The 57,671-nt window shown below is 63.7% G+C and carries 47 protein-coding genes and 4 pseudogenes; 20 read left to right on the forward strand and 31 right to left on the reverse strand.

Annotation, left to right across the window (positions count from 1 at the left end; translation table 11 throughout):
* Positions 1–253 precede the first annotated feature (253 nt).
* Complete coding sequence (locus tag ADBZ9O_RS09350) at positions 254–889, reverse strand: TetR/AcrR family transcriptional regulator (RefSeq protein WP_526530509.1); 636 nt, start codon at positions 887–889, stop codon at positions 254–256.
* Between the two features lie 188 nt (positions 890–1,077).
* On the opposite strand from ADBZ9O_RS09350, the gene ADBZ9O_RS09355 reads away from it, so the two are divergent.
* Positions 1,078–2,136, forward strand: a complete 1,059-nt coding sequence (locus ADBZ9O_RS09355; protein ID WP_526530511.1) for an NAD(P)H-dependent amine dehydrogenase family protein — start codon at positions 1,078–1,080, stop codon at positions 2,134–2,136.
* A gap of 25 nt (positions 2,137–2,161) precedes the next feature.
* Positions 2,162–3,019: a patatin-like phospholipase family protein gene (locus ADBZ9O_RS09360; protein WP_526530513.1), complete on the forward strand. Its 858-nt coding sequence runs from the start codon at positions 2,162–2,164 to the stop codon at positions 3,017–3,019.
* Here the strand turns inward: ADBZ9O_RS09360 and ADBZ9O_RS09365 are convergent.
* Positions 3,016–3,699, reverse strand: a pseudogene (locus ADBZ9O_RS09365) (patatin-like phospholipase family protein); the annotation flags it as partial. The gene ADBZ9O_RS09360 and the pseudogene ADBZ9O_RS09365 overlap by 4 nt on opposite strands.
* 66 nt (positions 3,700–3,765) lie before the next feature.
* Here ADBZ9O_RS09365 and ADBZ9O_RS09370 point away from each other — a divergent pair.
* Positions 3,766–4,925 (forward strand): IS3 family transposase gene (locus ADBZ9O_RS09370; protein WP_526523762.1). Its coding sequence is split into 2 segments (ribosomal slippage): positions 3,766–4,057 and positions 4,057–4,925, totalling 1,161 coding nucleotides; the frame shifts between segments, so codons are not numbered across the junction.
* Between the two features lie 41 nt (positions 4,926–4,966).
* Here ADBZ9O_RS09370 and ADBZ9O_RS09375 read toward each other — a convergent pair.
* The 3 genes and pseudogenes from ADBZ9O_RS09375 to ADBZ9O_RS09385 all read right to left on the reverse strand — a co-directional run.
* A pseudogene (locus ADBZ9O_RS09375) lies at positions 4,967–5,275 on the reverse strand (patatin-like phospholipase family protein); the annotation flags it as partial.
* A gap of 41 nt (positions 5,276–5,316) precedes the next feature.
* A complete protein-coding gene (locus ADBZ9O_RS09380) occupies positions 5,317–7,011 on the reverse strand; it encodes a CocE/NonD family hydrolase (protein WP_526532999.1) in 1,695 nt (564 codons plus the stop codon).
* A 29-nt stretch (positions 7,012–7,040) separates the two neighbouring features.
* Positions 7,041–8,765, reverse strand: coding sequence for a GGDEF domain-containing protein (locus ADBZ9O_RS09385; RefSeq protein WP_526530515.1), 1,725 nt, complete (start codon positions 8,763–8,765; stop codon positions 7,041–7,043).
* A 98-nt stretch (positions 8,766–8,863) separates the two neighbouring features.
* On the opposite strand from ADBZ9O_RS09385, the gene ADBZ9O_RS09390 reads away from it, so the two are divergent.
* Complete coding sequence (locus tag ADBZ9O_RS09390; RefSeq protein WP_526530517.1) at positions 8,864–9,472, forward strand: TetR/AcrR family transcriptional regulator; 609 nt, start codon at positions 8,864–8,866, stop codon at positions 9,470–9,472.
* On the opposite strand, the gene ADBZ9O_RS09395 is transcribed toward ADBZ9O_RS09390, so the two are convergent.
* Positions 9,459–10,679 (reverse strand): PE-PPE domain-containing protein, encoded by a 1,221-nt coding sequence (locus ADBZ9O_RS09395; protein ID WP_526530519.1) that lies wholly within the window; start codon positions 10,677–10,679, stop codon positions 9,459–9,461. The two genes, ADBZ9O_RS09390 and ADBZ9O_RS09395, sit on opposite strands and share 14 nt — an antisense overlap.
* Before the next feature lie 134 nt (positions 10,680–10,813).
* Here ADBZ9O_RS09395 and ADBZ9O_RS09400 point away from each other — a divergent pair, with 134 nt between their 5' ends.
* Positions 10,814–11,560, forward strand: coding sequence for an SDR family NAD(P)-dependent oxidoreductase (locus tag ADBZ9O_RS09400; RefSeq protein WP_526530521.1), 747 nt, complete (start codon positions 10,814–10,816; stop codon positions 11,558–11,560).
* A 5-nt stretch (positions 11,561–11,565) separates the two neighbouring features.
* On the opposite strand, the gene ADBZ9O_RS09405 is transcribed toward ADBZ9O_RS09400, so the two are convergent.
* Together ADBZ9O_RS09405 and lpqV are read right to left on the reverse strand one after the other, a co-directional pair.
* The gene (locus tag ADBZ9O_RS09405; protein WP_526530523.1) at positions 11,566–12,078 is read right to left on the reverse strand and encodes a MarR family winged helix-turn-helix transcriptional regulator; all 513 of its coding nucleotides are present in this window, start codon (positions 12,076–12,078) and stop codon (positions 11,566–11,568) included.
* A gap of 78 nt (positions 12,079–12,156) precedes the next feature.
* The gene (gene lpqV / locus ADBZ9O_RS09410) at positions 12,157–12,636 is read right to left on the reverse strand and encodes a lipoprotein LpqV (protein WP_526530525.1); all 480 of its coding nucleotides are present in this window, start codon (positions 12,634–12,636) and stop codon (positions 12,157–12,159) included.
* A 112-nt stretch (positions 12,637–12,748) separates the two neighbouring features.
* On the opposite strand from lpqV, the gene ADBZ9O_RS09415 reads away from it, so the two are divergent.
* Together ADBZ9O_RS09415 and ADBZ9O_RS09420 are read left to right on the forward strand one after the other, a co-directional pair.
* Positions 12,749–13,318, forward strand: a complete 570-nt coding sequence (locus ADBZ9O_RS09415) for a cupin domain-containing protein (protein WP_526530527.1) — start codon at positions 12,749–12,751, stop codon at positions 13,316–13,318.
* Positions 13,315–13,710: a rhodanese-like domain-containing protein gene (locus ADBZ9O_RS09420; RefSeq protein WP_526530529.1), complete on the forward strand. Its 396-nt coding sequence runs from the start codon at positions 13,315–13,317 to the stop codon at positions 13,708–13,710. Before ADBZ9O_RS09415 ends, ADBZ9O_RS09420 begins: the two co-directional genes overlap by 4 nt.
* 9 nt (positions 13,711–13,719) lie before the next feature.
* On the opposite strand, the gene ADBZ9O_RS09425 is transcribed toward ADBZ9O_RS09420, so the two are convergent.
* From ADBZ9O_RS09425 to ADBZ9O_RS09435, 3 genes are read right to left on the reverse strand one after another with little or no spacing between them, the layout of a single operon-like run.
* Entirely contained in the window at positions 13,720–15,477 is a 1,758-nt protein-coding gene (locus tag ADBZ9O_RS09425) for an alpha/beta hydrolase (protein ID WP_526530531.1), read from the reverse strand.
* Between the two features lie 9 nt (positions 15,478–15,486).
* Entirely contained in the window at positions 15,487–16,269 is a 783-nt protein-coding gene (locus ADBZ9O_RS09430) for an enoyl-CoA hydratase (RefSeq protein WP_526530533.1), read from the reverse strand.
* Between the two features lie 13 nt (positions 16,270–16,282).
* The gene (locus tag ADBZ9O_RS09435; protein ID WP_526530535.1) at positions 16,283–17,341 is read right to left on the reverse strand and encodes a 3-hydroxyisobutyryl-CoA hydrolase; all 1,059 of its coding nucleotides are present in this window, start codon (positions 17,339–17,341) and stop codon (positions 16,283–16,285) included.
* 220 nt (positions 17,342–17,561) lie between these two features.
* On the opposite strand from ADBZ9O_RS09435, the gene ADBZ9O_RS09440 reads away from it, so the two are divergent.
* On the forward strand, positions 17,562–18,416 hold the full coding sequence (locus tag ADBZ9O_RS09440) for a Bax inhibitor-1/YccA family protein (RefSeq protein WP_526530537.1): 855 nt from the start codon (positions 17,562–17,564) through the stop codon (positions 18,414–18,416).
* 57 nt (positions 18,417–18,473) lie between these two features.
* Here the strand turns inward: ADBZ9O_RS09440 and purT are convergent, their stop codons facing one another.
* The 3 genes from purT to ADBZ9O_RS09455 are packed head-to-tail and all read right to left on the reverse strand — an operon-like array spanning position 18,474 to position 21,930.
* A complete protein-coding gene (gene purT / locus ADBZ9O_RS09445) occupies positions 18,474–19,688 on the reverse strand; it encodes a formate-dependent phosphoribosylglycinamide formyltransferase (RefSeq protein WP_526530539.1) in 1,215 nt (404 codons plus the stop codon).
* A gap of 7 nt (positions 19,689–19,695) precedes the next feature.
* Positions 19,696–20,913, reverse strand: a complete 1,218-nt coding sequence (locus ADBZ9O_RS09450) for an acetyl-CoA C-acetyltransferase (protein ID WP_526530541.1) — start codon at positions 20,911–20,913, stop codon at positions 19,696–19,698.
* 57 nt (positions 20,914–20,970) lie between these two features.
* A complete protein-coding gene (locus ADBZ9O_RS09455; protein WP_526530543.1) occupies positions 20,971–21,930 on the reverse strand; it encodes an SGNH/GDSL hydrolase family protein in 960 nt (319 codons plus the stop codon).
* A 280-nt stretch (positions 21,931–22,210) separates the two neighbouring features.
* Here ADBZ9O_RS09455 and ADBZ9O_RS09460 point away from each other — a divergent pair, with 280 nt between their 5' ends.
* The 4 genes from ADBZ9O_RS09460 (at position 22,211) to ADBZ9O_RS09475 (ending at position 26,243) form a co-directional block, all read left to right on the forward strand.
* Entirely contained in the window at positions 22,211–23,263 is a 1,053-nt protein-coding gene (locus ADBZ9O_RS09460) for an alpha/beta hydrolase (protein ID WP_526530545.1), read from the forward strand.
* Positions 23,264–23,296: 33 nt separating this feature from the next.
* Positions 23,297–24,691, forward strand: a complete 1,395-nt coding sequence (locus ADBZ9O_RS09465; RefSeq protein WP_526530547.1) for a cystathionine beta-synthase — start codon at positions 23,297–23,299, stop codon at positions 24,689–24,691.
* Between the two features lie 209 nt (positions 24,692–24,900).
* Positions 24,901–25,599, forward strand: coding sequence for an Rv1078 family RDD domain-containing protein (locus tag ADBZ9O_RS09470; protein WP_526530549.1), 699 nt, complete (start codon positions 24,901–24,903; stop codon positions 25,597–25,599).
* The gene (locus ADBZ9O_RS09475; protein ID WP_526530551.1) at positions 25,596–26,243 is read left to right on the forward strand and encodes an Rv1078 family RDD domain-containing protein; all 648 of its coding nucleotides are present in this window, start codon (positions 25,596–25,598) and stop codon (positions 26,241–26,243) included. Before ADBZ9O_RS09470 ends, ADBZ9O_RS09475 begins: the two co-directional genes overlap by 4 nt.
* A 771-nt stretch (positions 26,244–27,014) precedes the next feature.
* Here the strand turns inward: ADBZ9O_RS09475 and ADBZ9O_RS09480 are convergent.
* Entirely contained in the window at positions 27,015–27,551 is a 537-nt protein-coding gene (locus ADBZ9O_RS09480) for an Rv1352/Rv1906c domain-containing protein (RefSeq protein ID WP_526530553.1), read from the reverse strand.
* A gap of 176 nt (positions 27,552–27,727) precedes the next feature.
* On the reverse strand, positions 27,728–28,504 hold the full coding sequence (locus ADBZ9O_RS09485) for an Rv3717 family N-acetylmuramoyl-L-alanine amidase (protein ID WP_526530555.1): 777 nt from the start codon (positions 28,502–28,504) through the stop codon (positions 27,728–27,730).
* Between the two features lie 984 nt (positions 28,505–29,488).
* Here ADBZ9O_RS09485 and ADBZ9O_RS09490 point away from each other — a divergent pair.
* From ADBZ9O_RS09490 to ADBZ9O_RS09500, 3 genes are all read left to right on the forward strand, one after another.
* Positions 29,489–29,740 carry a CDGP domain-containing protein gene (locus tag ADBZ9O_RS09490; RefSeq protein WP_526530557.1) on the forward strand — a complete coding sequence of 84 codons (252 nt, stop codon included), beginning with the start codon at positions 29,489–29,491 and terminating at the stop codon, positions 29,738–29,740.
* A 348-nt stretch (positions 29,741–30,088) separates the two neighbouring features.
* A complete protein-coding gene (locus ADBZ9O_RS09495) occupies positions 30,089–30,793 on the forward strand; it encodes a serine hydrolase (protein WP_526530559.1) in 705 nt (234 codons plus the stop codon).
* 147 nt (positions 30,794–30,940) lie between these two features.
* Positions 30,941–32,998 (forward strand): hypothetical protein, encoded by a 2,058-nt coding sequence (locus tag ADBZ9O_RS09500; protein WP_526530561.1) that lies wholly within the window; start codon positions 30,941–30,943, stop codon positions 32,996–32,998.
* Between the two features lie 12 nt (positions 32,999–33,010).
* Here the strand turns inward: ADBZ9O_RS09500 and ADBZ9O_RS09505 are convergent, their stop codons facing one another.
* The 3 genes and pseudogenes from ADBZ9O_RS09505 to ADBZ9O_RS09515 all read right to left on the reverse strand — a co-directional run bounded on the left by ADBZ9O_RS09505 (position 33,011) and on the right by ADBZ9O_RS09515 (position 36,676).
* On the reverse strand, positions 33,011–34,159 hold the full coding sequence (locus ADBZ9O_RS09505) for a glycoside hydrolase family 3 N-terminal domain-containing protein (protein ID WP_526533001.1): 1,149 nt from the start codon (positions 34,157–34,159) through the stop codon (positions 33,011–33,013).
* A 183-nt stretch (positions 34,160–34,342) separates the two neighbouring features.
* A pseudogene (locus tag ADBZ9O_RS09510) lies at positions 34,343–35,095 on the reverse strand (serine/threonine-protein kinase); the annotation flags it as partial.
* Positions 35,096–35,284: 189 nt separating this feature from the next.
* Positions 35,285–36,676 (reverse strand): hypothetical protein, encoded by a 1,392-nt coding sequence (locus ADBZ9O_RS09515; protein WP_526530563.1) that lies wholly within the window; start codon positions 36,674–36,676, stop codon positions 35,285–35,287.
* Between the two features lie 267 nt (positions 36,677–36,943).
* Here ADBZ9O_RS09515 and ADBZ9O_RS09520 point away from each other — a divergent pair, with 267 nt between their 5' ends.
* From ADBZ9O_RS09520 to ADBZ9O_RS09530, 3 genes are read left to right on the forward strand one after another with little or no spacing between them, the layout of a single operon-like run.
* Positions 36,944–37,645, forward strand: coding sequence for a vWA domain-containing protein (locus ADBZ9O_RS09520; protein WP_526530565.1), 702 nt, complete (start codon positions 36,944–36,946; stop codon positions 37,643–37,645).
* A complete protein-coding gene (locus ADBZ9O_RS09525; RefSeq protein WP_526530567.1) occupies positions 37,642–38,727 on the forward strand; it encodes a protein phosphatase 2C domain-containing protein in 1,086 nt (361 codons plus the stop codon). The genes ADBZ9O_RS09520 and ADBZ9O_RS09525 overlap by 4 nt, the downstream gene beginning before the upstream one ends.
* A complete protein-coding gene (locus ADBZ9O_RS09530; protein ID WP_526530569.1) occupies positions 38,724–40,406 on the forward strand; it encodes a hypothetical protein in 1,683 nt (560 codons plus the stop codon). Before ADBZ9O_RS09525 ends, ADBZ9O_RS09530 begins: the two co-directional genes overlap by 4 nt.
* A gap of 66 nt (positions 40,407–40,472) precedes the next feature.
* Here ADBZ9O_RS09530 and ADBZ9O_RS09535 read toward each other — a convergent pair whose 3' ends face one another.
* The 5 genes from ADBZ9O_RS09535 to ADBZ9O_RS09555 form a co-directional block, all read right to left on the reverse strand.
* Positions 40,473–41,090 carry a hypothetical protein gene (locus ADBZ9O_RS09535; protein ID WP_526530571.1) on the reverse strand — a complete coding sequence of 206 codons (618 nt, stop codon included), beginning with the start codon at positions 41,088–41,090 and terminating at the stop codon, positions 40,473–40,475.
* Positions 41,084–41,851, reverse strand: a complete 768-nt coding sequence (locus ADBZ9O_RS09540) for a hypothetical protein (protein WP_526530573.1) — start codon at positions 41,849–41,851, stop codon at positions 41,084–41,086. The genes ADBZ9O_RS09535 and ADBZ9O_RS09540 overlap by 7 nt, the downstream gene beginning before the upstream one ends.
* Before the next feature lie 71 nt (positions 41,852–41,922).
* Positions 41,923–42,702, reverse strand: a complete 780-nt coding sequence (locus ADBZ9O_RS09545; RefSeq protein WP_526530575.1) for a hypothetical protein — start codon at positions 42,700–42,702, stop codon at positions 41,923–41,925.
* A gap of 321 nt (positions 42,703–43,023) precedes the next feature.
* The gene (locus ADBZ9O_RS09550; protein ID WP_526530577.1) at positions 43,024–44,973 is read right to left on the reverse strand and encodes a hypothetical protein; all 1,950 of its coding nucleotides are present in this window, start codon (positions 44,971–44,973) and stop codon (positions 43,024–43,026) included.
* A gap of 98 nt (positions 44,974–45,071) precedes the next feature.
* Positions 45,072–45,785 (reverse strand): hypothetical protein, encoded by a 714-nt coding sequence (locus ADBZ9O_RS09555; protein ID WP_526530579.1) that lies wholly within the window; start codon positions 45,783–45,785, stop codon positions 45,072–45,074.
* Positions 45,786–46,449: 664 nt separating this feature from the next.
* Here ADBZ9O_RS09555 and ADBZ9O_RS09560 point away from each other — a divergent pair.
* Positions 46,450–48,042, forward strand: a complete 1,593-nt coding sequence (locus tag ADBZ9O_RS09560) for a hypothetical protein (protein ID WP_526530581.1) — start codon at positions 46,450–46,452, stop codon at positions 48,040–48,042.
* Between the two features lie 153 nt (positions 48,043–48,195).
* Here ADBZ9O_RS09560 and ADBZ9O_RS09565 read toward each other — a convergent pair.
* From ADBZ9O_RS09565 to ADBZ9O_RS09575, 3 genes and pseudogenes are all read right to left on the reverse strand, one after another.
* Positions 48,196–48,589: pseudogene (locus ADBZ9O_RS09565) on the reverse strand (integrase core domain-containing protein); the annotation flags it as partial.
* A gap of 23 nt (positions 48,590–48,612) precedes the next feature.
* Positions 48,613–50,379 (reverse strand): sensor domain-containing protein, encoded by a 1,767-nt coding sequence (locus ADBZ9O_RS09570; RefSeq protein WP_526530583.1) that lies wholly within the window; start codon positions 50,377–50,379, stop codon positions 48,613–48,615.
* 215 nt (positions 50,380–50,594) lie between these two features.
* Positions 50,595–51,098 carry a hypothetical protein gene (locus ADBZ9O_RS09575; protein WP_526530585.1) on the reverse strand — a complete coding sequence of 168 codons (504 nt, stop codon included), beginning with the start codon at positions 51,096–51,098 and terminating at the stop codon, positions 50,595–50,597.
* 268 nt (positions 51,099–51,366) lie between these two features.
* Here ADBZ9O_RS09575 and ADBZ9O_RS09580 point away from each other — a divergent pair, with 268 nt between their 5' ends.
* A complete protein-coding gene (locus ADBZ9O_RS09580; protein ID WP_526530587.1) occupies positions 51,367–51,732 on the forward strand; it encodes a M15 family metallopeptidase in 366 nt (121 codons plus the stop codon).
* A gap of 24 nt (positions 51,733–51,756) precedes the next feature.
* Here ADBZ9O_RS09580 and ADBZ9O_RS09585 read toward each other — a convergent pair whose 3' ends face one another.
* The 4 genes from ADBZ9O_RS09585 to ADBZ9O_RS09600 form a co-directional block, all read right to left on the reverse strand.
* Complete coding sequence (locus ADBZ9O_RS09585) at positions 51,757–53,202, reverse strand: hypothetical protein (RefSeq protein ID WP_526530589.1); 1,446 nt, start codon at positions 53,200–53,202, stop codon at positions 51,757–51,759.
* A 95-nt stretch (positions 53,203–53,297) separates the two neighbouring features.
* A complete protein-coding gene (locus tag ADBZ9O_RS09590) occupies positions 53,298–55,577 on the reverse strand; it encodes a vWA domain-containing protein (RefSeq protein ID WP_526530591.1) in 2,280 nt (759 codons plus the stop codon).
* Between the two features lie 224 nt (positions 55,578–55,801).
* On the reverse strand, positions 55,802–56,494 hold the full coding sequence (locus tag ADBZ9O_RS09595) for a hypothetical protein (RefSeq protein ID WP_526530593.1): 693 nt from the start codon (positions 56,492–56,494) through the stop codon (positions 55,802–55,804).
* Between the two features lie 58 nt (positions 56,495–56,552).
* Positions 56,553–57,140: a hypothetical protein gene (locus ADBZ9O_RS09600; protein WP_526530595.1), complete on the reverse strand. Its 588-nt coding sequence runs from the start codon at positions 57,138–57,140 to the stop codon at positions 56,553–56,555.
* Positions 57,141–57,671 lie beyond the last annotated feature (531 nt).

The raw sequence follows: 57,671 nt of genomic DNA on the forward strand, positions 1-57,671 counted from the left end.
CCTGGGTGATCTGCGAGCAGTCCCACCCTCTGCGCCTACCCGGCTTTGCATATTTCCCCATACCGACCCCAACCGCTAACGCCCTATTCGGCATGCATCCTTACGTTATGGCAATGCGCCATGTGCGGAAACATACCGGCGGGTATGTATTTCCGGCAAGGGTCCTCAGGTTCGCGTGTCGGCGAAATCGGGGGCCTCTCAGGTTGGTTGCCGCAGCCCCTCACACAGTGCCCGCAAACTCGGGTGAGGAGCCTTACCGCCGATGCGACAGGTCGGGGGCGAGGGCCCGCAGGCTGGCGCAGGCACGCCGCCACCGACGCTCCGTGCGTTTGCCGTCGCGGTCGACGAAACCGGAGATCAAGATGCCGTGCAGGACGTCCATCGCCACGTAGACGAAGTCGCGGATCTCGCGCTGCATCGACTCATCGGTGGTGGCCTCAGCGACCCCGATCAAGAGGGCGGTGTTCACCGCGGGTTCGACCTTGGCCATCTCGGCCGCCAGGGCGTCATCGGTGCGCGCCGCGAGCCATAACTCCGTGGTAGCAGCGAAAAGCGGGCCTTGATGGACCTCCCACAGGAAGTCCAGAATGCCGCCAACCGGGTCATCGCTGGCGACCAGATCACTGACGTCGCCGAGGGTCGAAGAGATGCGTCGCTGCGCCAGATGTTTGATGGCTGCGGCCACCAGATCCGTCTTGGAACCGAAGTGGTGAACCTGCGCTCCACGGGTGACGCCGGCCCGTCGGGCGACCCGGGGAGTGGTCGTTCCGGCGTAGCCGAACTCCACCAGACAATCGACCGCGGCGTCGAGGATCCGGGCCCGCGTCTGCGCGCTGCGCTCCTCCTGCGTTCGTCGCAGGGGACCGCTCCGCGAAACTCCGGAAGTCACAAATAGCTACTCTACCTGTTCCGTACAGGTCGGTATGTAAGTTACTTCGTCGTCAAATTCTCAGCTCCGTCTCAGCTGAATCTCAGCAGAAATTAGAACGACTCATAAGAAAGGGAATATCGAATCGTGCGCTCGTGTAAAACGTCAGTAGAACGTGTTCTAGTTTTGACCCCCGCGGAGGAGACACGATGAGCCTGAAAGTTGTGCAGTGGGCGACAGGCGGAGTGGGTATCGCCGCCATCAACGGAGTGCTCGAGCACCCCGAGCTCGAGTTGGTTGGGTGCTGGGTGCACTCGACGGCCAAGAACGGTAAAGACGTCGGCGAGATCATCGGTATCGATCCGCTCGGGGTCACAGCGACCAACAGCGTCGACGAGATTCTGGCGATGGATGCCGATGCCGTCATCTACGCCCCACTGATGCCCAACGCCGATGAGGTGTTGGCGCTGCTGCGCTCAGGCAAGAACGTCGTGAGCCCCGTCGGCTGGTTCTACCCGGGTGAGAAGGAAGCAGGCCCGTTGCGCGCGGCCGCTGTCGAGGGCAATGTGACCCTGCACGGCACGGGAATCGCGCCAGGTGGCATCAGCGAGCACTTCCCCTTGGTGCTGTCGATCATGTCAACGGGTGTGACGTTCGTTCGCGCCGAGGAGTTCTCGGATCTGCGCACCTATGACGCGCCCGACGTGCTGCGGTACGTGATGGGCTTCGGGGGCACCCCGGAAAAAGCGTTGACGGGACCGATGCAGAAGCTACTTGACGGTGGCTTTGTCCAGTCGGTGAAGATGGTGGTCGACCAGATCGGCTTCAATGCCGACCCGATCATCCGGGCCACCCAGGAGATTGCAGTGGCCACCGGACCGATCGACTCACCGATGGGCACCATTGAGGCAGGCCAGGTCGCGGCTCGGAAATTCCACTGGGAGGCCCTCGTTGACGGTGAGCCCGTCGTCCGGGTCACCGTCAACTGGTTCATGGGGCAGGAAAACCTTGACCCGCCTTGGACATTCGGTCCGGCCGGTGAGCGCTATGAGATGGAGGTCCAGGGCAACCCGGACTTCAACGTCACCATCAAGGGATTCCAGCCCGAGAGCGTCGAGGCCGGTTTGAAGAGCAACGCCGGCATCGTGGCGACCGCTGCACACTGCGTGAACTCGATCCCCGCGGTCTGCGCTGCCGCGCCCGGAATTGCCACCTACCTGGATCTCCCGCTGATCAGCGGCCGGGCGGCACCGCGGCTGTCCCGCTGACGTAGAGCTGGCACACTCGGGTGCCATGACGACACGACTCGCTCTGGTGCTCGCAGGCGGGGGCCTGGCCGGTATCGCGTGGGAGACGGGCATGCTGCGCGGGATTGCCGACGAAGCACCCGCCGCGGCGGAAGCACTGCTGAATTCCGATGTGCTGCTCGGTACCTCCGCAGGATCGACGGTGGCGGCCCAGATCGGCAGTGGGGTTGGTCTCGACGAGCTGTACGCCCGGCAGACCTCGACGACCACCCACGAGATCGACTCCGGGGTGAATATCGACGACATCACCGAACTGTTCGTCACGGCGATGATGCGGCCCGGCAGCACCACCGCGGAGAAGTTGCAGCGCATCGGTGCCATCGCGATGGCCACTGCCACCGTCCCCGGACCGGTCCGGCGTGCGGTGATCGAACACCGGCTGCCGTCGCACCAGTGGCCCGACCGGATCTTGCGGATCACCGGAATCGACATCGCTACAGGCGAACTGGTGGTGTTCGACAACGGCTCGGGTGTGCAGCTCGTCGACGCCGTGGCCGCCAGTTGCGCGGTCCCTGGCGTATGGCCGCCGGTGCAGATCGGCGACCGCACCTTCATGGATGGGGGAGTGGGCAGCTCGGTGAACATGGTGGCCGTCGCCGATTGCGATGTCGCGGTGACGCTGGTGCCCTCGGGTGAGATGGCGCCGTCACCGTTTAGCAGCGGCACCGCCGCTGAAATCGCCGATTTTGCGGGGACGACGTTGGGGCTGTTCGCCGACGACGAGGCGTTGGCCGCCTTCGGGCCGAACCCCCTGGATCCGCAGTGCCGGCTCCCGTCGGCACGGGCGGGCCGCGAGCAGGGCCGACGGCAAGCGGGTGTCGTCGCCGACTTCCTGGGCCTCTAACCCGCTGGCGAGGGCCGGCTGTCGAGGTTGTCGAGCGCCGCGGAGGCGAGTTCCTGCCCGATATCGATGACCTCGGCTGCCCGATGGAATTCCAGGCTTCGGCACACCGTCCGCGGTACCTCGATCAGCAGGTCCGGCGGGTAGGCCGCCAGGGTGTGCCGGGCCAGCGCGGCCTGGGCGATATCGATGGTCCGGTACATCACCTCGAAGTTTCCCAGCCGGGGGACGCTGGCGCCCCGGCCGGAGACGTCGGTGGCGTCGGTCTCGTCCGGCAGTTCTGCACTGCTGAATCGGCTGAGCACCGACTGCGCCGACGGTGTTTCCAGGAGCGATTTCGCGGCCTTGGTGTCGAGCAATGCCGATGTGCTGCGCAGCATTCGGCTCAGCCACTCGGTGGTGGCCCGCGGTTCGGTGTCTGTGAGATGACGCGCTGGATCGTCGCCACTGAGACTGACCGCGATCGTCAGGTCGGCGTTCACTGCCGCGATCGGTGCCATCGGCAACGGATCGAGGATGCCGCCGTCGGCGAGCAGCCGGCCGTCGAGCACATGGGGGGAGATGATCCCCGGGATTGCGATGGACGCCCGGATGGCGGCATCGACCGGGCCGCGCTGCAGCCATACCGACTTGCCCGCGAGCAGATCGGTGGTGACCGCGGTGTACGGGATCGGCAGGTCTTGGGACTGCCCCCAGTTTGGTTGACTCCTGACCTGTGAGGATTCGTCCTTGCTGGAAGGATCAATTCCGTGCCGAAAGCATTTCCCGCCGAGTTCCGCGCTGACGTGATCGCTGTAGCCCGCAAGGGTGAGGCGCCGCTACGTCAGATCGCGAAGGACTTCGGCATCTCCGAGGCCTGCCTGCATCGCTGGCTCAAGATCGCCGACCGCGAAGACGGTATCGACCGAAAAGGAGCAACCGCGGCCGCGGGTGACGTCTCTGCCGAGCTGCGTGAAGCGCGCAAACGGATCAAGCTCCTCGAGCAAGAAGCCGAGATCATGCGCCGTGCCGTCGGCTACTTGTCGCGGGACGTCAACCCAAAATGATGTACCCGCTGGTCCTTGATCTTGCCGCAGACGGTGTCCCCGTCACGGTGACCTGCCGGGTTCTTGGCTTCTCTACCCAAGCGTTCTACAAGTGGCGCAAAGCCCCTGTGACACAACGCGACTTGGACGATGCACATCTCATCAACGCCGCCCTCGACATCCACGCCGACGACCCCACCTTCGGCTACCGCTTCATCGCCGATGAACTCCCCGCACTCGGGATCATCGCCGGCGAGAACAGAGTGGCTCGACTGTGCTCGCAAGAACGCATCTGGTCGGTCTTCGCCAAGAAGCGCGGACTGAACAGGAAGGCCGGGCCACCCGTGCACGACGACCTCGTTGGCCGCCAATTCTCTGCCCAGACCGCCAACGAGATCTGGTTAACCGACATCACCGAGCACCGCACCGATGAAGGCAAGCTCTACCTCTGCGCCATCAAGGACGTGTACTCCAACAGAATCGTCGGCTACTCGATCGACTCGCGGATGAAGGCGTCGCTGGCCGTGGCCGCCCTGCGTCACGCCGTCGGCGTCCGCTCGCCCGTCGCTACGATCGTGCATTCCGACCGCGGCAGCCAATTCCGGTCACGGAAATTCGTGTACATGCTGTCGCACAACGGGTTACGAGGCTCCATGGGCCGCGTCGGGGCATGTGGAGATAACGCCGCCATGGAGTCTTTCTTCGCACTATTGCAACGTAACGTCCTCGACCGGCAACGGTGGTCCACCCGAGCCGAACTGCGACTGGCGATCGTCACCTGGATCGAGCGCACCTACCACCGACGCCGCCGCCAACGCGCCCTTGGCAAGCTCACCCCGATAGAGTTCGAACTGCTCCACACCCCAGCCGCAACCGCGGCCTGAAATTCACACCCCGCGAGTCAACTGAACTCGGGGCAGTCCCCTTCGATGGCGATATCGCCGAGAATGTCACGGACCGCGTCGATGATCTTCTCCGCCCGCAACACACCCGCCGCACCCAGTGAGGGATCTAGCAGCCGCAGCACCGCACGTTGGGTCAATGATGTTGCCCAGAGCGCGAATTCGTCCAACTGACCGGCTGCGTGCAGGCCGCCTACCAGGGCGCCCATCGAGGAGCCGGCGACCCCCACCACCTCGTATCCGCGGTCGCGGAGTTCGTTGATGACGCCGATATGGGCGTACCCGCGAGCACCACCGCTACCGAGGGCCAGGGCGACACGCATACCGACCATTTTGCTCTGGTCCCACCCGCGTCCACCACGGGGTCGGACAATCAACCCGCGTCGGGGATGACCGGCACCAGCAGTCGCGCGGGGTGTTCCTGGCTCCAGTGCATCGTCACGGCGCCTCTGTGCTTCGTGTCGTACGCGCCAGGAAACTGACCTGTCAATGGGTTTCGTGACCACAGCCAGCGTCCGGCGACGACCACCCGGAGTTGCTCACCGGCCCGAAACAGCGTCGCCGACGGGCCCAGCGGCACATCGACCTGCACGATCTGCCCCGGTACCAACTTCTCTGCGGCGCTACAGGCCGGCACAGGCTCGAAGGGACGCGACCGGTCCTGGTCGAGAGCGCGCAGCGAGGCCCGCAGCCATCCGGTGGTGACCCGGTCGCGACCGAAACCGAACGAACCTTCGAAGGGGACGTATTCGCGGGCCCTCCGGCCGCGCCATTTCTCGACGCCGACGAACAGGTCGACATCGTCGCAACCCTCGACCTCGACGAACAACCGTAGCGCCATCGGGCCGGTCAGCTCGGTATCCTCGGGCACCGTCCAGCCGAAACGGGCTCCTGCCGAACGGATCTGGAAGTTGATCGAACCGGCGTCATCGACCGGCGAGACGGACAGCCCACCGTTGCCCAGGTACAGCGGTGTCCACCGGGTCGAGTCCAGCGGCCAGTTGTCCTCGGTGCGCACCTCGACAATCTGGTCCCGGCTTTCGCGAACCTCGAGCCGCACCCGCGGCAACGGTTCCGATGATCCACCGCGTAGGTGCCGGTCCAGGAAGGCCAGTTGCGCGGTTCGCGATTGCGCAGAGTAGAAGTTGGCCCACTTACCGTCGCGATGGGTATACAAGTGCCGCTGTGCTGAGGAGATCTGCTCGAATCCGCGCAACGAACCTCTGCTGTGCATGTTGTTATCGGAGAAGCTGCCGCAGATCAGTGCGGGCACGTCGATCTTCGGCAGGTCAGGAACCAGTGCCCGCCACCAGTCGTCGATCAGTGGTCGGCGCGTATTCTCTTTGCCCAGTTGATATGTGAGCCGGTCCCTGGCGGTGCCCCGGCTCCACACCTTCACAAAACCGTTCTCCTGGATTCCGCCGGGCCGAAGCAGGTCGCGGTAGGCATCGGTGAAGCCCTCCCACGGCACGATGGCCTTCAGGTGTGGCGGCTGCAGCGCGGCGGCCTTCCATTGCGAGATCGCCAGGTACGACACGCCCATCGTTGCGACGGACCCGGTGCTCCACGGCTGCGCCGCCGCCCATTCGATCAGGTCGTAGACATCCTCACCCTCCTGATCCGACAGCAGCGATCCCACCCCGTCAGAGCGGCCACAGCCCCTGAGGTCGCAGTTCACCACGGCGAAACCGCGCGCAACCCACCACGCGGGGTCCGGGGCTTCCCAGCCGGTGAGCGTGGAAAAGCGTACGGCGGAGGTCTGGCGCAACACCCGGTACTGAAGCGGAATCGAGTACCCCGAACCGCGGCGCTTCTTCTTGGGGATGTTGTCCTTGCCGTAGGGGTGGGCGCTCAGGATGACCGGAAACGGACCGCCGGTCGCGGGCAGATGCACGTTGACGCGCAGAATGGTGCCGTCGCGGGTTTCGACGTCCCTATCATGTTGCATCACAATCGAATTCGTATCGGGTGGGTAAACCTCGACAGTTGGGCGGGTCAGCCCGCGCAGCCGGGTCAGGGCATAGCGCAGCGCACCCGGTCGTTTCCAGGGTTTATCTAAGGCCGGTATGTTCTCTTCGGCGGCAACGGTCAATGTCGTTACCGAACAGCGTCACCGTTGCCCACCGCGGCGGCGGACATGGAGGTGTTTGCCGCGCTGATGCAGAAGTGGACCAGGATCTGCAGTGAACTGGCGACATCGAGGAGGGCGGCGTAGTCGGTGGTGGCGAACACCTCAACGAGATATCCGCGTTCGGTGTCGCTGGCGCCGGCGGCGAGGACCGCCTGGTAGCCGAGCGCTGTCAGTTGGTCGATTTCAGCTTGATCAGAGCTCTCGAGGTCGACGGCCGCGAAGAACGCCGAGCCTGTGGTGATGGCGTGGGCGGTGGCCGGAAATTCGCGCAGAAGATAAGGCCCCGTTGACTCTTCAGGTTTGACCACGGACAGTCCGGTGGCCAAGTCGCGAATGCTGTCAGCGGTGTGGAAGGTCATCATGGTCGTGCCCGTGGTATCGGTGACGGATACCGCCCAGCCGGCTGCTTCGGTGATGAGTTGGGTTTCCCGCGCAAGAATTTCCAGAGCACTGAGCACGGGCAGCGGGCGGCTGTCATTTACCAGTGCGGCAACGTGACTGACCAGGGAGCCGGCCGTACCGGGACGCGACGTCGAGCGAGGGCTGGCTCTGTGCGGGGGCATGTAGGCCTTGATGGCGTCGGTGGTGAATCGGCCGCGCCCGTGCGCTTTCGCGCGAATCAGCGCGGCATCTGCGGCTGCCATCAGCTCCCCCCCGGAACTGATGTGCGGTCCAGCCTCGGCGGCGCCCCAGGTCATGGTGAGCTGCGGTCCATGAGCGGCGCTGATCTTCTGGTTGACGGTTAGTGCAAGGCGCTCGGCGTCGACAAGCGTCGCGTTGGGGAGCAGCACGCAGAATTCGTCACCGCCGAGCCGAACTGCCAGTGCGTGGTCCTCTGTGGCGATCGACTGTCGCAGTTTGTCGGACACGCTGGTGAGTAGCACGTCGCCGGCTGGGTGCCCATCGCGGTCGTTGACGTCTTTGAACCCGTCAAGATCGCCGACGAGCAGCACCGGAGTTGTTGCATGCCAATCGATAACGGCGAACTGCGCCTCCAGGGCGCGCCGATTCGGCAAATCGGTCAAGGGGTCACGGTGGGCGTGCCGCCACACGGTGCTGAACAACTCGCCACGGCCGATCCCGGCAGCGGTGTAGGCGGCGATCGTCTGGAGAAGCTCTACGTCGTCGCGTCCGAAACGCCGTCCTGCCCGACCGGAAGCCCAGATTTCTCCCCACATGGCACCGTCGAACATCACGGGCACCGCGACTTCGCTCTCTATGCCAGCCTGAATCAGGTAGTCCTGGCACGCCGGGTCCAGGTGATGATCGTCGATGGCGTGGACGTAGGGCTGCCCGTGCTGCAGCAGCGCGATCACGGACGGGTCGGAACTGACCTCGTAGTCATCGGACTCAGGCCATCGCTGCTCACCGGGTGGTAGCTCACCGACATTTATCAGCGTCCGCAGGACGTGCTCGTCGCGCTCCCAGCGACTGATCGACAGCGATGCGGCGCCGAGCGCCGTCAATGCCTGTTCTGCCACCACTTCCAGAATTTCGTCGAAGTAGGTGGCGTGCAGCACTCCGTAGGAGATGCGCAACATGGTGCGCAGTACGGACAGATCGTCAGGGATGGTGATGTCGAGCGCGGAGTCGATTGGGGCGCTTTCAGTACCGGCCGTGCGCCGCATCACCCAGTCCGGACCCACCACACGTCTCCCGCGTACCTGCTGCAGTGTGGCCGCCGTACGCAACCTTCTCAGCTTTGAGCTGCAGTCTAAGCGGTTCTGAGCACCCGTTGCTCATTTGTTGGATTCAAATGCGAGAAGAGATTCACGCTAAGGTGAAACTCATGCCGAAGAAGACGCCGATCGCGCCGGGTCCCCGGGACGAACGGGGAGTTCTTGCGGCGCGGATTGCCGCCGCAGCCCGTGAGGAATTCGCCGCACACGGCTGGGCCGGGACGACGTTGCGAGCTGTGGCGCGCGCCGCCGATGTGGACCCCGCGCTGGTCTACCACTACTACGGATCCAAAGAAGGCCTTCTTGATGCCGCGACCACGCCGCCGCCGAAGTGGCTGGAGAACGTCGCACAGACCTGGGCGACACCGGTTTCCGGTCTGGGTCGCGCATTGATCGAAACCCTGCTGGCCAGCTGGGCCGACGATGAGATCGGCCCGACGCTGCGGGCGGTCCTGCAGACGGCAGCCCATGAGGCCAGCACCAGGGAGAAGCTGCGGCTCATCGTGGAGCGCAGCCTGATCGGGGTGTCCCAGTTCGGCGCCGACGAGCATGACCGACTGGTGCGTAGCGGTCTCATCTCATCTCAGTTGATGGGCTTCGCTCTGATGCGCTACGTCTGGAAGATAGAACCGGTGGCATCGATGGCTGATGATGAGGTCGTCGCCGCCATCGCGCCCAACCTGCAGCGCTATATCGAGGGTGACCTCAGCGCGCCCTAGTGCGGTGCGTACCGTCGGGACCAACGGGACCAACGTGGCCGGCTTGGGTCTTGGCAGTTTTGCCGGTTTTGCTGCTCTTGATTGGCTTGGGCGTCTTGATCTTTGGCGCGGATGTGCGTGAAGTGGGCGTCGTCGCGGTACGTGTGACAGCGGGCTTCGCCGCCGCCTGGATATCCGCGAGCGCGGCCTTGGCACCTTTATCGGCGGCGGCACGCAGATCGGCAGCCAGTTTCACCGGATCGATCGTCGGGAACAGTCCGGCGGGCGTCGGGGTGCCGTATCCGATGCTGCGGTCGTAGCCGAGTTCGACCAGTACCCGCAGCGTCGGCTCGACCAGATCAGCCAGCGGCGTGGTGAATGCCGTGGTGCCCGTGGCGATTCCGAAGTCGCGCAATGGCTTTAACAACGGCAGGCTCTTTGTGGGAATGGTGATGTAGGTGGTATCGCCGAACGTCTGGCGATTCGCCGGATCCGCTATCGCCGCGAGCAACTCGTCCTCGCTGTAACCGTCTCGAGTCAGCACGTAGCTGCCGTGAATATCGATACCCGCCAACGAATTCAGCAATGCGAAGACGTTGAGCGGGTAGCGCGGGAAGTCGGCGGCGATATCGTATTGGAATGCGATATCGGTGGTCGCAATCCCGGTGTCGGTCGGTGTCGCGCCGTTGAACGTGAACTCCAGGATGGGGATCGTCAGCCCGGCGAAACGCTGCAGCAGCCCACCGTTGGGGCGGTCCGGGTTTGCGGTCAGGACGAACTGCAGCAGGGCTTTGATCTCATCGGAGGCCTTCGCCAAGTTGCGCTTCTCGATCGAGGCGATCACAGCGCTCTGCGACGTACCGTTGATCACGACCGGCTCGTCAGGATGGCTGAGGAGATAGTTCAGCAGGGCGCCGTTGAGATCGGTCACGCCCTGTGCCACTGACTTGTCCAAGGTGAGGGTGCCGAGGAAGGGGGCGAGCTGTTCCGGGGTCGGCAGGGACGTCAGCTGGCAGGTGTCCACCTTGCACGCCGAGGTCGGATCGATGTACAGCCGGCCGGTATCGGCCATGAAGTGCGGAATGGTGCCGGGGTCGGGCTGGCCGGTGCCTCCCATGATCAACGCCGTGACGGCGTGACCGGTGGGGATCGGTGCGAACGCGAGCAGCGCCGCGCAGGCCCCGGCGGCGATCGCGGTTACCGCTGACCGCGTTATGAAGCTGTGCATACCGCGTGCCGGAGAACGGTGGTGCGCATACGTGCATCCTCGCACGGCCAAATCGGGAATAGCGTGACATGTCACGTAGTTATGTCGATCAGAGCGGGCGGATCTGCCGCCCCCATCAGCGAACGGAGAAGATCATGGGTCAGCTCAGCGGGAAGACAGCACTCGTCACCGGCGGTACGTCGGGAATAGGCCTGGCCACTGCGCAACGGCTCGCGGCCGAGGGTGCACATGTCTTCGTCACCGGCCGCAACCAGGCCGGTGTCGATGCTGCGGTGTCGTCGATCGGCGATTCGGCCACCGGTCTGCGCGGAGACATCACCGAACCTGCGGACCTCATTGAGCTGGCCGAAGCGATCCGCGCCCGCGGCCGCGGCCTGGACGTCGTGTTCGCCAATGCCGGCGGCGGTGAGTTCGCCACTTTGGAAGACGAGACCCGCGAGCATCTGGCCGACACGTTCAACCGCAATGTCGGTGGCACCGTGTTCACCGTGCAGACGGTGCTGCCCCTGCTCAACGAAGGCGCATCGATCGTGCTCGCCGGTTCGACCGCGGCGTCCGAGGGGGTCGCGTCGTTCGGCGCATACGCGGCGTCGAAAGCGGCCATCCGCTCCTTTGGCCGGACGTGGGCCGCTGAGCTCGTCGGACGCAAGATCCGCGTCAACACCGTCATCCCCGGGCCGGTGGAGACCCCCGGTCTGGCGGGGCTGGCCCCCAGTGGCGGTGAGCAGGCGTTGCTCGACGGTATGGCGGCCACCGTCCCGATGGGTCGGCTCGGGCAACCCGCCGAAATCGCCTCTGCCGTGCTGTTTCTCGCCTCCGATCAAAGCAACTTCATGACCGGTGCCGAGATCTTCGTCGACGGCGGTGCCCAGCAGCTCTGACGCAATCAGTCCGGTCTCGGCAGGGTGCCCTCGGCCAGGATGTTCTCGTAGACGGTCCCGAGAATATCGGCGAGCTGGGTCTCCTGCCGGGCCGTGATTCCGGCGAAGAACAGCGTGCGTACCCATGCGACGTGCTTGGGGGCGGCCGCCGATACCGTCTCCCAGCCCGTCTCGGTCAGCACCGCATCAGTGGCTCGCCCGTCGGCTGTCGACCGCGCGCGGTCGACCAGATTGCGCGTCACCATCCGTTTCAGGTGGTGAGAGAGGCGACTACGTTCCCACCCGATCATGGTGGCCAGACTGGTCAGCTGCATTCGGCGTTCTGGTGCACGGGAGAGTGCGTTGAGCACCGTGTAATCGCCAAGGGACAGCCCACATTCGGTCTGCAGGTGCCGGTTCATCTCGTATTCGAGGCGGTGATAGACCTGCATGTAGTTCAGCCAGGCCCGTTGCTGGGAGGCGTTGAGCCACACGCCCTCATCGGTCGCGCGGCTATCGGTCGCGCGGTTATCGATCACGGCGGTCCAGATTCGAATCGGTGAGATTTAAAGATGGCCTCACCCTCCAACTGAGTGACATGTCACCAACTTTAGGCGCTATGCGCACTCGCCGTTTGCGGCTCCGGTGACGGCGATGATGACACCCGCCTGTTGGGCCGGCGTCAGCTGCGCCCATGCGGTGTTGAAGGTGCCGGGGCCGGTGGCTTGAGGGGCCTGCAGGATTTTCAGATACGGCTCGACGAGGGTCTGCGGGTCCACCTGTTGTTCGTCCATCCACAGTTTTGCGGCATGACACGCCTGGCCGTACTGGGATTCCGTCGCATCGGCGGGCACGTCGACCTTCGTCGTCACTCCGCCCGGCGAGACTCCCACCGAGCCGGGGGGCGTCGGCTCAGCCGGTAGCGGAGCCGGTTCGGAGGTGAACCCGGGAACTGATTCCGATGGGGACACCGTCACCGGTGCCGAGGTCGATGACGACGTCGATGTGCTGTCGGATCCGCATCCGGCGGTGGCTGCAACTAGGGCGACGACGAGGACGGCTGGCCCCAGCGAGGCGCTTCGGAGGTGTCTGCGCATGCCCACCAATCTATGCAACACTGATCAGCGTGATGCAGCGCAGCGGATTTGTGGAGTGTTGTCCGGCGTAACCGCCGACCCCCATCCGTTCATTTCTCCTGGAGTTCTCCGCATGACTTCCACAGCTGTTTTTCCGTCCGCCATGCCCGCGGTGTCCGCACCGACGAGGCTGCGACTACCCGATCTCCTGCACGCCACCGATCAAGGTGCCGACGATGTCCTGGGAGGGCGCTACAACCACCTGCTGCCCGCAGGCGGCGTCCCCACCGATCGGCGCTGGTTCACCCGACTGCGCGGTGACGACGAACTCGACGTCTGGCTGATCAGCTGGGTGCCCGAACACTCCACCGAACTACACGACCACAGCGGGTCGCTCGGGGCGCTGACCCTGCTGACCGGAGCGCTAGACGAATTCCGTTGGGATGGAGACGTTTTGCGGCAGCGGCGGCTCGTCGCCGGTGATCAGGCGGCGTTCCCGCTGGGCTGGGTGCACGATGTGGTGTGGGCTCCGTCGGGCCAAACGCCGTCGAGCCCGGCCGTGATTACCGGGCCGTTGGAGCCGACCCTGAGCGTGCACGCGTACTCGCCACCGCTGACGGCGATGTCCTATTACGAGGTCACCGGTCGCGGGACGCTGCGCCGTCAGCGCACCGAGCTGACCGATAAGCCCGAGGGCGAATGACCAGCCGGATCGACGCGCTGCTCGCCGACGCCAGGGCCCGGTTGCACCGGCTGCCCGCCGGCGAGGTGCCCGCCGCACTGCGCCGTGGCGCGCTGCTGGTCGATATCCGGCCGCAGGCCCAACGTGCCCGCGAGGGTGAGGTGGCCCACCTATCCGAGCAAGCGCTGGTGATCGAACGCAACGTGCTGGAGTGGCGCTGCGATCCGACCAGTGAGGCGAGGTTGCCGCAGGCAGAAAACGATGACGTCGAATGGGTCGTGCTCTGTTCGGAGGGCTACACGTCGAGCCTGGCCGCCGCGGCCCTGCAGGACCTCGGGCTGCACCGTGCCACCGATGTCGTCGGCGGCTACCACGCGCTGGTCGCGGCGGGTGTACTCGACGCTCTGGCCTGACGGCCCGGCTTACTCCGGCGCGCTGAGCATCGGACGTAGCTTCGCCGTCTTCTCCGGAGTCCAGCCCGGCGGCTGCAGAATCGCCGCCCAGGCATTCGCGACATCGTCGACGTAGCGGTGGCCGTGACCCGGCGGCACGTCCACCGCGACGGCCATATCGGCGGAGACCTGAAGAAACGTCACCACCGGAACCCAGTGCATCTCTGGCAGAACGTCGTACCCGCGCTTCTCCCTCAACCAGTCCGGTTTCTGGAAGAGCAGGTCCGGATTCCACCAGGCAATGGGATCCGACGCGTGCTGCAGGTACACCACGCGTGGATCGAGCCATGGCCCGGCGGGGCGGTTCAGGTCGTCGGGGCGGGCCACGAACCGGACATATTCGCCCTTGTCGTAGATGGGCAACCACTCCGGGGAGTCGGCGTCGCGGTTGACGGTGAGGTCGGTCCAGACCGTGTTGTTGAACGTCGGCCCGGAAAACAACGCCCCGTCGGTCCTGGCGATGATGTTGTTCAGACTCAGGAACGGCGCCTCACCGCCGAACGAGCCCAGGCTCTCCCCGAATACTACGAGCTTGGGGCGCTGCCCTTCTGGCATCGCCTTGACCAGTTCGTCGACCGCTTCGAACAGTGCCTGACCGGCTTGGCGGGCGTTCTCCTTGTCCACCAGGAATGACAGCCAGCTCGGCAGGAACGAGTACTGCATGCTGACGATCGCGGAGTTGCCGTTGTACATGTACTCCAGCGACGCCGCTTCGGCTTCGTTGATCCAGCCGGTGCCCGTTGTGGTGGCCACCGCGACGACTGCGCGGTTCAATCCGCCGGTGCGCAACAGTTCCTGGGCGGCCAGTGCGGCGGTGGCTCTGATGCCGTTCGCCGAGTTGAGGCCCGCATATGCCCGGATGGGCTCGATCGCCGGTGTGCCGTTGAATGTCGAGAGCTGCTCGACGGTCGGGCCGCCGCCGACGAAGGTGCGCCCCTGCTGTCCCAGCGACGACCACGAGGCGAGCGAGCCGGGCCCGCCTGAGCGCAGTGGGGTGCTTGGTGCCGGATTGTCCGCGTTCTCTTCGTTATTGACCGCACTGAAGGTGTTGTTCAGGGTGGTCATCGCGAATCTGACCACGATGCCGTTGAGTAGGGCGACCGTGAGCGCGACCAGAAGCAGCACCACGACCACACCCGAAACCCTTGGCGGGGCAACACGTTCGAGTCGTCGGACCAAGAAGAGCACCAGTCTGCGGATCAGCTGGCCGATTTCAACGAAGATGAACAACACAACGATCGCGATGAGTGCGGCTTGCGGATAGTTCCACCACTGCAGACGTGGCACACCCATCAGGTCGCGGATATGGTCCTGCCAGCGGTGGAACTCGAAGACCATTCCGAGCATCCCGACTGCGCCAACCCCGACCAATGCCAACCATGCCCAACGTGGCGCCGGTGGGCTGGTGTCCTTGGAACGCATGTAGCGGACCAAGAAGACGCCGAACACCCCGAGGCCATAGCCGATCGCCCCTGCCGCGCCACTGACCAGACCTTGAAACAGCGGCCCGCGCGGCAGCAGCGACGGCGTCATCGACAAGAACAGGAAGATCAAACCGACCGCGGTGCCGAAGAACGTGTAATGCCGCTCCCACCATGGTGGTTTGGCGGGCGGCTCGGTGTCATCCGGCTTGTCCGGTGCCGCGGCGTCGGGTTCGCGCTCGGCGGTGGCGACCGCGGAATCCGGGGTGGCGTCCGATGGGTCGGAGACGGGGTGCGCGTCAGTCACGCATGCACTTTAACGGTGCGTGAAGTTGGGAGGCCGCTTCTGCGTGAATGCCGCCATGCCTTCGGTCTGGTCATCGGTGGCGAATGCCGAATGGAACAGTCGCCGCTCGTACAGCAGACCCTCGGCGAGGGTGGATTCGAACGAACGGTTGACGGCTTCCTTGGCCATCCGCGCCGCCGACCTCGACATCTGCGAGATGGTGGTTGCGACGGCTTTCGCCTCGGTCAGTAGATCGGCGGCGGGTACCACCCGGGAAACCAGGCCAGCCCGGTCGGCTTCCTCGGCGCCGATGGTGCGCCCCGTCAGGATCAGATCCATCGCCTTGGCCTTACCGATGGCCCGCGTCAAGCGTTGGCTGCCGCCCATTCCGGGGAGCACACCCAGTTTGATTTCGGGCTGGCCGAATTTCGCAGTGTCGGCAGCGATCAGCAGATCGCACATCATCGCCACCTCGCAACCGCCGCCAAGCGCATAGCCCGCCACCGCTGCGATCGTCGGCGTCCTGACTGCGGCCAGCTTGCCCCACGCGGAGAAGTAGTCGGAACCGTACACCTCGGCGAACGACAGTTCGGCCATCTCCTTGATATCCGCCCCGGCGGCGAAGGCCTTCTCGTTGCCGGTGATGATGATGGCGCCGATACCCGGGTTGTCGTCGAATTCAGCTGCGGCTGTGGTGACTTCGGTCATCACCTGTCCGTTGAGCGCATTGAGCGCCTTGGGCCGGTTGAACGTGATGATGCCGACGCGGTCTTCGGTGTCGACCAGGATGGTTTCGTAGTCCTTGGTACTCATTGGCTCTCTCCTTCTAAAACGTCAGGTCGGGATCGGCGGGTACGAAGTAGGCCTCGACATCGGCCGGGCTGACTGCGGCCAGTGAGTCCGGCGACCACGTCGGGTTGCGGTCCTTATCGATCAGCTGGGCGCGGATTCCCTCCACCAGGTCATGTGAGCGCAGCGAGGCGCACGATACCCGGAATTCCTGCACCAGAACATCTTCCAGCGACTCCAGGTCACCGGCCCGGCGGATCGCCTCCAGCGTCACCGACAGCGAGATCGGGGACCGACTGGCGATGACCTTCGCGGCATCCGCAGCTGCGTCAGCGCCATACCCGCTCAATTCGGCGAGGATATCTCCGATGGTATCGCCGGAGTAGCAGTGATCAATCCAATCAAGCTGAGCTGCAAGCGAACTCGGTGGCGGGGTGACAGCGTGTTTGTCTAGCGCGGTGTCGACATCGTGGTCGATGATCGACTGCCGGAACGCGTCGAGATCGTCGTGGGGGACGAAGTGGTCGGCGAAACCGAGCGTGATGGCGTCCGCGCCGGAAATGGGAACGCCGGTCAGCGCGACGTGCAGTCCGAGCTTGCCTGGTGCGCGGGCCAGCAGATACGTCGAACCGACGTCGGGAATGAATCCGATGCCGACTTCGGGCATCGCCATCTTCGTCTTGTCGGTGACCACTCGAACGCTGCCGTGCACACCGAGTCCGACACCACCGCCCATCACGATGCCGTCCATCAGCACCACATACGGCTTGGGGTGCCTACCGATCATCTCGTTGAGCCGGTACTCGTCGAACCAGAACTTGCGCGCGTCCGTGCCGTCACCGCGAGCGCTGTGATAGATCGCGACGATATCGCCGCCTGCGCAGAGTCCGCGTTCGCCTGCGCCGTCGAGCAGCACGGTGCGCACGGTGTCGTCATGCTCCCAGGCCGTGAGGACGTCGACCATGGTATCGACCATCGTCTGGTTCAGGGAGTTGATGGCCTTGGGGCGGTTGAGGGTCACGATGCCGACGCCGCCCTCAACGCGGGTCAGGATCTCGGCGCCGGACAAGGAAGCCTTGTCGGGTTCGTCCGTCACGTGTGAGCCGTCCTATCTGCAGTTGCCGGTCAAAAGGTTGGACATCCAAGTATTCTCCGGCCAATCTAGATCGTCGTCTCTTCGGCCCGATCCTTGGGTAAGGTTCACCTTCGACGGGTGCGCAAAAGACCCTCGAAAACGGGAACGCGACCGGGTTTCGGTTCGTTAGACCAGTGATTCGTGTAAGACTTTCAGGTACTTCACAGGAAAGGATCCGACGGTGCGGGAAACCAGCAACCCTGTATTTCGCTCGCTGCCCAAGCAGCAGGGCGGGTACGCCACATTCGGCTCTGGCGCAGCCGGCGCCGGAACCGCCCAGGTTCATCAGAACTATGGTGCCGAGCCCTATATCGACCAGCGTCAGACCGGTGTCTCCCGGCCTCTGACCATCGACGACGTCGTCATGAAGACCGGCATCACGCTGGCCGTGCTGTCCGTCGTCGCGGTCATCTCCTACTTCATGGTCGGCAACAGCCCCGGACTGGCGATGCCGTTCACGCTGGTCGGATTCCTGGGTGGCTTCGCCCTGGTGATGGTCGCCACCTTCGGTCGCAAGCAGGACAACCCCGGGATCGTGTTGACCTACGCGGCCCTTGAGGGTCTCGGCCTTGGTGCGTTCTCGTTTGTGATGGCCAACTTCGTGGTCGCCGGTGCCAACGCCGGTGCGCTGATCGGACAGGCCATCCTGGGCACCATCGGCGTCTTCGCCGGCATGCTCGTGGTCTACAAGACCGGTGCCATCCGGGTCACGCCGAAATTCACTCGCATGCTCATCGCGGGCATGATCGGCGTCCTGGTGCTGATGGTCGGCAACCTGGTGCTGTCGATGTTCGGTGTGGGTGGCGGCGACGGCCTCGGGCTGCGCAGCGGTGGCCCGATCGCGATCATCTTCTCGCTGGTGTGCATCGGTATCGCAGCGTTCAGCTTCCTGCTCGACTTCGATGCCGCCGATCAGATGATCCGCGCCGGTGCGCCGGAGAAGGCAGCCTGGGGTATCGCCCTCGGCCTGACCGTCACGCTGGTCTGGCTCTACATCGAGATCCTGCGTCTGCTCAGCTATTTCCAGAGCGACTAGTACCCACCAAAAAGGGCGTCCACCACCAGGTGGACGCCCTTTTTGCTGTGTCGATGTCTAGACGGCCCGCGGTACCACGCGGCTGGCTGCCTCGACGGCATTGCCGCGCGCGGTGTCCAGATCCTCGTCGTAAGCCAGGGCTACGCCCATCCGGCGCTTGACGAAACTCTCCGGCTTGCCGAACAGGCGAATATCGGTGCGGGGCACCCGCAACGCGCCGTCCACCCCGTCGAACACCACCCCTTCGGCGTCGACACCGCCATAGATCACTGCGCTGGCGCCGGGAGTCTTCAGCGTGGTGTCAACCGGAAGGCCGAGGATCGCCCTGGCGTGCAGCTCGAACTCGTTCTGCCACTGCGTCACCATCGTCACCATGCCGGTGTCATGCGGCCGCGGGCTGACCTCGCTGAACCACACCTGCTCACCCTTGACGAACAGTTCGACGCCGAAGATGCCCTGCCCACCGAGATTCTCAGTCACCGCCCGCGCGATGGACCGGGCGCGCTCCAGTGCCACGGCCGGCATCGGATGCGGCTGCCAGCTTTCGACATAGTCGCCGCTGACCTGCCGGTGCCCGATGGGTTCGCAGAACTGCGTCTCCACCTCACCGGATTCCCCGCGGGCCCGCACCGTCAACAAGGTGATCTCGTAGTCGAAATCGACGAAACCCTCGACGATGATGCGGGTGTTGCTCACCCGGCTGCCCGACATCGCGTACTCCCACGCGGGCGCGACGTCGTCCGGACCGTCGATCTTGCTCTGGCCCTTGCCTGAGCTGCTCATCACCGGTTTCACCACGCACGGGTACCCGATGCCACCCTCACCGGCACCGCCGATCGCAGCCTGCAGCTCCGCCAGTGAGTCGCAGAACTCATACGGGCTGGTCGGTAGGCCCAGGGTTTCGGCAGCCAATCGGCGGATACCCTCGCGGTCCATCGTCAGCCGGGCCGCGCGCGCCGTCGGGATCACCCGCACCACACCTGCGGCTTCCAGCGTCTCCAGCATCGGGGTGGCGATCGCTTCGATCTCCGGCACCACAAGATCCGGTTTATCGGCCTCGATCAGCGCCTTGAGCTGCTCGGGATCCGACATCGCGATCGTGCGCGCGTGGTGGGCGACCTGATGGCCCGGTGCGTTCTCATAGCGGTCGACGGCGATCGTTTCGACCCCGAGACGCTGCAGGGCGATCAGCACCTCGCGGCCGAGTTCGCCCGACCCCAGCAGCATGACCTTGGTGGCATGCGGTGACAGTGGCGTACCGAGTGTGGTCATCGAGGCGTCAGGACAGTCGTTCCAGCACCATCGCCATACCCTGGCCGCCGCCGACGCACATCGACTCGATGCCGAACGTCTTGTCATGCGTGGTCAGGTTGTTCAGCAGCGTGGCCGTGATGCGGGCGCCGGTCATGCCGAACGGGTGGCCGAGCGCGATCGCACCACCGGAGACATTGAGCTTGTCCTCGTCGATACCGAGCTCGCGGGCCGAGCCGAGCACCTGCACGGCGAACGCCTCGTTGATCTCGACCAGGTCGATATCCGAGATGGTCTTGCCCGCCTTGGCGAGCGCCTTCTTGATCGCCTCGATCGGGCCGAGGCCCATGATCTCCGGCGACAGACCGCTCACACCGGTGGAGACGATGCGGGCGAGGGGAGTGAGCCCCAGTTCCTTGGCCTTGGTGTCGCTCATGATCACCACGGCCGCCGCGCCGTCGTTGAGCGGGCAGGCGTTACCGGCGGTGATGGTGCCGTTCGGCCGGAACACGGGCTTGAGCTGGCTGATCTTCTCGTAGGTGGTGCCGGCGCGGGGACCGTCGTCCGTCGACACCACCGTGCCGTCGGGCAGGGTGACGGGGACGATCTCGCGGGCGAAGAAGCCGCTGTTGATGGCTTCCTCGGCGCGGTTCTGGCTACGCACGCCCCAGTGGTCCTGGTCTTCGCGGCTGATGCCGGTGTAGGTGGCGACGTTCTCGGCGGTCTGCCCCATGGCGATGTACACATCGGGGATGAGGCCGTCTTCGCGCGGGTCATGCCAGGTGATATCGCCCTCGGCCTGCGTGACGGTGCGCTCCTGCGCCTCGGCGAACACGGCGTTCTTGCTGTTGGGGGCACCGTCTGCGGCACCGACACCAAAGCGGGACACGGTCTCGACTCCGGCGGAGATGAACACGTCACCCTCGCCGGCTTTGATCGCGTGGAAGGCCATCCGGGTGGTCTGCAGCGAGGATGAGCAGTACCGGTTGACCGTGGTGCCGGGCAGGTAGTCGTAACCGAGTTCGACGGCGACTGCGCGGGCGATGTTGTAGCCGGCCTCGCCCGCGGGCTGGGCGCAACCCATCATCAGGTCGTCGATATCGCGGGGATCGAGCGACGGCACCTTGTCCAAGGCGGCGCGCACCATCTGCCCGACGAGATCGTCGGGACGCATCGTGGCAAGGGATCCCTTGACCGCGCGACCGATCGGCGAGCGGGCGACGGAAACGATGACTGCTTCGGGCATGACGGCTCCTTGTAGATCTTCTGTAGATTTCGAAAACACCAGTCCTGGGAGAAAACGCTAGCCCGAGGGCAGAACCAGCGGCGCAGGCACCCCGCCCGTTTGGCGTGGCCAGCGCCTCGCCAGCATTCTCAGCCGGGACAGCAGCGGGCGATTCTCGGCCCGGCGGGACTCCCACGGCAGCTCGGGCACCGTGCCGCCCGCCCATTCACCGAGCGCGTAGCAGAGCGCAGGCAGCAACTGTTGAGCCGCGAGCGCATAGCCGGCCGCCGACGGGTGAAATTGGTCAGGGGAGAACATCAGCTCGGGCGCCTGCTGAAATTCCGGCGTCAACAGGTCGGCAAGGGGTACCGGGACACCGCCGGCCTCACGCACCGACGTCGCCTGCGCCCGCGCCAACCGCAGGCCCAGCGCGCGTGCGGTGAACCGCAGCGGCTGCGGAATCAAGGTGATCACCCCGAAGTCCGGGCAGGTCCCGACGACGACGACGGCACCGCTGGCGCGCAGCCGCTTGACCGCGTTGTTGAGCCGTCGTGCCGACTGGGGGATGCCGTTCAGTGCGGTGATGTCGTTGGCCCCGATCATGATGACCGCGGCGTCAGGGGGCGGGCCTGCGACGAACATCGCGTCCACCTGACCGGCCAGCCCCTTCGACGTCGCGCCGACAATTGCCTTGGTGCTCAACCGAATTCGCTTACCTGAATATTCGGACAGGCCCCTGGCGATCAGGACACCTGGGACTTCGTCGGCGTCCGTGCAGCCATATCCGGTCGCGGTGGAGTCACCGAAGACCATCAGATGAAGATCGAAGGGGACGTTGCGTTGCCAACGCTGCACCGGACCGCCGCCGGGTGAGTACACACCGTCTGCCCGCGGCGGCACATCCCAGGACTTGGGGATGACCTGCCTGGCCTTGACGGCCTGCATGGTCAGCAGGTTGCGCGCGCCCAAGACGGCGGTGCCCGTCACCGCACCAGTAACCAGCGCCATGGTCGACCGCCGCGGCGTGCGAATGCCCACGGCCACAGTTTAGGTGGCGCTGCGTCGGTATTCAGGTTTCGCAACGGGTGGCGGCGGGGCGGGCAGACGGCAGGCAACCGGCGGGGAACACCGCGGCGACGGCTGCGTGAATCACATTCTGATACCAGAACCGGTATCAAATCAGAATCGTCGTTTGTTAGAACTGTTAGAGATGTCAAGCTAAGTTACCGATATTGGCTGAGCCGACTCCGATCCAGGACTGGCAAATCCGTATCACCACGTTCCAGCTGCCACTACACAGACGTAGGGGAGGGTTGACATGACCGCACCGAGTAAAGTTTCGGAGGCGTCACGCACTCATATCGGCGCTGGTAAGGCCCGAAAGCCGCGGAAATTTCCGGTCAGCGACGGCGCTCCGATTGAAGTTGTGGAAACGGGAACCAGCCTGCGCGGTCGACTGGTCTCGCTATCTTGTCGCCTAACGGTCAGGCCAGCTCTGGCCGCAGCCAGCTACGTCCCCAACCTTCCGTGGCCGTGGGGTCTTCTCGATTTCGCCTCCCGGGCGCTGTTACCCGCTGCCGGCACCGTGCGAGCCACCATCGGACTGCCCAATACCGACGCCCAACTGGTTCGTGCGCCGGGTGTGTTGCCCGCCGACGGCAAACGTCGCGTCGTGCTCTACATGCACGGCGGTGCGTTCCTGACGTGTGGTGTGAATTCCCACCACCGCATCGTCAGTGCGCTGTCGAAGTTCGCCGATTCACCGGTGCTGGTGGTCAATTACCGGCTGATTCCCAAGCACACCATCGGAATGGCTGTCGACGACTGTCGGGACGCCTACAACTGGCTGCGCCTGCGCGGTTACGGCCCGGACCAGATCGTGCTTGCGGGTGACTCTGCGGGCGGGTATCTGGCGCTGACCCTGGCGCAACGGCTGCAGGCCGACGGTGAGGAACCGGCGGCACTGGTGGCGATCTCACCGCTGTTGCAGTTGGCCAAGGAGCCCAAACAGGCGCACCCGAATATCAAGACCGACGCGATGTTCCCGCCCAAGGCATTCGACGCGCTGGTCGGCCTGGTGGCCAGGGCGGCCGCCAAACACATCGTCGACGGTGAGCCCGAACAGATCTATGAGCCACTTGACCATATTGAGCCCGGTCTACCGCGCACGCTGATCCATGTATCGGGCTCAGAGGTGCTTTTGCACGACGCACGCCTGGCCGCACGCCGCCTTGCTGCCGCAGGCGTACCCACCGAAGTTCGGGTCTGGCGCGGTCAGATCCACGACTTTCAGCTGGCGGCACCCATCGTTCCGGAGGCGACGCGGTCGCTGCGCCAGATCGGTGAGTACATCCGTGAGGCCACCGGCTAGAGCCCGGCGCGCGGTGCCTGACAAAATGCAGGCATGCGTATCGCGCAGCACATCAGTGAGCTCATCGGAAACACCCCTCTAGTCGAACTGAACTCGGTCGTGCCCGAGGGCGCGGGCAGGGTGGTGGCGAAGGTCGAGTACCTCAACCCTGGCGGAAGCAGCAAGGACCGCATTGCGATCAAGATGATCGATGCGGCCGAGGCTTCCGGCGAACTCAAACCCGGCGGCACGATCGTCGAACCGACCTCGGGCAACACCGGCGTCGGCCTTGCTCTGGTCGCCCAGCAGCGCGGCTACAAGTGCATCTTCGTCTGTCCGGACAAGGTCAGCGAGGACAAGCAGAATGTCCTGCGCGCGTACGGCGCCGAGGTCGTGGTTTGCCCGACGGCGGTGGCTCCCGATGACCCGGGCTCGTATTACAGCGTCTCCAACCGCCTGGTCGAGGAGATCGACGGCGCGTGGAAACCTGACCAGTACTCCAACCCGCAGGGTCCCGAAAGCCATTATGAGACAACAGGTCCGGAGATCTGGGCCGATACCGACGGTAAGGTCACCCACTTCGTGGCCGGCGTGGGCACCGGCGGCACCATCACCGGTGCGGGCCGGTACCTCAAGAAGATGTCCGGTGGAGCAGTCCAGGTCGTCGGCGCCGATCCCGAGGGTTCGGTGTACTCCGGCGGCACCGGCCGGCCCTACCTGGTCGAAGGCGTCGGCGAGGATTTCTGGCCCAGCGCCTACGACGCGACAGTGCCCGACGAGATCATCGCCGTCTCCGATGCCGATTCCTTCGATATGACACGCCGCCTCGCGCGCGAAGAGGCGCTGCTGGTCGGCGGGTCGTGCGGGATGGCCGTCGTGGCGGCCATCGAGGTGGCTAAAAAGGCCGGACCGGATTCGTTGGTGATCGTGCTGCTGCCCGACGGTGGTCGCGGGTACCTGTCGAAGATCTTCAATGACGCCTGGATGTCGTCCTACGGATTCCTGCGCACCCGGCTCGACGGTTCGCACGAACAGCCCACCGTCGGGGATGTGCTGCGGCGGAAGTCCGGCGCACTGCCCGATCTGGTGCACACCCATCCCTCGGAGACGGTCCGGGACGCGATCGGCATCATGAACGAGTACGGCGTATCGCAGATGCCGGTGGTCGGCGCTGAACCTCCGGTGATGGCGGGGGAGGTGGCGGGCAGCGTCTCCGAGCGTGAACTGCTGTCGGCCGTTTTCGAGGGCAGGGCCAAGCTGGCCGACGCCGTCGCTCAGCACATGAGCCCGGCGCTGCCACTGATCGGCGCGGGCGAGTTGGTCGATGCCGCCGCCAAAGCGCTGCGCGATTGCGATGCGGTGATGATCGTTGACGACGGCAAGCCGGTGGGCGTCATCACCCGAAGCGACCTGTTGAGCTTCCTGTCGGACGGCTCTCGCCGCAAATAGCCGCTGTGCCACCGCGCAACCGCGCGGAAATCGGCAAACTATTTCGTCTGGCAAATAATCTGTCAGCGCAACGAGGCGTCGCTCCTTTCCGAGGAATCCGCCATATAGCCACGTGGTGAAGTTTTTGTTTTGGAAGTCTCGGCAAGGCCGTTCTCAGGTACTGTAAGGCCGCTCTGCTTCAGCTAACGAGCCGTTGAGTGGAAGGCGACATGACCGAACAACCGCCAGGACCGCCGCCCGGGAACTATCCGCCCCCGCCACCACCGCCGCCGCCCGGCAATGGCTACCCGCCGCCCCCGCCGCCGCCGGGCTCGGGGTATCCGCCACCACCGCCGCCGTCAGGTGCGAGTTATCCGCCGCCGCCACCGTCGGCCGGTGGCTATGCACCCCCGCCGCCCGGGGTGGGCCCGCCCGCATTGCCGCAGGATGCCTACACACCATGGCTGACCCGCGTGCTGGCCTGGTTTATCGACTACATCCCGTACTTCATCATCGTGGGCATCGGCTACGGCATCGAGGCTGCGACCCAGGAGACGGCCTGTGTCACCGATACCTCGGAGTACAACCTGGGCGAATTCTGCGCCACCGGCAATTCGTCGCTGGGGGTGGCCGCGCTGGTGGTGTCGGCAGTGATCGCGTTGGCCTACCTCATCTGGAATCTGGGTTACCGGCAGGGCACGACGGGCTCGAGCATCGGTAAGTCCATCATGAAGTTCAAGGTGGTCAACATCGAAAGCGGCCAGCCCATCGGTTTCGGGATGTCGGTGGTCCGCGAACTGCTCTACGCCGTGTTCGGCGGCGTCTGCTTCATCGTCGGCATCGTCACCTACCTGTACCCCCTGTGGGATACCAAGCGGCAGACGTTGGTCGACAAGATCATCAAGACCGTCTGCCTCCCGCTGTCATGACCGAATATCCGCCGCCCCCGCCCCCGCCCCCGCCCCCGGGTGGCTATCCGCCCCCGCCCCCGGGTGGTTATCCGCCCCCGCCGCCCGGTGGTTATCCGCCACCGCCCTATTCGGGCTACCCACCGCCCCCGCCGCCGTACGGCGGTGCGGTGCCTGCAATGCCCAAAGAGGCTTACACGTCGTGGATTACGCGCGTGCTCGCCGCGCTGATCGACTCCATCCCGATTCTGATCCTGGTCGGCATCGGTGTCGGCTTCGCCGTCGCCTCCGGGGACAACACCTGCGTGACGACCGACATGGACTACGGCTCCAGCGTGTCCTGCGCGTCCGACCCGTCGTCGACGGGGGTGATCGTCGCCGTTCTCACCTACGTGGCCGCGCTGGCGTTCGGTATCTGGAACTTTGGCTACCGTCAGGGAAAAACGGGTTCGAGTGTCGGCAAGTCGATGTTGAAGTTCAAGGTGATCAGCGAGAAGACCGGCCAGCCCATCGGTTTCGGCCTCTCGATCGTCCGGCAGCTGGCGCACGTGCTGGACAGTGCGTTCTGCTACCTCGGCTACCTGTTTCCGCTGTGGGATGCCAAGCGCCAGACCTTCGCCGATAAAATCATGACGACGGTGTGTGTGCCGCTCACCGGACGCTGACCGAACGGATCGTGATCCGGGCGGGGCCTCGCCTCAATGACCTGGTAGGAGCCCGGCTTTCGCGTCTACTTCACCGCAAGCGGAATTCGCGTGGCTAATGGTCATGGTCGTAAGTTCGTCGGGGTCACGCGGCTGGGGTTTGAGTTTGAGGGGTGTCGTTGAGGTCGACGCGGTGCAGGAGTGCGTTGAGGTCGTTTCGGGTGGAGGTCCAGTCAAATGGTGTCGCGGTCGTGTTGTAGCGGTGCCGGAACCCGAGGATGCGTTCGGAGAGTTGAGCCAGATCGGTGAAGTCGTTGGGGCTGATCGCTTTTCGCTGAAGGATCTAGAAGTAGTTCTCGACCTGGTTGAGCCAGGAGGCATGGATCGGTAGTTGTACCAGGGTCGCGGTCGGCCAGGCGGTCTGCATGCGTTCGATGGAGCACGCTCGTTGTGCGACGAGCCGTTGTTGACGACCCAGAACAGCCGCCGGGCTGAGGCGTATGGTTCGGTGGTCATGACGTGGGCGACGAGTTTCTCGAGGGGTTCGATACCGGTCTTGGGGGCGATCTGCCCGAGCACCCGGGCGTGGTGGACGTCGTAGGCGGCGAAGTATCTCCAAACAACTAGACGTTCTGCCCGCCGGTAGCTGTGCCTAAGGTCGTCCGGGCCGGAAGCTATACCGCAGTCGCTTTGCCCTCACGATCAACCTCGACGATGGTGAGTCTGGCGCGGATTCTCGACAAGTGATATTTGACTAATCTTGCGGGAGAACCTGTTACAGGCTTGAAAGCCCTAACTGACCTTCTCCCACCGGCCACACGCCTGCGAGTGGAACAGCTGGTCTGTGGGGCTGATGACAACAGTTTGGCGACCCCTTTCTGGGGCGCCACTCGCGATTAGCTCGTCGAGTGACCCGTCGAGGCCGGAGAAGCGTTGCCAGGTGCAGGGCGGGGCATTGATCGCCACCTGCGCTGACTGATAGGTGCCTGGGCTGATGTCCGTCCAGACTGTAAAGGTCCCATCTCCGAACTCACTTGGCGGAGGTGGAGGACCAAGGAGAACTCGAGCCCCTCGTCCGTCGTCAACAGATGGCGCCACCACGGTTTCTCTTGCAGTCGAATGGGACTCCGGGTCGGTGATCCACTGGGCGCCGCTCGGGGTGCTCGTCGCAGGAATAGGGGCGGCAACCGAGGTGGTCTGAACCGCGTTGGGGGAAGCGAGGCGCACAGCGGCTGTTCCGATGAGCAGTCCGAGGACCACGGCCAGCGCGATAACGGGTAATGAGCTTCGACGTCCGCGCACCTGCGAAGGTCTTTTGAGGTCGAACACTCCCCTAGTCCCCCTACCTCAGCCCAATATGCTTGAAGGGTATCTCTCATTCCGCCCTCGAATCTTGGCGTATGCCAAATCGCTTCAGATGGTCTTACTTCGCCGGCAATGCGACGATGATGGGTGATCAACGGCGCGATAAGGATTTCGGCGTCGGCCAGCCTCATCATCCAGGGTTAACTCGCAGGAACCTTCTGCTGGAGATAAGCAACGATGCCCTGGGTGACGTCAGAGGCGTAGCGTGCACGGCCGTCCTCGCTCTCCATCATTGCGGCGTCGGCGCTGTTACGCATATTGCCGAGCTCGACCAGCACAGCGGGGTAGGCAGCAAGGTTTAGGCCAGCGAGGTCAGAACGCCCGTAAAGTCCGTCTGTCCCGATGTAGGTGGCTTCTTCGAGTCCCGCGGCGGCGAGCGTATCCCGCATGGTTGTGGCGAGCTGTACAGCGGGGCCCGCCTGCACATCATTAAGAGGAGGCGCTGAGTAGTTCACGTGAAATCCCCGCCCAGATGAAGGTCCGCCGTCGGCGTGGATGCTCACGATCGCGTCTGGGTGCATAGCGTTTGCCTGCGCAGCGCGTGCGTCAATGCAAGGTCCGGTTCCACTGTCGTCGGGCCGGGAGAGCTGCGTATGAACGCCCATCTGTTCAAGTGCGTCACGCACCTGAAGCACAACCTCCCAGTTCAAAGTGTGCTCGGGATAGCCATCGTTGGTGCTGGTACCCGTAGTCCCGCAATTCTTTTCGCCGCCACGTCCGTTGGGCACTTGCCGCGTGATCGACTCATCGTTGGCGCCGCTGTGACCCGGATCCAGAAAGACGGTCATACCAGCAATACCTGCCGCGGCAGATGCCGAAGCGGTTGAAGCAAGCGAGGAGACAACTGCCAGCAACAACGCGCCCGTCTGAAACAATGCGCGTGCCGTTGCCCGGCGTGTGCCCACCTCATGACGCATCGCGTCAGCGTATCAACGGGCAGGCGACCCAGCCGGGGTACTGACCCCGCTGCGGTGTTACTCGAGCCATTGGTAGAGATAGATGATGGCGAAGTCGCCGCCAGTGCAGGTGACCCATCCACCGTTGGCAGCACAGGTGACGGCGTAGCTGTCACTGGTAACGGGGCTGTCCGCCGTGATCTGCCGAGGGGCCTGACTCGGAGGCCCGCTGGCTCCGTACGCAATACGGACTGCCTCGGCAAAAGGACCCGGGTTGGCAAAACTGGACTGTCCGCGTGCCAGGACACGGCGTTGCAGCCGCCGGGAGGACCCCGCTTGCGCCTGACGACGGGCCAGCGGGTGCTGACGCCGTAGGCGCTGATGCGGACGCGGTAGGAGCTGGCGCTGAAGCAGAGGCTTGCACGGCAGAAGTGAGCGAAACTCGTTTCACATTAACTAGCACCGCAGTATCGGGGACGCTAATCATTGTTCGGCCGTCGACGGAGTAGTTGTCGATCATGCCATCGCCCACGTCGCAGCTGTAGTCACTCACATCCGTATTCGGTCTCGCGCGGATTCAACACGCCGTGGTCACCCGCAGGGCCCATCGATGCGTGGAGTTCGGCTGCTCCAGTTGTGCAGTCCCACCCGTTTGCGTGCTGTCCCGACCGCGCTCAGGCTATGCCGCCACTTCGGGTGTTACGGGTGGTTCGCGTGTGACAAAAGCGAATTAAACCGTGTAGTCCCAACGTATTAATCACCTAATTCATATGTCGTCCGAACGTCTCATAAGGCGCCAGGGCACTTTATGAATTAAACGCCGCGGAGTAACTTTCCCGTTGTGAAAACGTCGCACAGCTGATATCAACTCGCGGTTGAAATCGGACTCCATCAGGTCTTTTGTGGCGCTTCGTTCTCACTTATCGGATGGCACATCAATTCATCGCGGGAATAACACCCGTGTACTCGTGCGCCCGAAAAGGCGAACAAGGAAAGGAAATGCAAATGAAGAAGTTCATCGTTCCGGTAGCCACGGCGGTGCTCGCATTCGGCGGAATTCAATTCGCGCCACCAGCATCCGCCGGCTGTCAAAGCGTTTTCATCGGCATCTTCGGCGGCGGAGAACGTTGCGATGGCCCCGTCGATCCGGTGGGCTACTACACCCGCTGCGACCGCGGCCAGGGGTTGGGATTCGGTGGGTCGAATTGCTACACACTCAACGTTGGGGATCCCAACCAGCCACCGCGCATTCCATGATTCCCGACGTTGCCGATCCGCTACTGGGTGCCACCCTGCGAAAGGCCAGTTAACAGGTCGGGTTTGGCGAGCAATTCCCAGTAGTCTCACATGATGTCCATGCGCCAGGCCCCGCCCGCGAACCATCGACGTCCTCGGGAGTCGAACGCACGCTTGAAGATCGCCATCTGTGTGCTCGTTGTCGTGACTGTCGCCGCCGTGGGCGGTGTTGTGGCATGGCGTCGTTTTGCCGCGAATATCCCAGTCGCTTCGGCATCGCCCACGGCAACCGATTCGACTGCCATCCCGGCACCCTCTCGGCCCTCGCCAACAGTGATCCCGGCAGCACCGGCTGATAATGGGTTGGCCTTGTCATTCGACGAATTTGCGCAAAACATCGGCGCTGATGTCGGCTTGGCCTTCGCGCCTTTGGGCGAGCCTGGCCAGGTGCAGACCTTCGGTGAATGGTCCAGCCTGCCCGCGTGGTCCACGATTAAGGTGCCATTGGCTCTGGCGGTGCTCGACGAGTTGGGATCGGTCAGTGCGGCTATGCAGTCAGCTATCACCGCGTCGGATAATGCAGCCGCGGAGTCGATGTGGGAGGAACTCGGCGGCGGCGAAGCGGCGGCGAGCAAGGTCGAATCGATCCTCGCCGCGGCCGGCGATCCCCAAACAGATGTCCCCAGCGCTTTAAGGCGATCAGGATTTTCTATCTTCGGTCAGACCGACTGGTCACTGGCCGATCAGGTGCGTTTCCTCGGCCATATCGCATGCGACTCTCGTTCGAAGCCGGTGCTGGATTTGATGGGGCAGATCACCTCAGGGCAGCGGTGGGGAATCGGCGGGATCGACGGCGCTCAGTTCAAGGGCGGATGGGGTCCAGGAACTGACGGGCTTTACCTGGTTCGCCAGTACGGAGTCATACCGACGGCGACGGGCAAGGTCGCAGTCGCGATTGCAGCCGTGGCCGACTCCGGGACCTTCGAAGGCGGTACCGCGGCGTTGGACAGTCTCACCGGATGGCTACAGGATCACCTCGACCAGTTGGGCGGCGGCCAATGTCCGAGCGCCTGATAAGGGGTTGGCAATGTGGAGAATCCATAGAGTGCTCCATTTGGTGTCCGCCGAACGAGGGATAGTGACGACCAACTGTTCGTGTGAAGATGCAGGCCTGCTGGTGCACTGAGTGCCTGTTGCTGGCGACGAGGAGAAGGTAGCGCGGTGCTGCGGCTCGACAACGGTGCAGTTATCCAGCTTGGTGCGGTGTTGGCGCGAGCCGGTGAGGGCACCATCTACGAGGTTGTCGACCGTGGTGGCTGGGTCGCGAAAATCTTCCACACCGACTTGAAAGACCTTGCCGCCAAACGCGCCAAAGTCGTCGCGATGACTACGTCGCAGCCCCAGGGGGCGATGGAATCAGACGGGTTCGTCGTGCTGACATGGCCCCTCCACACCGTCGTTGGCGATGACGGCGTAGCTGGGTACGTCATGCCTCGGGTCGACACCGCCAACGCTGTTGAGATCCACACAGTCAGCAATCCGTCCAACCGGGCCAGCCCGCTTCCTTCGGCCCCGCAGTGGACACCGCACGTGACGTGGCACCACTTGGTCAATATCGCGGCGAACCTGTGCCTGGCGGTTGAGACGGTGCACCGCGTCGATGCCGTGATCGGCGACTTTCAGGAACGCAACATTCTGGTCAACGACACGACTCGGGTTTCGTTGGTCGACTGCGATTCCATGCAGTTCACCGATGACTCGGGACATCAGTTCCTGTGCGGCGTAGGGCGACCCGAATTCACCGCGCCTGAGCTCGCGCGGCTCAACCTCGCGCGCGTGGCACGTGAACAGCCTTCGGACCTTTTCGCGCTTGCTGTGCATGTGCATCTCCTCCTCATGGGTGGCAACCACCCGTTCATGCGAGGCAACTGGACTGGAGGCGGTGAACAACCTGACGCGCTCACCCTGGCCGCGGCCGGACAGTGGGCAGGCGGGCCGGGGTCGAAGTTTCATACCCATGAAGTGGCGCCGCCACCGTCGTTCCTGCCTCCGGAGATAGAGCGTCTGTTCGTGCGGGCGTTCACCGATGGCGCGCGCGACCCCCACCTTCGCCCGTCTGCGGCTGAGTGGCGACACCACCTGCAGGTCCTTCGCGTCCGAACGTGCCCGCGCGGGCACCAGCTACCCATCGAGACAGAACAGTGTCCTTGGTGCGCGATCGACGATATCCGTGCAGTACGCCGAAGTGGGCAGATGTCGATCCCGCAGCGAGCAATGCCGGTGATTGCCCAAAGCCCTCCGGCCGCGATTCCCTATCTGCCCCCGCGGGACCCCATGCTGGCAGGTTCTGCACCCGGTCCGGGTAACAGGAACCTTCTGATTGGTCTGGGTGCCGTGGGTGTTGTGGTCGCCACAGTGGTGGCACTGATTCTGACATTGGGGGGGTCAGACTCAGGTGATACAACGACCAGCGCAGGTCCTGGCGGTAGTGGCTCTCGCCCAGATTCAAGCGAGATCTGCACCAGCGCAGTGACTTTCGGTCAAGGATCGCTCAGCCTGACTCCGGCGGGACTGGCTGTCGACGTTCCTGTGCGGTCGAACTGTGATGCTGGCTTGGAACTTTCCGGAGCCAACGTTCAGGTCGCGGTGTCTGACGGCGCGAAGGACGTGGCAGCGGGGATCTTCAATCTCACCGCGCAGCCGATCTCCGTCGATGGCAGCATGACGCAACGCTTCGTCTTTCCGGCCGGAATGTACTGGCGACCACCAGAATTGGTGTCATCGAGTGTCAATGTGCAAGTTTCGGGATATGCCGAGGACACGAGCGGGGGCTCGAACAGTCCGGCGGTCTTGACGGCAGTTCAGCCGACCGCGCCTGCGCATGGGACGGCGGACGGTGTGGCGGGCGCGGCGCTGAGGGAACTGGCCGACTCGGACTACTCGTTTGTGCGCAGCAACCTGGCGAACCACTGGATACCCCAGCTCAGCTCGAAGAAAGTGGGGCTGGTCACCGACGGGATCACCTATGCCGATCCCGACATCTTGCGCAACCATCTGATGCTGCGGCAGCAGTATGACGGCGTCCGACTGGTTTGGTCGGGGAGTTGGACCACCTTCAGCGGTCCGGACTGGTGGGTGACCGTGGTGGGCTCGACGTATGGGGACTCGGCCGCGGCGAACAGTTGGTGCGACGTGCACAACATCGACAGATGGAACTGTCTGGCCAAGTACATCAGCGACACAGCTGGCCCGGACGGTACGACCGTGACGCGCCCCTGAGGCCTGACGGTGTCAGCGGGTGCAGGCGAGTCCAGGATCTTTGGTCACCGCCATGTGCCGCACCGCATCGTCGACACGGGCTTCCTGGAGTTCGCCGTCCGTGACGGCCGCCTCAAGGCGATCGAGTACGGCCGGCACCTGGGCGGTGCTGATCCACAACGCGGTATCCGCGCCGGCTTGCAGTGCTTTGAGTGCCGCCTCGGCCACCCCATAGCGCTGATTGATGGCACCCATGCTCGATAAGTCGTCGGTGAAGATCGGCCCGTCGAAGGGTGGTCCACCATAATTGCCCTGGCGTAGAAGCAAATACGCCGCCGCGGATAGGCTCGCAGGATCCGTGCCGGTCAGGTCGGGAACCTGCATGTGGCCGACCATCACGCCAACCGGCAGGTCGGTGGTGAGTGTCTGGTAGGGGACGAGATCCTGCTGCCGCAGATCGTCGAGAGGAGGTGTTACGACGCCACCTTGGTGGGAATCTCCCGATGCGCGCCCATGGCCGGGGAAATGCTTGAGTACCGGCAGCAGTCCGGCGTCGCGTAACCCCTGTGCGTAGGCGCCGGCATATTCGGTCACGGTTTCGGCGACGTTGCTGAACGACCGGTCACCGATGACGGTGTTGTCGGCGGCACCGGTCACGTCGACCACCGGTGCGAAATCGATGGTGATACCGAAGTCGCGCATCTTGCGGCCCCGTTCGAAGGCTATGTCGTGCACCTCCTGCGTCGAGGTGCCCTCGTCGACCAATTGTCGAGGTGAATCCTGAGAGGTCAGAAGAGATTTCAATCGCTGAACGCGACCTCCTTCCTCGTCCACGCTGACTGCGAGGGGGATCGGTCGCGGCGCGGTCTGAAGTTCGCGTAAGGCCCCCGAGGTCAGCATGCTCAGGTCGGTCCAGCTGGTGATGAAGATCCCGCCGACGCTTTGATCGTTGACCACGGCCGTAGCGTCGTCGATATCGGTGACACCGACCATCAGGGTCTGCGCGAGTCGTTGGCGCGTGTTCAGTCCGGCCAGCGCCTCGTCGAGTTTATGGCAGGCCGAAACTGGTGCCGCGGCAGTGGAAATCGGCGCCGCCGGAGACGGGTCCGCAGGGATCGGCACTGGCTTCTCGTGACTGAACAAGACTGCGGCGACGGTCAGTGCCACAGTCACGGCCAAGATCGCGGCGGTGGGTACCCACACTGATCGGCCGGCCGGTCTTTTCGCTGGCTCGGACTCCTCCGACGACCTTCTGCGTGGTTCAGGTTCAGTGCGCGGTGCCTGGATCCGGGTCGGCGGGAGCGATTTGGCCGACGACGGAGAGGTCAGAGCCTCGATGAACTCACCACACGAGGTGAACCGGGCCGCTGGGTCAAATGCGAAGGCCCGAGCGAAGATGTCCGTCAGTCCGTCGGCGGTGGCTGCGGCACTGCTTAATGCCTGCGTATCGAAGTCGAGATGTCCGGCGGTGGTGACGATTCGGCGGTCGCCGGGAAATGCCTGTCCGCCGGTAATCAGGTGGAACATGGTTGCGGCCAGTGCGAACTGGTCGCCGCGGCTGGTGGGAACCGCGCCAGACAGCACCTCGGGTGCCGCATACGCATCACCAGATGCTCTGGTGCTCTGATTCCGCTGACCGAAGTCGTTGATTGCGATGCGGTAGTTTTTCGAAAATGGTTCGTAGAGAAGAATGTTGGTCGGTTTGACGGATCCGTGTACCACTCTGTGGTGAGAGGTCTCGTCGAGGGCATGTGCGATGTGATCGGCGATGACGCAGAGGCTGCTAAGTGGGATTCCGGACGGAAAGCGCTGATTGAGGAGATTCCTGGCGTTTGTTCCGGTGATGAATTCGGTTGCTACCCAGCACCGTCCATCGGATTCGCCGAAGTCGATCACACGCGGCGTGCCACGCGGGGCAAGTCGTGACAGTGTTTCGTTGGTCTGTCTAAACCGCTTTCGAAAGTCGTCGTCAGGAGCTGCGCCTCGGCGCAGGATCTTCAGACGCAACACTTGGTGGGCGTCGGAACGGATCGCCAGATAGCTGGTGCCGTTCGCGCCCGACCCGACGAATTCGGTGATCGTGAAGCCGGCATACCGATCCCCGCTTGCTAACGGCACGGACCGCGTCCCAGGGAAGAGTGCGGGGTCGCCGCAATCCGTGGGCGGGTGGCACTGCGGACGAACCGACGACGATTCACCCGATATGCCCCTTCTATGGGTGAGGGTGCGTGAAACACGATCAGTGCAAATGCTGTCATCTCGGTTGCTGGTGGTCCGTCATCCGTTCGGCTGACACCTTGCTTGTGGTCATAGTCGATGAATGGTGTAGACCACGATCCATCCGACCATGATGACAATCAGCACCGCTGCGGGTATGCCAATGAGCAGAAACAGGCGGTAGAGACTTCTGCCGAATTCGTCGCTCAGGCCGTTTGACAGGCGCGGGTCGGGTTTGGGTCTAGGTGTGGTTGTGGATCTGAACGGTGGAGGACTCTTCTTGGTGGAGTGGACAGACGGGGCAGGAATCCTCTGAGGGACGGTGCTGGGCAGAGTTTTCGGCGTCGGCCGCGGCGTCGACAAGGTGTGTGGCTGTGGGGGCGACGGTGTCACGATTTGGTGGACGGTCTGGTGTTTCAGCGGGGAGGACTTCCGCTGGCGGCCGCGTTCGTCATCGATCGTGCACCATGGGCAGACCTCGGTATCGACAGGAACCTGGTGTGCATCACGCGGGCACTTGTCGACTTTGATGTCGAGCAACGCCGTATGCCATTCGGCCGCAGTCGGCCGCGCACTGGGCCGGGTGGATCCGACGGTGAACGCCTTCGCGAAGAGCCTTACTATCGTGCTCGGAAGGTACGTGACTGGCGGTGCCAACCGATGGGTCTGGAGTCGCGAATTGCGCCCGCCTGCCCAGTCGCCGGTGTTGGCCAGTTCCATGACGCCAGGTTGCTCGCCCTGCCCCAGCCAGTTCCCCCGGAGAAACGGATGATTGCCCGCCATGAGGAGCAGGTAGATGTGGATCGCAAGGGCGAAGAGATCCGAATCCTTTCGGCGGACTGTGGTGGCGAGATCGTGACCGAGCAGTTCCGGCGGGCTGAAGTCGGGCCGGCCCACGGCGCAGGTGAATACTCGCCCATCCTTGTCGGTGAACTGCATCGAATCGCAGTCGACCAATGCGACGCGGCTGGTGTCGGTCACCAAGATGTTGCGTTCCTGGAAGTCGCCGACCACGGCATCGACGTGGTGGACGACGTCCACTGCCACACACAGATTGGCGGCGACTGTGAGGAGATGGGTCCAGGTGGCATGGGCCGGCCACTGTGGACTGTTGGCCAGTGGGTTGGCCCGGTTTGACGGATTGCTCAGTGCATGGATTTCGACAGAGTTCTCGGTGTCGATTCTGGGCATTACGTAGCCGACCGGCCGGTCGCTTTGTCGAACAACATCGGTGGGCCAGCTCAGGACCGCGAAGCCGTCGTTTTGGGTGGCTCCAGAAGGTGGTGACGCAACCATGGCGACGACCTTCTCTAACTTCTCGCTCAGGCCGTTCAGTGTCGGATGAAAGATCTTGACCGCCAGGTCGGGCCGTCCCACGACCGTATGAATTGTTCCTTCGCCCGCTTTCGCCAGTACCCCACCCAGTTTGATGTCATGGCCGTCGTCCACTTGGTAGGTCTCAGGGCGACCAGTTCCCGTCACGGGTGCCACACCTGCCGCCATTCCTGCTTCTGCTGGCGTCGTCTATGAATGCAACGGGTCACCGTACAAACATACGATGTTGCTCCGATTGTTTGGTGCTCGAATTGTCAGTGCTCATACGTCGTGAAACCGGCAGCTAAATCGGTTAGGGTCAGCCGAACGGCGGACGCTCGGCTGCTGTTCGGCGTGACAAAATCCAGGTTTGCGCACTATCGGAGGTTGTGCGCCGACGTACGGCATTCCGTGCACTTGTGGAGGGGATTGAAATTGAATCAGTCTGACTGGGCCATTGAGCTCAACGATGAGAACCCGGATCCGAGGGTGTCCTGCGTCGTGTTAGCTGATGTGTCGGGATCGATGCAAGGTGCACCGATCGCCGCACTGGAGAGCGGATACGCGTCATTCACGCACTTCCTCAACAACGACGTGCTGGCGAGTAAGCGCGTCGAAGTTGCGGTGGTCACGTTCGGGACGGCGGCGACGGTGCTTGTGCCTATGCAGGAGGCCCGTGGTCTGCAGCCCATTCAGTTCAGAGCGTCGGGTCGCACCAACATGGCGGCAGGCGTGCATCTGGCGCTCGACATCATCGAGGATCGCAAGGCGGCGTACAAAGCCGCTGGTCTGCAGTACTACCGCCCGTGGATACTATTGCTGACCGACGGTCAGGCCAATCCCGAGGGTTTCGACGAGGCCGTGGCGCGACTCAATGCGGCCGAGGCCGCACGGGGGGTCACTATATTCTCCGTGGGCGCGGGCCCGCATGTCGACTGGCAGCAGTTGGCGCGACTTTCACTGCAACGTGGACCTGCACCGCTCGAGGGCCTGAGATACGAAGAGCTATTCGAATGGCTTTCGGCATCGCTGAGCAACGTGTCCAATTCCACGGAGTTCGCGAGCACCGACGAGGCATTGGCTGGTATCGGGCAGCAGATTAAACTACCGCCGTTGAGCGGGTGGGCCAGCGTGTGACGGATTCTCGCAACGATCATGGTCGCGGTGCGAGCTGGGAATGGGCGGCCTGCGGCGCCTCTGTGACCGGTAGTCAACACATCCGAAACGGCCTGGGTTGCGACGACGCATTCAGCTATTGCCATGTCAACGATTTCATCGTGGCGGCGGTGGCAGACGGCGCCGGGTCGGTGTCGGGTACGTCGGCGTGGGGGTCCCACACCGCGTGTCAGACCGTGGTCGACCTGTGTACGCAGCCGGCTTTCATCGCGGGCTTCAAGGATGCGACGGCTTCTGATGCCGACGCGATGATGCGGTGGTTGTTCACCCGTGCGCGCGACAAAGTGGTCAAACAGGCCGAAGCAATGGGCCTGCCGGTCGGGCTTCTCGCCACCACGCTGTCTGTGGCGCTTGCGTCACGGGAGTTGTTGGTACTGGGCCAGATCGGTGATGGCATCATCGCCTCGGAGAGCTCCGATGTCATTGCCACGCACCTCATTGAGGAGAAGGACGAGTACGCCAACGCGACGTGGTTCATCCACAGCGACGAAGCGTTCGAGAAATCGTTCCGAACCTCAGCACATACCGGTGCGACGGCATTCGCCCTTAGCACAGACGGAATGAGCTACAAGATCACCGATATCGTCACCGGGGAGCCGTTCGAGCCGTTCTTCAAAGGCGCTTGGAAACGGGTGCGATCTGGTGCGGGCGCCGCTGACTTCGCGGCGCTGCTGAGGGGAATTGAAGACGATCAGACCGGCGACGACAAAACGATGGTTCTTGCCGCACTGCAACGGGTAGAGGACGCCTATTATCCCTCCGCGCGCCCCGTGTTTCGGAGCCAGGTGAGTTCACCGGCGCCACCGCACCCCACGCAGATTCCCCCGCCCCCGCCTCCGCCTGCCCCGAAAGAGGCAGCCGCGCCGCCGGCCGCGGCGCCGGCCGCCCCCGCTGCACCGGTGTCTGCCGCTGAAAATGCGCGGGCAACTACTGAAGGTGGTGCCACTGAACCCATGACAGACAAACGCCGACCCCGGTGGCGTCGGCGCGCTGGAGACGCGGAGACCGTGCCTTTCGAGTCAAAATCGTCACGCACACCATGAATTTCGCAACTCTGAACGGCTCGTCGGTGCAGTGTGGAGCGATACTGGCGAGCGCCGGCGAAGGCACCATCTATGAAGTGGTTGGACATCCTGCACTCGTAGCCAAGGTTTTTCACGCGGATCTGAAAGACCTGGATATCAAGCTGGCGAAGGTAGAGGCGATGATCGCCTCTACGCCGGACGGCGCGGTGCAATCAGACGGTTTCGTTGTGCTCACTTGGCCGACTGACCTTATCCGCGATGGCACTCGCGCGCTGGGGTACCTCATGCCGCGTATCGACACCTCGAACGCGGTGGAGATCCACACGGTGAGCAACCCGTCTAATCGGACCAATCCTCTTCCCAACGCGCCCATCTGGACCGCGAACGTCACCTGGTCACATCTGGTGAACGTAGCAGCCAACCTGTGCCTGGCGGTAGAGATCGTGCACCTGGTCAATGCCGTCATCGGTGATTTCCAGGAACGCAACATTCTTGTCAACGACACCACCCGGGTCACATTGGTCGACTGCGACTCAATGCAGTTCACCGACGAAGCTGGACGGCAGTTCCCGTGCGGTGTCGCCCGGCCCGAATTCACCGCACCGGAGTTGTCAGGAGTTGACCTGGCCACCACCGCGCGGAGCAAGCCGTCGGATCTGTTCGCGCTGGCTGTTCACATCCACCTACTGCTGATGGCTGGGAACCATCCCTTCCTCAGGGGTGAATGGACCGGCGTCGGCGAACAGCCGGATGCATTGACGCTGGCAGCATCTGGGCAGTGGGCGGGCGGACCGGGGTCGGTGCTACATACGCATCCGCTGGCTCCTCCGGTGAGTTTTCTGCCTCACGGTATCCAACACCTATTCGTCCGCGCTTTCACTGACGGCGCCCGGAATCCCGATGCCCGTCCGACAGCGCAAGAGTGGCGGGCCGCCCTGCTGAGCCTGCGGATGGGGACATGCCCACGCGGCCACCAGATTCCGGTGGATGCGCAGCCGTGCCCGTGGTGTGCGATCGATGACCAGCGCGTCGCGCGGCGTAGTGCGCGGGCGGCATACTCCTCAGGTTCCGTCGGCGCCAGGGCAAACCAGGTGGTGTACCGGGTTGATTCTTCCCCGTACACGCCGCCGACACAGCAGCTGGCGCCGACTGCGGTGCCGTACCCGACGGGACCGGCTGCGGTGCCGTACCCGGCGGGACCGGCTGCGGTGCCTTACCCAACGGGCTCCGGCGGCGGGAGTAACCGAAACCTCGTCATCGTGGTCGGCATCGCGGCTGTCGCGTTGATCGGGCTGCTGCTGGTCTTCCTGATTCCATCCGGAAAGGACCGTGCTGCCCCTACCACTCCGGCGTCATCGTCGCCGGATGATTTCGACACGGGCTCGACGGTATCGTCCACCACGACGTGGTCCACGGTGATAAGTACGGTTCGAGCGCCCAGCGCACCCCCTGCCGACGCGAAGCCGTGCAGCGGCAATGGCATGGGGATGTACCGCAATGCCGCAAGAGGCACAGAGATCACGTCATGCCCATTCGCCATCAGTGTTCGCGACGCGGTGAACAACACGCGCCAGGCCACACCAGCGAGGGTGGATGCGTTCAGTCCGGTGACCAAGAAGTGGTATCCGATGACATGCGCGGTCGAGATGGTGTTGACCTGCCGGGGCGGTAATGACGCGGTGGTGTACGTCTACTGACCTGCGGTGCCATTCATAAAGGGGCGGGGTCCGCACAGCAATTCGTCAGGGCGCCAGCTCAATCCGTCAGGGCGTGCCGGCGCGCCGGTGCGTCACGTATAGCCAACCACTGAGTGCACAGATCGCTACGAGAGCGAGCATCGCCGTCACCAGGCCCGCCCCGACGGCAACATCCATCGGTGCCGGCTGATTCAGCGACGAAAGGTCGGTCTGATTGAGCTCGAGTGCCAAGGGGCCGGTCACCGCATGCTGCGTCTGCGGCCGCACCGCCGTAGCCGCCACGACGACGATGGCGCACAAGGCGAAGGCAGACACCGCGCCCCAGAGGTTGGCGTCGTCACCCTTGAGTAGCAGCGTCACTGAAATGGCGAGCGCGAGGGCAAAGGCAATGGGCATCACCGCGGCCACCGGTGCGGCGGACATGATCCAGTCGTAGAAACCGATGTTGACTGATGCCGAACCACGGATTGAATCGACCACGAGGCCCTCGTCGATATCGAATTCGTATCTGTTGAAACCATAGTCAGCCGGATCGAGGGTCACCGACCACATCGGCAGTAGCGTGGCGGCCAGACCGATGATCGCGAACGCGCCCACCAAGAACGGTACGTAGCTGCCCCACTGCACGCGCTGTGGCGGCGGGTACCCAGGCGGTGGGGGGCCGTAGTAGGCCGGATTCACCACCGCGGCGGCACATTTGGCTGAGGTGGTGCATACGGATTGGTGGGGGGAGGGCCGGCCGAAGGCGGGGGAGCCTGTGCGGGCGGCGTCCGGCGGAGCAACATCACTACTGCGGCGGCCCAGCCGATCACCCCGAACAGTGCTGACGTGATCAGACCTGAGCCCGGCGACACCGAGACCACGGAGTCGATCAGCTGGCCCAAGGACTGCCCGCCGACGTTTTGGCTGAGCTCCGAGGCGATTTGGCCACTCAAGCTGACTGACGGCAGCGGATTGCTGATCGCCAGCACTATCGCCAATAGTGCTGCGGTACCGGCGAACACCGCGGGCAACCCGGTGATTTTGGAGACGCCACCGAGAATTGTCGGTACGGCTGTCAGCCCGGCCAGCAACATCAACAGGGGGATGGCAGTCGCGACTACCGGGGCAGGAAAAGGCACGACGTCGAAGAATCCGATGCCGACCTCGACTGTGCCTGCGGGAGCGTCATTACCTCTGACCGCTGCCCCCGACGGCGTCACGACGACGCTGTACAACGAGAACAGCGAGGCAAGTAGGACGATGGCCGCCGAGACGGCCACCGCCACTGCGGCGAGCTTTGTCTGGTCCAGCGCGCCGAAGTTGATGCGCGGCTGGGTCGGCCCTGGCGGGTATTGAGGCCATCCCGGGTTTGGGATGTTCGCCCCGGGAACGTTGGGATACTGGCCGGGTTGCTGCCCCGATCCCTGTCCCTTTGGCTGCCACGGCTGTTGGGGGAATGTCACGGTGCCCTCCTCAGGGGTTTCCGCTCAAAGCGATTCTGCGACTGCGACTCTCATGGACACGGTCGGCTTGGTCAATACGTCACTGCTGTGACGCGCTGGCACCAGCGCTTCGCCGAAGCCGTCATCGCGAGGATGAGCGTGACGAGGCCGAGTAGAGCAGGCAGACCGGCGTTCAGCAGTACTCTTCCGAGGAATTCACCTGTGGATCCGGTGACTTCGGCGCTACCGGCAAACGAGTTCAACCAGTCGACGGCCTTGAATGCGGCAAGTATCCAATAGATGTTGGTCGCGATCACCAGCAGGCTGCCGAGCACCACCATCACCCTGCCTGCGGAACTGCGGGCCAACAACAGGATTCCGCCCAGTAGAAGCAGGACAACGAATGCGAACTCCGCGATGACCGCGGCGATGGCTCCGTAGGCCCAGAAGGCGACAGAGCCAGACACGCCCAGGTTCGATAGGCCGTCGAGTGATTTGAACAGGTAGTCGATGTCGTCCCAGCTTCGCACGACGTCGACGCCGTACCAGATAGCACCGATCAAGCCCAGAATGGCCGCGGCGATCGCGGCGGTGCCACCGCCCGCGCCCCGCGCCGCAGGTGCTGCCCCTGTTGCCGCTGGGTAGGAGTACGCCGGCGGAGCGGAATACTGCGGTGCCGAAGATGACGTAGGAGGCGGCGCCGTGGCGTACCCGGTCGTCGCGTAGGGATCTGGGGCAGGTGCGTACGACGGTGGAGGCGGAGGCGGAGGCGGGGGAGGAGGCGATGCTGCCTGCGGTGGCGGGTAGGAACGCCCCGAATCGCCGTAGGTGGTACCAGCACCAAATTTGCTCGGCGGCAACTCACCGGCCATCGGATCCCCCTCGTCACCCCTCCTGGGCAGGCCTCCACCGGACGCCCCTGAGGTGCGTAAACGTATCACGTTTGCCGTGGTTTCTGTGGGTTGTCGGGGGCTCTGTCAGCCGAACGGACGACGGTTTCGATGGGACGCCTTCTTGCGGTTCGCCGATGTCGGCGGATGCCACGCTATCGTCCACGAGAAGACTTGCCAGTCAATCGATTTCGACCTCCGCTCAGCTCATGTGCGTCGCTTCGTTGGTGGGCGCGAGCGTGTGCTCGCCACTCGGTCAACCGCCGACTCCCGCTGGTTTCCGGGGTCAGTTCGGTCGCCGAATTACGCGTTGCAGATGTCCTGCGGTGGGTTGGTGCTGATCTGCAATGTTCGGTAGGCCAGGACTCCCTCGCATATACCGATGTTTGAGGCCACCAGTTGGTACCGCGGCGGTTGCCCGATCTGTATGCATCCGAGGCCCGTGCCATGTGCCACTGGGGTACCCCAGTCTTGCCAAACGATGTTCGAGATGGTGTTGGCGCATAGTCCCATCGAAATCACTGCAGGTCGTTCGGAGCCGTACCCGCGCGACGTCGCACCGATCGCCGAGGCCGAACCGAGCAGGACCGTCGATGCGGGCTGCGCCACCGGCACTGCGGGCGCGGGGCCGATTTCGACCGCTGGTTCGCTCGCGACGACGACGTCGTTCTGGATCAGTTGGAATCCCTCGGAGGTGATCACATAGCGCGCGTTTTCGGGAGCGTTTACGGCGAGGAATCCATCTGGTTGGCGGGAAACGTCGTACAGGTCCAGGGCGGCGCCGTCGGATATTCGGTAACCACGGTAATAGAGTCGGTCGATCTCGCTGCGGCATACAACCAGTGCCGAGTTCGCTGTCCGCATGAACATCTCAGCGTTGTCGCTACCGAGGCACCGGGCACCATCCCCGAAGGTCACAAACCCATGGGCATCGGCGTCGGAGATCGGTGGAGGCTCGGCCGAATCGGAATCGGAAGGGGAGGGCGAAACCGATTGGAACGTAACATGGTTCCCCGGTTCTGCCGAAGTGTCGTTGTCGGTCGCCTTGTCTCCGGTGTGCGCCGCCCAGATCACTATCGTCACTGACGAGAGTGCCCCGACCACCGCTGCGGCGATTGCTTTCCGTGCCGCCTTACTCAGCCGCGTACGCGTCGCCCCCCGCGGTACTGACTCAGGTTCGGGCCCTCGCTGGGCAGGGATGACTGCCGTTTCCAACCGGCTGCCCCTGCGCGCTGCCCGCACACCTTCAATTTCACACCAGGGACACGTGAGACTGTCGATCGGGAATTGGTGGGTGCCGATCCGAGCGCACGAGACCAGACGAATGCCCAATAGTGCTGCGCGCCACTCCGCGGCAGTCGGTCGCAACTCCGGATTGTGACGCCCGTCAGTAAACGCCCGTGTGAAGAGTCGCCCAATCTCGGCGGGCAGAAAACTCGGGGACGGAGCCAGCGGATGGCTCTGCAGCGGCGAGTCCGGCCCTCCGGCCCAGTATCCGGACTGGGCCAGCGTCAAAGCGTCCGGCTGTTCACCGTGCCCCGTCCACTCGCCACGCAGAAACGGGTGGTTGCCCGCCATGAGCAACAAATGGATATGTACCGCCAGCGTGAACAGATCCGAGGACTCGTCGCGGGGCTGCATGCGCAGGTTCGCGACGGCCAGTTCGGGTGCGATGAATTCTGGGCGTCCAACTCCGCACAGGAACTGTCTGCCCGATAGGACGGTGAACTGCATGGAGTCGCAGTCCACCAAACTCACCCGTGCAGTATCCGAGACCAGAATATTGCGTTCCTGGAGATCTCCGATCACCGCGTGCACGCGGTGCGCGACCTGTACCGCCAAACACAGGTTCGCGGCGATGTGGATCAAATGGCTCCAGGTGGTGTGCTTCGTCCACTGTGGTGCAGAAGGCAACGGGTTCAACCGATTCGACGGATTGCTGATGGTGTGAATCTCCACTGCGGTCGCAGTGTCGATCCGCGGCATCACGAACCCGACCGGTTGCCCAGTGTCGTCGAGCACGATATCGAGCGGCCATGCCAGGACGACGAACCCGTCCGACTGCACCGCACCCTCGGGCGGCGACAGCACCATTGCCGCGACCTTCTCGAGCTTCTCCGCCAGATCCGCGACGTCGGAGTGGAAAATCTTCACCACCCAATCGGGGCGGCCCACCACCTCATGAACTGTGCCCTCGCCCGCTTTGGCCAGGGTTGCGCCGAGCGTCACCAGACCACCATGTTTGAGTTTCATGACCGCCGTTGGCGCCTTCCAGCAGCAACTTCACGTCAGCATCGATTGTGGGTGCCAGGTATCACCAAGGTCGAGAACGTCCCGGCCACGTCGCTCAACTATTGGCGGGCGTGGATGGCCAGATAGACCGGTCCGATCTGCAATTGACTACCGTCCCTCAAGGGGGTGCGCTTTCCTGTGTAGTTTTCGATGTGCTCGATCAGGCCGTTGCTGAGCACGATGACCGAAGTGGCAGGCGGCAAGCCGGGTACGTAGACATCGTCTTCGAGCCCGCCTCCGACCGTGATCGGCTGTGGCCCGAGACCCACTCGGGAGATCTCATTCGGGCCCCAGATAATTTCGAGGCTGGCGTCGCGGAACAGGGTCTCTGCCACGTACATCGCCAGGCCAAGGGCGAGCCCGAGCGCCGCAATGCCGAAGATTCGTCCCAATTCCTCCGGGAAGACGTTGGAGATGAGTAGGAAGCAGATTCCGCCTATACAACCGCCGACAAAGCCGGCGACGCCTCCGCGCCCCACGCCGAGATTCGGCACCGTACGTGAGAGCAGGCCGCCGATGAGCGCACCGGCGAGGCCCCAGCAAAATGTCCGGAGGACGTAGTATTGGAATTCAAACGAGCCGATGTCGAGTGAGTAAAGTGCCTGTGCGACCGCGCCAGCGACAAATCCGGCACCCGCACCGGAGGCCAAGGCAATGAACACTCGATTGGGTCGCAGCTCACGCCGCTGATGCCACGTATCCGAAAGAAAGAGGGCACCAGCCAGGACGGTCGTGAAGATGCACGACCAAAGACCCGTTTCCATCACCGCCATGAATTTGCTTGCGGCTCCCCCGGTGGGCGCTACTTCCGCGAATAGCGCTCCGACTGCCCCGCCGAGCGTTCCGGCTAGTGCGTGGAGGGCCAACTTGTTCGAGCGCAGTTTGGCGATGAACTCGTTTGGGGGTGCGGTGGGCAGGGGCGACTGCGCGTACGCAGCCTGTTGGTCGTATCCGGGCCACGGAGTACCCGGTGGTGGTGCAACGGGTGGTGCTGGGACGTTCGGATATGAGGGGGCGCTGTAAGAGGGCTGCTGCGGCCGGGACGCAGGCGGCGGCGTCGAGGGGAACGGGGGCGAGCCATAGGGAGGCTGTGTGGGTGGTGGGGCGGAGGGAGGTGGGGACTGTGGCGAATTGCCGCCCACGGTATAGCCGGCGCCGAACTTGCTCGGGGGCAAATTGTCACTCACTCGACGGGTATAGCACGCTCGCCACTAATCTGGAATGCAGCTGAGTGAATTCGTACGATCGACGCGGTGCGGTTTTGGGACAGTCAGAGTGTCCGCCATTTGTATGACAAGTACTAACCGTCGATCTGGATATCATCACGCCGTGCAGCCCAAGCTGACCCTCGGTCATTGGTGTGTGGTCATAGGTTTCGCCACCGTTGTCTTGGCTGGAACTGCCGGCTGTGGGGGACCGCGGTCGCTAGTTCCTGACATGCTGAATGCAACGTCGTCGACAGAGGCTGCGACCCCGAGTTCGACTGCTGCCCTGTCGGGCAGACAGGTCAGCGCAGTCATCGACAAGGTGCGGGTGCAAGCCACCTCAGCGCCCGCCGACAGCGGCCTTGAGTTAACGATCAACAGTGGCGACGTCGTCATACCGGAGGCTGAGGCGCTGGTGGTCGCCACCAAGCCGATCAGCATCCAATTGGATGGGGGAAAGGCTCAGCCCACTGCGCCGATACAGGTGGAATTTGACCTGTCGGACCGCCCCGACATCGTCGCTGAACTGAGCGATACCGTTCTGCCCGTTTTGGAATCGGTGTCGACGGCCAACCCCGATGAATGGGACATGTTCTCTGGCAAGTGGGATCCGGCTACCCAGACGCTCACAACGGAAGTCGCTCACCTCAGCGACTTCTGGGTCAGCGCTTTGAATGTGTTCAAGGCGATCGAGGGCGGGATCGGGCGGACCTTCGAAATTCTTCGCGGCGATTCGACGTCGCCATGTCGCGACAAGAGTGAGCTGACCCTAGATGGCACTGACTACGTGCTGACCGCCGTCAGTCCAGGCGCAATAGCGGGTTGCCTGGTTGACAACAACGGCTCGATCGCCATTGACTTCGCGAACGCCACCGGCGGGTTCTACTCCATCTCTGTCGCACCCGAGGAAATCGGTGGCAATTGGGTTGTCACACAACCCCTGAGCATGGACGATGCTGCGGGATCCATGGTAGTAGGGCTCACGCCTAACAACAAGGGCGTATTGGCTGGCCGCTCGGCGGGGCGACTCGCCCTGAACCCGGGGATCGCTGAGGCTGACGTCCGGATGATGCCGCAACCGCACGGCATCCTCGTCAAGAGTCTGCTGTCCGGGGTCAGCATGTTCGGTATCGATATGAAGCAGCTCGACGGCGTTCCGCAGGCATGGGATTGCTTCGTCACCGGTGTCAACGTCGCGAATATCGACAGTAGTGTCACCACCGCCGCGTTGAACGGCATGATCGGTGGGATAGCGCAGTGCCTGATCACGGCGGAGGAAGGCGCAAATGCCGGTGATAAGCCGAAGATGGCAGCGCTGCACCGCCTGAGCATCGCTACCAACTTGCTGACGGAACTCCCGCAGCAGCTTTTGGATTTTGTTGCAAGCGGACTGCAGGAAGCTGCGCGAGACTCGGTGAAAGACTTCCGATTACGCAGCGTTGCAACCCCGACCCCGCCCCTGCCCGACACCGGACCGTCGGCTGCTGGCTCGGTGATCGACCGGGTGGAGGTGACGACGTGGGCCTACGACCGCGTCGAGGGTGACACCTATGTAGCTGACAACAACGGGACCAAGCAGATCGAAGTTTTCTGGAAGTCCTTCGCGGGAGCCGACCAGGTCAGGTCCGAGTGCACGTCGACGGTCCACATCGAAGGTCCGGGGGCCTCTGAGGCCAAGGACGAGTCAGGATGCGATTCCTACAATCCCGGGACTTACCTCAAAGTGAGGACCCCGGGGGAATACACGGTGACGGTCACGGTGCGACCAGACGGCCAACCCGAAAGGACGACCCAGCGCAGTGTCACGGTTCTGCCTCATCGTTAGTCGCATCTCGGCTGTGGCGGAAGGATTTCGACCGCGTCACAGGACAGAATTGAGACGGTGTACCTAATTTGTGATCCACCGATGTCGTCGCACCTGCCTCAAACATGTCCCGCGTTGCCCTGACGGGCCTTGATCCCCGGTAGTGGACATTGGTTATTTGTTATGCGGATTCGGACACGGCAACGGGTGTGTGGGTCTTTTGTGGTCGGCGGGGCTGATGTAACCGCATCGGGAGTGCCGTCGTTTGGAGTTATGGCGGGCGAGTCACCGGAACACCTCGCGGCGGCAGGTCGCCGCATCGGTCCAGCAGTTGGTGTCTTGTACGACTTTGCGTTTGAGGGCCGCGTTGAACGATTCAGGCAAGGCGTTATCGGCACTCGTCCCGACAGCTCCCATGGACTGAGTGTCCCCAAGATCGCGCATAGTTTCACGAAATTGCTTGAGGCGTATTTACTTCCGTGATCCGTGTGGAATACCGCCCCAGTCAATCCACTGCGTAGGGCATCTGTGCGGCGTTGAGGGCGTCATCGGCCAGTTCTGTGCGCATGACGATCTGACCGTCACGACGCTCTAGGAAGTGGGAACCCTCGCCGCGATTTGATGCGCGATGTTCACCGCGGCGTCGAAGTCGGAGTCTTGCTGGTCGGTGCTACAGACCTCGACGTCGATGACGACATTGCTGGCCACGGTCAGTGCCCGCTGGCAGGTCGTAAACGTCCAGTGCCCATCTCCTGGCGTTGTGTTGTGGTAGCTCAACATTCCGCTCGTGTTGGAGACCGGCCCGACGATCCACTGCTGATCCGATTGGCCGGCCTGGCTCATGGTGTACGACCGGTTGGCACAGGCTGGCCAGCTTTGCGCAGACGAGCTGAAAAACGCGTCGGCATCACCTGATGTGGGAAACATGACCACGCCCTGATCGACGCGATGAGAAAAGCTCACACCGGACTCATCGGAGTCCCGGAGGACTTGGTCTCGAAAGTCGGTCCATCCACTACCGGCGTACGGCCCAGCTAGCACGGCCCCGTTCAAAGGGCGGCAGGCCGGATCGGCGACCGAGTCGTCGACCTGCATCGCAGTTGTGTTGTGATCAAACGTGATTCCGGAGGTGCCCACCGCTGCGTCCAGCTGTGGCGAGGCAAGCAGCAGGTCGTCCAGTTGAGCTTGCGTCACGGTCGCGGTCGCCGTGGCGGCCCCGGGCCGACTGTGGATGACGAGCGCAGACGCAATGACCACGACGAGGAGGATGACAGCAGCTCCGACACCGATGTAGAGGGGTGCACGTCCCCGCTTACGCGTTTGAGGTGATGCACCGGGGATCTGATTAACGATTTGTGGGTGGACGGGCGTGGCCGTTCGTGCCTTGCGCGCGGAGCGTGCGGTGTCGATGGCACACCAGGGGCAGACCGCGCAGCCGACGGGTATTTCGTGCTGACCCCGGTCGCAGCGTGTCACTTTCACGCGGAGTAGGGCGTGGCGCCACTCGTCGGCGGTGGGACGTGCCGCCGAGTCGGTGGCGCCGTTGGTGAAGGCGCGGACGAACAGGGCGCTAACGTCCCGGGGCAGGAACGCCGGCGGCGGGGCCAGTGGGTGGGTTGTCAGCCGGGACCTCGGTCCGCCAGCCCAATCCCCCGACTGGGCCAAGGTCAGTGCGTCTGGCTGTTCGCCGTGACCGATCCATTGGCCCCGCAGGAACGGGTGATTGCCTGCCATCAGCAACAGGTGGATGTGCACGGCGAGGGCGAACAGGTCCGAGGGCTTGCCCCGCGACTCGGAACGCAGGTCCACGCCTTTCAGTTCGGGCGCCGTGAATTCCGGGCGGCCCACCGGACACGGATACATCCTGCCGGTGGGGTCGGTGAACTGCATGGAGTCACAGTCGACCAGGCTCACTCGACAGGAATCGGAGACCAGGATGTTGCGTTCCTGCAAGTCGCCGACGACCGCGTCGATCCGGTGCACCGCGTGGACCGCTGCACACAGGTTCACGGCCACGGTCACCAGATGACTCCAGGTGACGTGAGGAGTCCACTGCGGGGCCGTGGGGAGGGGCTTGGTACGGGCCGAGGGGTTACTGATGGCGTGAATCTCGACCGAGGTGGCGGTGTCGATGCGGGCCATGACGAAGCCGATTGGCCCGACCCCGTCGCGGTGCAGCACCTGCTCCGGCCAGGCCAACACCACGAATCCGTCCTCTTGGACCGCGCCCGGCGGGGGCGAACCTACCATTGCCGCGACCTTGGCCAACTTCACCTCACGACCGGTTAGCGAGTCGTGAAACACCTTGGCCACCAGGTCCGGCCGGCCGGCCGGCCACCTCGAGAATCTCGCCCTCACCGGCCCGGGCTAGGGTCCGGCCTAAAATCACCGTTGTGCCATCGGCCAGCCACAACCCCGACACCGCGCTAGACACCCCCGTTGCTACAGCAGGAACAAATTGTGGCACGACGGCCCGTAGGTGTCTTCTCTGAAGAACGTCGGCACTCCGTCAACCAGTGACCAGATTGCTGATGACTACGCATTCCGCTGGCGAGCGGCTGCCGAACGACTATTTAGCCGATCGTAAACGTCTGCCATGGCGAGGGCTCGACGCCCACCGTGCGCAACTGGTCATTTACTGGCGTGACACGCCAGCGGTAAGGCCCTGGGAGCTGGAGTCCCATTCGGCCAGCATCGATCGATGTTTCTCGTGTGCCATAGGTGCCCCCACCTAGGTCACGCGGGCCGTTGTCTTTGTACTCCACCAGATACATGGTTGCTTCAGGGACTGGGGTCCATGAGAAGAAAATGTTGTTATCGGGGAACTGCGCACCATCGGGCGGTCCAAGGAGCACTTCACCGGGCGGCGGGGGTGGCGGAGGCGGTGGCTGGTACTGGGGCACTACAGGTGCCTCGACCGGCGCCAGATCGACAGGCGGTGGTGGCGGATCGACAGCCGGTGGTGGCGGTGGGACAGGCTGGGGCGCGGCGGTGGCGCCCGAACCAACGTCGACGAGCCTGATCTGCGGCGGTGCCGCGAATCGGTCCTCGTAGGTCTGCGATCCGGTCCAGAGCACGGTGCCTAAGACAACCGCGAGGGAGAGGACGGGCGCTGTGACAGACCGGCCGCCGCGGTCATCCGCACGTCGGTGCCGGCGCGTAGCTTGCGGCTCAGGATGGTCTAGCAAGTCATCCGCCTTGCCCGTCTTCGCCGACCTGCCCCACGCCAACCACGACACCACGACACCACCCCCAATACCGAGTTTGCTCGCTCACACTAATGCACGCGACGGGCTCCAGCCGATCTTCGCCAGCCTCGTCTTACTGGGCTATCCGATTGAGAAGATGCGAACTCCCGAGCACTACCGGGGCGCCGAGGACGAACTGTCGATGGAGGACAACAACACCCCGGCATTCAATTGCCGCGGAATCCCCGGGTCGGCCAACTGGTCCCAGCACGCCTTCGGCCGGGCCATCGACATCAACCCACTGGTAAACCCTTCCATCAGCGCAGCCGGAGAGCTCCAGCCGAAAACCGTCGGTAAGTACCTCGATCGTGCCCGCACCGACCAGGGGATGTTGCGTGATGGTGACCCGGAGGTGCAGCTGTTCGCCGACCATGGCTGGACCTGGGGTGGAAAATGGCGAGACCCCAAGGACTATCAGCACTTCGAGCGACCGTCACCCGCGGGCTGGCTCGTAGAGTCGTGAGCCACGGCCCAGCCCACCGCAGTCCTACTGCGGTGGCGGGTAGTACGTCACCCGAGCCCCGCGGCCGGGGTCTTGATCCACCGTCACGAATCCGGGCCCAGCGATCGACACCTCGTCGACATCCTCGATGGCCCAATCAGTCTCACCGGTGTCGAGGTTGTACGCGCTAACCGATTTCGAGCCGTCGTAGAAGTCAGAGATGCATCGGGCGCCGTCATTGACGAAGCAATACCCTGTGTCGTCAAGTTGCCATTTGACTACTCCCGTCGCGGGATCGATACCGACAGTGACATCGTCGGACCCCTCAGTCGTCGGCCCCTCGTTCCGCCCGAGCAGCGTCGATCCGACGCCACCGTTGATCGTGATCCCACTCGACGCTATCCACTCGAGGTTGCCCGTTGCGAGATCGAAAGCCTTGGGGCCAAAGTAGATACGACCGTCATCTTCTGCAGTCCCGAAAGACACGGAGTCTTGAGTGGGCCCGTCCGTCCACAGCGTGTTACCCGAGGTGTCGGTAATTCTCCATTCTGACGGTTCGCCACAAGAATCCCGGGGTGTCGCGATGGCAAGATACTGTCCGTTGGGCGACAGTGATGCGCCCGTTCCGTCGGGGCTGGCGAGTTCGCCGGATTCCGTGTTTATCAAGGGCCCCGCGAACTGGACGTATGGACCTGAATCCGTCGAGTAGAGACTGTCGTCGTTGCTGCAGCCGTCCCTGGGGAATTCGACCCGCCAGCCCGCGTCGAGACTGGTACTGGTTCCGCGCACCACCCAGTTCTTGTTGTCCGAGGTGTAGCCCGCGGCGAAGACCGCACCGTCGGACACGGTTGCGTCGATCAGACCCGGGAGTGTTTGGGTGCTGGCCAAATCGCCGTTGTCCAGGCGGTAGAACTGAACTTCGCGCGCACCTCCGTGCGACTCATCGGTGAGATCCCGTACACACATCAGGAGGTTGTCGACCGTTTCCCTTGCACAGTTGAACGTTCCGCGGATTCCGCTGGGCGTCGTCCAGAGAATTCGGCCGGACGCCGTCTCCAACGCCACCAACAAAGACTTGTCATCGGAGCCGTAGCTGGGTTCGGCCGTGATCAGGACGACATCGCCGTAGTCGGCTGCGTAGCCCCAGGAGTAATCGGCGAGGTCGGTGACATTTCGGAGGGGCACACTCCAACCCGGTTGCGGCTGGCTGGGATACGTCCCCGCGACCTTTCCGTCGTCTTTACCCGCATCCCACGACAGATGGTCAGCGCCGCCGTCGTGTGAACCGCGGAGGAAAAAAGCCGAGCCGATGACGATGACCACACAGGCGGTGACCGCTGCGGCGATCCAGGGCCAGCGACTCCGCCGAGGCCCAGCGGGCGGCGGTGGTAGCGGTGGCCACCCATACTGCGGGGGATGTCCCGGGCTCGAGGCGGGTGGCCACCCGTGGTTTCCGCCCCAACCGCCGGGTGCGGGTCCAGTACCGGTCACGATGCCTGATCCTAGGGCGCTGTGCTTGATTGCGCTCCGAACCTAACTGTCGTCGGTGTGCTTTCATACGATCGGCTGACAGCAGACTCGGGGGGTCAGCAGGAAGAAGGGAAACTCGACAGTTCTGGTTCGGGCACGCCATCGGCAGCGGCCTTGCCTTGGCAGATTGAACTGGGAAAGCCGGTGTATCGCTGCCATTGTCCTTGGGACAGATGCACCAGACTGGTCGAGTCGCCAAGTTCACCTGTGGTGACGTAGGCCCAATCGCCGTAGCACCTCTCGACACTTATCTGCGATCCGATCGCTGCCGAGATCTCCGATGCTTCACAGCTGTTGGCTTGTGGCAGTGCAGGCACCGTCTTGTCGCCATCGGCCATGCCGACGAAGAATACCTTTGTCACCTTGAGGGTGGTCAGCGGTCCCTCCGATGTGCCGACTTCCACGGTCCATCCGTCCGGGCCTTTTTTGATGCCGTAGTTGTCGTCGGCAGGGGCCCAGACTGCGATGAAATCACCTGGCAGGGAATCGCTTTGGCAGCTGAATTGGCCGACGTAGGTGGCATGCTGAGCTTGGGCGGACCATGCACCACCGATCCGCGCACGACACCTGGTGCCGTCGTCAAGTTCAAGTGCCATGGGGCGTGGCGCATCCGATTGGGGGTTGAGTGGAGTATTGGCACCGGTGGCAGTGCGGAGCTTCAATTCGTTGGAGAACGGGTCGATGAGACACAGGACCTGAGCCCCGCCGGCGGTTGGCCAACACGCATCGCCGGAATCCGCAGTGTCGCCACAGGACCGGACACCGTGGGTGACATCGTAGGGTGACGGAGATCCGAAATCGCAGCTGATCGGGTAATCTGAGCCACTCGCATCCGTCCCATAGTCTGGCATCGTGTTCCCTTGAGCATCAACAGGTTTGAGGACAATCTCCTCCGGACCAGATGTTCGAGGTCGCGGCGACGTGGACTGTGGGAGCCCCGGCACGGGCGTGTACTCGAATTTGTAGCCGTCGGCGGAAAAGGTGAACCCGTCGCCGGTGGCGTCGTTCTTGCAAGAGATTCCGCTCTTCTGCACGTTGCAGGTGTATCCCAATGCTTGAAGTGACTCGCCGTAGCCGAGGGTTCGGGCAGGCGCGTCGTACCTCAAATAATGGGGGTCCCCCTGTGAGGCGAATTGCGCTGTTTCATCAGTGACAACAATGGCGTTGGGCGGAACGGGGGCTTGGTCGTAGTGGCTTGGTACCAACGGGGCGCCTGCGACGGGTAGCGGATCTCCGTTTGCAGTGGAGCAGCCGGCCTCCTGCCAGGGTCTGATAGCGCATCGCCATCCGCCGGTCGGTGCGGTGAAGAAGTACCCGATGGCGCCGTCGGACTCCGCCCTGAATAATTCGGCGTCAACGGGCGGAAGCGCGGCGTGCGGTTTGCACCGGCACAGGGTGATGGTCTTGATCGTGCCCGTGAGGGGACCGGCGGTCTGGATAGTGATCCGGTAGGCGTTGTCGCCCTGGGGATCTGCGTCGTAGACGAGGGTGGTGTCACCGGCGCTGCCGCTGAGGTCGTCGTTGGTGTTTGCGGCGAGGGGTTTTCCATACAGTTCAGTGGCTACGGCGACGGGGTGGCCCACCTGCAGACCGTCAATGGTGCGTGCACCGGTGTGCGGGCGAATGGATTCGAGAATGCCGTCGGTGAATTGGAAGTCGCAGTCGCGCCAGACGACTACGGTGACCGGGCCGGAGCCGGACGCATCGGGAAAGTCGGGATGGGTGGCCTGAATGTCATCGAGGGTGTTACCCAGGTCGATCCCGTAGATGCCGCTGCCAGTGAGGGATTGGTTGGCTTGGCCGATGTTTTGGGTGGCCTGTAAGCGGGTGGCGAGTTGAGCGGCGTTTCCGGCTTGAATGAAGATGCCACCGGTGTGTTGGGCGATGCAGCGCAGTTGATCGGCGGCGGGGCCGTCGACCTTGAAGCCGACGGTGGAGATGGTCAGGCCTGGGTGCGTCGTTTTGAGTTGGGCGGCGGTGTCGCACGGTGAGGCGTCGCAGGTTTCTTCGCCGTCGGAGACCAGGACGATGGCTTGCGGACTGTCGTCGGGAGGAAGTTGGTCGGCAGCTCGTTGCAGAGCGAGGCTGATGGGGGTGTAGCCAGACGCTGTGATGGAGGTGAGGGCAGTGTTCATCGCGGTGCGATCCAACCCGGCGACTGGGAGCAGGGTGCGCACGTCCTGGCAGCTGATCGGCTTGTCGTCGGGGGCCGACCCCGTGGTGGTTCCGTAGGTCTCCAGGCCGATGATCGCCGTATCAGGAAGGGCAGCAACGAGTTTGTGCGCGGCGTCCTTGGCAGCCTCGATGCGGGGGCCGGGTGCGTCGTTTTCATTCATGGATCCGGAACCGTCGAGGATCAACACTGCCGGCGTAGACGGCGCCGTTTCATCGGACGCACCGATGTCGTGCCCCGATGAGCACCCACAAGCCAGTAGGGCGAAGGTCGCCATGATCACGAACCACCGCCGCATGATCAATGTCTCTTGCAACTCACGAGGGCCACTGGACAAACGGCTGGACCTGCCGGGTTTTCGTCAGCGAATCGCACGAGAGGCACGCCCTAACCGGCGATCCAGAAGTTCCATCCCGCCGGGGCAGGTGCCCACGAGGGGTCCGGCGTCCAACCCTGCCCCGGCGTGAAGCCGGCGGGAAGCTGCCAGCTGGGCGGCGGGTTGAATCGCCACACCGCAGCGGGGACCTGCAAGTCCTGGCGCGCTGCGGCGGCTCCAGGCGTTGCTACCAGGGGCGCGGGTGCGATGTCGGCCGTGACAGGCGAACTATCAGGTCGCGAAAAATTCAATGGTGCAACAGTATTCGGAGTTGTGCTGGCTGCGGGCGAACCCGGTTGCGGTGCGCGATCAGCTACCTGGCCGGCACGCATGGGCAGCGATAACCGTGGCGGTCGGCCGCCAGTACCGGGCACGAAGGACGGTGAGTCGATCACAGTTGGGCCGGCCGGGCGCGCTGACGGGTAGGTGCCGGTCGGTGGCACTCCGGAGGACAGTCCGGCGAAACCATTCTTCAACCGGTCCTTATAGACCCGTGCCTTATCCGGGTTGCGTTTCAAGAAGGCGCCCAGGAAGCCCAGTGCCAGCAAGGGGATCCAGAGCAGCATGCCGGCGCCGCCGCCGAAAAAGAAGAAGTGGGTACTGCGCCGGCCGCCGCCCCGGGCTAGGTACTCCACCGACTGCGCGAAATCGGCATCAGCGAGCACCGTGCGCGTGGCGTCGGCCAGATCGAGTGTCATAGACATTGGTGGACATCCCCCCAGGGTTCTTATGTGGTGTCGATCGTCGGCGAGTACTGACCGGTCAGCGTGGCTTTCTCAGGTACTCCACGGTGGCGGTGGGGTCGTAGCGACGGATGTCGGCAGTCCAACTGTCGCCGAACTTCTTGTACAGACCAAAGCCGTCGATGGTGCTGGAGAACGGGATCGGAATGAACCAGACGGTGATCCGGTTCCGTGTCCAGGTGTCGATCGTGGCGGACACCGAGACCGTGCCGTCAGCCTCTGCCCACATGTCGGCGTGGAACTCCAGCGGCCGCGACAGTGTTCCGGTGACGGCGAAGTCCAGTCGATCGTGGGTGCCGGCCTTCAGGATGACTCGCGACAGCGGCCCCTTGAGGTTCGCGGCTTGTTCGGCGGCCAAGCCCGCGACCTCCTCGCGTTCCAGCCTGGTCCGGATGCGGAACGTCGCCGTGTCGCTGGGGGCGACGCGGAAGAACACCACCCACGCCCCTGCGGCGAGGACAACGCCGATGAGTTTCACGCCCGAGTCTCCCGCCAGGATCAGCAGCGTGGCCAGGACCAATGCCCCACCGCCAAGAGCCGTTTTGCGGTTCTTCGGGTCCATCAGCCACACCGCGGCAGGGCTCTGCCCCACGGAGGGCGCACGCATTGGGTATGCAGCTGACGGTGGCGGCATCATCGGCATCGCTTGTTGGTGCGGGGTCATGACCGGCGGCGGCGAAGGCATTGGTTGTATTGGTGTGGTTGGGGGCGCCGCGATGACCGGCATCACCTGTTGTTGCGGGGGCGTGGCCAGCGACTGTGCTGGAAGCTGTTGATTTGCTGCGGGATCCGTGTAGGGGATACCGACTGACATGGCCCGCTGTTGTGACTGCGCTGCAGGCGGCAGGGTGGTACCGGTTGCATCGCCCCGCCCGCTGTACGTGGTACCGGCGGCGAAGCGACTCACTGGTAGAACTGGCAATTGCTGCGTCCAACCGGAGTCGACGGGATGTTGTGCCGTGGCTGCCTCAGGGACGATGTCCGGATCCCGGCTGACGCGCGGCATTCCTGATGGCACTGCCGCTCCGTAGTGTTGATCGGTCTGTCGCCGATAGTCGTGATGCGGATTGTCACTGGGATTCGTCACCGTGGGTCCCTTACCGTTCGGCCGGGCGGAGTGGCCGGCGGCTGGTGAGAT

Source organism: Mycobacterium sp. (assembly GCF_965229105.1).
GTDB lineage: Bacteria > Actinomycetota > Actinomycetes > Mycobacteriales > Mycobacteriaceae > Mycobacterium.

Bases quoted from the DNA above. Each gene is read 5' to 3' on its own strand.
- ADBZ9O_RS09355 (WP_526530511.1), top strand. From the start codon at position 1,078: ATGAGCCTGAAAGTTGTGCAGTGGGCGACAGGCGGAGTGGGTATCGCC.
- ADBZ9O_RS09360 (WP_526530513.1), top strand. From the start codon at position 2,162: ATGACGACACGACTCGCTCTGGTGCTCGCAGGCGGGGGCCTGGCCGGT.
- ADBZ9O_RS09390 (WP_526530517.1), top strand. From the start codon at position 8,864: ATGCCGAAGAAGACGCCGATCGCGCCGGGTCCCCGGGACGAACGGGGA.
- ADBZ9O_RS09395 (WP_526530519.1), bottom strand. From the start codon at position 10,679: ATGCACAGCTTCATAACGCGGTCAGCGGTAACCGCGATCGCCGCCGGG.
- ADBZ9O_RS09400 (WP_526530521.1), top strand. From the start codon at position 10,814: ATGGGTCAGCTCAGCGGGAAGACAGCACTCGTCACCGGCGGTACGTCG.
- lpqV (WP_526530525.1), bottom strand. From the start codon at position 12,636: ATGCGCAGACACCTCCGAAGCGCCTCGCTGGGGCCAGCCGTCCTCGTC.
- ADBZ9O_RS09415 (WP_526530527.1), top strand. From the start codon at position 12,749: ATGACTTCCACAGCTGTTTTTCCGTCCGCCATGCCCGCGGTGTCCGCA.
- ADBZ9O_RS09420 (WP_526530529.1), top strand. From the start codon at position 13,315: ATGACCAGCCGGATCGACGCGCTGCTCGCCGACGCCAGGGCCCGGTTG.
- ADBZ9O_RS09430 (WP_526530533.1), bottom strand. From the start codon at position 16,269: ATGAGTACCAAGGACTACGAAACCATCCTGGTCGACACCGAAGACCGC.
- purT (WP_526530539.1), bottom strand. From the start codon at position 19,688: ATGACCACACTCGGTACGCCACTGTCACCGCATGCCACCAAGGTCATG.
- ADBZ9O_RS09450 (WP_526530541.1), bottom strand. From the start codon at position 20,913: ATGCCCGAAGCAGTCATCGTTTCCGTCGCCCGCTCGCCGATCGGTCGC.
- ADBZ9O_RS09460 (WP_526530545.1), top strand. From the start codon at position 22,211: ATGACCGCACCGAGTAAAGTTTCGGAGGCGTCACGCACTCATATCGGC.
- ADBZ9O_RS09465 (WP_526530547.1), top strand. From the start codon at position 23,297: ATGCGTATCGCGCAGCACATCAGTGAGCTCATCGGAAACACCCCTCTA.
- ADBZ9O_RS09470 (WP_526530549.1), top strand. From the start codon at position 24,901: ATGACCGAACAACCGCCAGGACCGCCGCCCGGGAACTATCCGCCCCCG.
- ADBZ9O_RS09475 (WP_526530551.1), top strand. From the start codon at position 25,596: ATGACCGAATATCCGCCGCCCCCGCCCCCGCCCCCGCCCCCGGGTGGC.
- ADBZ9O_RS09485 (WP_526530555.1), bottom strand. From the start codon at position 28,504: ATGCGTCATGAGGTGGGCACACGCCGGGCAACGGCACGCGCATTGTTT.
- ADBZ9O_RS09490 (WP_526530557.1), top strand. From the start codon at position 29,489: ATGAAGAAGTTCATCGTTCCGGTAGCCACGGCGGTGCTCGCATTCGGC.
- ADBZ9O_RS09530 (WP_526530569.1), top strand. From the start codon at position 38,724: ATGAATTTCGCAACTCTGAACGGCTCGTCGGTGCAGTGTGGAGCGATA.
- ADBZ9O_RS09545 (WP_526530575.1), bottom strand. From the start codon at position 42,702: ATGGCCGGTGAGTTGCCGCCGAGCAAATTTGGTGCTGGTACCACCTAC.
- ADBZ9O_RS09550 (WP_526530577.1), bottom strand. From the start codon at position 44,973: ATGAAACTCAAACATGGTGGTCTGGTGACGCTCGGCGCAACCCTGGCC.
- ADBZ9O_RS09555 (WP_526530579.1), bottom strand. From the start codon at position 45,785: ATGGCGGTGATGGAAACGGGTCTTTGGTCGTGCATCTTCACGACCGTC.
- ADBZ9O_RS09560 (WP_526530581.1), top strand. From the start codon at position 46,450: ATGCTGAATGCAACGTCGTCGACAGAGGCTGCGACCCCGAGTTCGACT.
- ADBZ9O_RS09580 (WP_526530587.1), top strand. From the start codon at position 51,367: ATGCGAACTCCCGAGCACTACCGGGGCGCCGAGGACGAACTGTCGATG.
- ADBZ9O_RS09590 (WP_526530591.1), bottom strand. From the start codon at position 55,577: ATGAATGAAAACGACGCACCCGGCCCCCGCATCGAGGCTGCCAAGGAC.
- ADBZ9O_RS09595 (WP_526530593.1), bottom strand. From the start codon at position 56,494: ATGTCTATGACACTCGATCTGGCCGACGCCACGCGCACGGTGCTCGCT.
- ADBZ9O_RS09600 (WP_526530595.1), bottom strand. From the start codon at position 57,140: ATGCGTGCGCCCTCCGTGGGGCAGAGCCCTGCCGCGGTGTGGCTGATG.